This window comes from Enterococcus songbeiensis (assembly GCF_005405265.1).
GTDB classification, from domain to species: domain Bacteria; phylum Bacillota; class Bacilli; order Lactobacillales; family Enterococcaceae; genus Enterococcus_C; species Enterococcus_C songbeiensis.
Genome location: NZ_BJDS01000004.1, coordinates 1 through 56782, shown reverse-complemented (window position 1 = coordinate 56782; position 56782 = coordinate 1). Strand labels below are relative to the sequence as shown.

Sequence of the window (56782 nt, the reverse complement as noted above, 5' to 3'; positions counted from 1 at the left end):
GTTGTTGATGAATCCAAACACGGTCAGTAAAGCCTACAAAGTCTTGGAAACGGAACAAGTATTGGTAACCGTCAAAGGCAAAGGTACCTTTGTCAAAACGATGACAGATTCCCCAAGAGATGAGGTTCGGATTTTGCAATTGAAAGAACAGCTCAAAGAATTAGTGATCGAAGCACTGCATTTGCAAATCTCGCAAGCTGAGTTGATTACTTGGGTCAAAGAGGCCGAAGAAAAGTTAGGAGGACAGTAGCATGAAAATTACGAATCTCTCAAAAAAAATCGGACAAAAACAAATTTTGGAAAAAATTGATTTTGTCCTTTATCCAAATGAAATTGTGGGACTAGTCGGTCGAAACGGTTCGGGGAAAACAACTTTATTTCGGACAATTGCCGATCATTACTTACCGGAGAGTGGAACGATCACCATCAATGACCGCAATTTACAACAAGATCCAGCATTAAAGGCACAGATTTTTTATATCGATGAAGTCGATAATTTTCTAAAAGCCTATTCGCTGAAAAAAATCGGTGAGTTTTACCGGGCAGCTTATCCTTTCTTTGATCAAGACCAGTTTCTAGCATTAACAAAAGAACATCAGCTACCGTTGCATCTTTCCTACCGCCGCATGTCAAAAGGAATGCAAGGCCTGTTCCAAATGATTCTGGCAATTAGCTCGAATGCCACGTATTTATTGTTGGACGAACCTTTTGACGGTTTAGACGTCATTATTCGCAAAAAAGTAATTGGGTTATTGTTAGGTCATATCGCGGATGGAAAACGCACGGCAGTCATCGCTTCCCACAATTTGCAGGAATTAGAAGGAATTATTGATCGTGCATTGCTCATCAAAGGACAGACGATCGTCAAAGATTACCGTTTGGAAACGATGCGGGAAACGGCAAAAAAATTCCAAATGGTCTTTAAAACTAAAAAAGTACCGCAAATCGTTAAAGACAATTCAAAACTGATTGCTTTCCAAGGACGGGTGGTCGTTGCTGTGTTTGAAAATTATGATACCCAATTAGCGGCCAAAATCTTGGCAGAACAGCCGTTGGTTTTTGAGGAACTACCGTTATCCTTGGAAGATTTATTTGAAGCAAATCTAAATAAAGAAGAACTTTACAGATAGGAGGAGTTATCGATGCTTAAAACGATTTATCAAAAACGCTACGGCAAGATTTTGATTGGCCTTATGTTGCTGATTATTGGCAGCTATGCACTAGATGGGTACAATACTGTAACCTCATGGCACCGAACCAATGACCATTATCAAGCAGAAAAAACAAAGAAAGAATATATCGAGCATCCAGAATATTATACGTATTGGGATGAGAATGCGCAAAAAGATGTCTCCTACCCTTCTTATGAAGAATATGTTGATCAAGCGTTATATGTTTTTCAATCGATGGAGGATGCTGCCGGAGCTCCTTCCGATCAAGAAAAACGCAAGGAATATGATGAAAACGAAACCTATTATCATGTTTCAGGTAGTCTCTTTTCCCGTTTAGTGATTTTACTTGTGGCACTTGCCGGATTTTTGCTCTTCTTTGTGGATGAGAAAACCGCCTTTAATCGTTTCTTATTCTCATTGCCCGTTAGTCGCAAAGAACTATTTCGTAAAAAAATCACCCATATTGCCTTCCCTCTTTTGGGTTCGGTAATTTGCGGGCAACTGCTTTACACCTTCATTTTCTATTTTGGGATTCCACAACCCTATATGAATGTGGAATTGACTCGGTTACTTTTTTCTGTCGCAAATAATTTCTGTTTGATTGTCTTAGCCTTGTCGTTGAGTATCTTTATTGGCTCAATGGTCGGAAATCTGATTTTCGGTCCTCTGACATGGCTCATCTTTATCGGCTATGTCAGCCTTGTTCCACAAGCCGTCAATTATTATATCAATTTAGGAGAATTGGCACAGGGCAACGATTCTCATGTCATGTCTAATTTAGGTAACCTGCTCTTTATTCTTGAAATTGGTAAAACCAGTGGACGTTGGTATATGGGACTGCTGGCACTCATTCTTAGCGGACTATTTTTATTATGGGCGTATCGAAATTTCCAAAAATTATCATTGGAACACGATGGGGATTACTTGCTGCATTCACATTCCCGCTTCCCAATCTTTTTACTCATGACCTTGTTTGTTTTCTCCATTCAAAATACATTTTTCAGCGGTTGGGACGATTACTTTTTTAGAATTTTAGAAAAGAAAGAAGCATCGATTTTTCCGCCGATTTTCCAAAGTTTGTTTGTTTTATTGGTTGTTGCAGGAATCTGCTTTACCCTCGTTTACTTCTCCAGTATCAAGACCTGGCTTCGCTTGCGAAAAGAACGCAAACTGGCATTACGTTAAATTTAATTCATCCTTTTTAAACCGGAAGAAAAGTTTCTTCCGGTTTTTTGTGATATCTTTTCATTATCACCGTACCTATTTTTGTATCGCACATAAGTTAGATTTATACTGATAGCAAAACCGGCTTATGATACACTCAGTCATGTATTAAAATTTGTTTTCATTAAAAATGATTAACCTATAGGAGGAAAAACATGGAATTATTTCTTACACTTTTGATTATCACGTTTTTTGTTGGACTAGTTTACGTTTTATACCAACTCAGCAAACGCCACGTTAAATTCTCAACACGGGTTTTCGCCGGATTGGGCATTGGGGTCGTTTTTGGCGGCATCGTCCAATTACTATTAGGAAACGGAAATGAAAGCATCACTTCGGCAATGTCTTGGATCAGTATCGTCGGTAGTGGGTATATCTCTTTCTTACAAATGTTGGTTATGCCTTTGGTTTTCATCTCAATCGTTGGCGCTTTTGTTAAAATGAAAGCTTCCGAAAAAATTGGAAAAATCAGTACAACGATTCTGATTTCACTTTTGGGAACTACCGCTATTTCAGCACTTATTGGTTATGGTTCGACGATTTTATTTGGCTTACAAGGCGCAAAATTTTCCGAAGGTGCTGCCGAAACAGCTCGGATTGCTGAACTTGCGACTCGTCAAGAAGCGGTTGCTGATTTGTCGATTCCTGAACAAATCGTCTCATTTATTCCAAAAAATGTTTTTGCAGATTTCGCTGGTACTCGTGCAACCAGCACAATTGGTGTCGTGATTTTCTCCGCATTCGTAGGAATCGCTTATCTGGGAATCAAACGCAAAGCACCAAAAGAAGCAGAATTTTTTGCGAATCTGATTGATAGCTTGTATAAACTGATTATGCGTATCGTAACTTTGGTCCTGCGCTTAACACCTTATGGTATTTTAGCTCTGATGACCAACGTCATGGCAACCAGCAACTTTACTGCTATCGTCAATCTTGGGAAATTTGTTCTTTCTTCCTACGTTGCTATTCTCGTTATGTTCCTTGTTCATTTGTTGATTTTGGCAACAGTCAAAGTAAGTCCTGTGACTTATTTGAAGAAAACCTTCCCTGTATTGAGTTTCGCTTTTTCTTCCCGTTCAAGTGCGGGTGCTTTGCCATTAAACATTGAAACGCAGCATAAAGCCTTAGGTGTTGACGAAGCAACAGCCAATTTTGCTGGAAGCTTTGGTTTATCCATTGGTCAAAACGGCTGTGCCGGTATCTACCCAGCGATGCTGGCAACGATTGCGGCGCCAACAGTTGGAATCAATGTGTTCAGTCTTGAATTTATTTTGATGTTAATTGCTGTCGTAACAATCAGTTCCTTCGGTGTTGCCGGTGTTGGCGGCGGTGCAACCTTCGCCTCATTGATTGTTTTAGGTTCAATGAATTTACCGGTTGCAATCGTTGGTTTAGTTATTTCTGTTGAACCACTGATTGACATGGCACGGACAGCATTGAACGTCAGCGACAGCATGGTTGCTGGTTTGGTGACCAGTGCCCGTATCAAAGAATTGGATCGGGATACTTTGAATGATGCGGATAAATTTGTCAGTGAAAATGCTTAACCATTTCAAAAAGGGTGTTTCTCAAATCGAGAAACACCCTTTTTCTATCGATTACTTATGTTACCTGCTAGTTTGGCAAATCGCTAAATCGTTCAACCTTCATTTTAAGTTTGTACTTTGTTCTAAGATCAGCAATTTGTTTCATCATGGGCGATTTGTGGTGAATAGCAATTGCTTCTTCATCTACCCAGCGATCAATCAATAGCACGGACTCCGAATCTTCTAATGGAAAGTAATAGTCATATTTTTCATTTCCTGCCTGCTTGCGAATTGCTTCCACGATTTTTTGGGAAATCATTTCCTCTGCAAACTTCCTTGCATTTCCATTCTTACCGGTATACAAAATATTCACTGTGATGCTCATCTTTTTCTCCTTTTGAAAAAGCTGCCGAAAATCACTCATGATTACGACAGCTTGTTTCTTATTTCCGTTTTTTCTTTTTCTTCTTATTTTTCTTTATCATGCGGTTCATGGCCATTTTACCCAGTTTGCCTTTTACTCCGGTACCAAACATTTGATCCATACCGGGAACGTTCATATCCCCTTTGGACATTTTTTGCATCATGGTCCGAGCTTCTTTGAACTGCTTGATCATTCGATTGACTTCAACAACGTTATTTCCTGATCCAGCAGCAATCCGGCGGCGACGGCTAGGATTCAGCAGGTCAGGATTTTCCCGTTCTGCCGGTGTCATAGAAAAGACCATCGCTTTTTTCCGAGCTACGTCTTTTGGATCAACTTTGACATTTTCGATACCAGGAACTTGGTTCATTCCAGGAATCATTTTCAAAAGATCCTCCAACGGACCCATACCCATCACTTGATCTAATTGCTCGATAAAATCGTTGAAATCAAAGGAATTTTCCTTCATTTTCCGCGCAAGTTCTTCAGATTTCTTTTCATCAAAATCTTGTTGCGCCTTTTCGATCAATGTCATCATATCCCCCATACCAAGGATACGACTTGCCATTCGATCCGGATGGAAGACTTCAAGGTCCGTCAGTTTTTCACCGGTACCAGTAAATTTGATTGGTGCACCAGTGACTTGGCGAATCGACAATGCTGCCCCGCCTCGAGTATCACCATCTAATTTGGTGATGATTACCCCGGTAATACCCAGCTGTTGATTGAAACTTTCTGCTACATTGACTGCATCTTGCCCAGTCATCGCATCTACGACCAACAGGATTTCATTTGGCTGTGCCACTTCTTTGATTTGTTGCAGCTCTTCCATCAACGCTTCATCGATATGCAACCGTCCGGCGGTATCGATCAAAACATAATCATTTTTCTTTTCCCGCGCGACTGCCATCCCTTGGCGAACGATTTCGACAGGACTGACATCTGTTCCCATATCAAATACTGGTACATCTAATTGCTGTCCCAACACTTTCAACTGGTCAATCGCCGCTGGACGATAAACATCGCCTGCAATCATTAATGGACGTGCTTTTTCCGTTTTAATCAAATGATTGGCTAATTTTCCGGCAAAGGTGGTTTTCCCTGCCCCCTGCAGACCTGCCATCATGATGACCGTCGGAATCTTTGGTGATTTTTCCAAACCAACCGTTTCAGAGCCCAATGTCTTAGTTAATTCTTCATCAACGATTTTAACGATTTGTTGTGCTGGAGATAAGCTTTCCAGTACTTCTGCACCGATTGCCCGCTCCCGTACATTTTTCGTAAATTCTTTGACTACCTGTAAATTAACGTCGGCTTCTAAGAGAGCCAAGCGGATTTCCCGCATCATTTCTTTTACATCTGCTTCAGAAATTTTTCCTTTTCTCCGCAGTTTGCTCATTGCCTGCTGGAGGCGTTCTGTTAAATTTTCAAATGCCATCTCTATTCATTCCTTTATTCATCAATTTCTTGGATCTGTTTTACTAAATCAGCTAAGATTTCATCTTTTGGATAATGTGTCACAGCATACTCTGTCAATTGATCTAACACTTCACCCCGCACGATATAATCAGAAAACAAATGAAGTTTCTTTTCGTAATCCTCCAAAATTTTCTCCGTACGTTTGATGTTGTCATAGACTGCCTGACGACTAACGCCGTATTCTTCGGCGATTTCTCCTAATGAAAAATCATCGGCATAATAAAGTTCCATATAATTCATTTGTTTTTCCGTCAATAATGTAGAATAAAACTCAAAGAGGGCGTTCATGCGGTTCGTTTTTTCGATTTCCATCAACTTCCTCCATCATTTCCTGCCAATTTTCTTCTGAATAGACCTTGATTCCTTGCATAAGAAAGTAGGCCGTTGCTACGCCGACACCCGTTTTTTTCGTTCCCGAAAAGGTCCCGTCATAAATCATCTGACTGCCGCAAGAGGGGCTGCGTTCTTTTAGAATGAGCTGAGTGACTGCGGCTTCTTGTAATTTTTGATAGGCTGTACGGGCACCTTGCTTAAACATTTCCGTCACATTGGCACCTTCTTTTGTCAAAACCTTCGCTTTGTCCTGCCAGACATCAAAGCCGTCACCGCCAACGATTTCTGCGGCCTCTCGTGGGATTGGTAGCCCTCCCAGTACTTCTGGACAAATTCTAATTGCCTGTCCTTCATCTACTAACCGGACCAAAGAAGGAATTTTTTGCGTTCCACCATCATAACGACAGAAGACACCGCCTAAGCAGGCACTGATTCCAATCATGAAAAACGCCTCCTTCTCTTGATGTTAGACCGATGTTTATTATAGCATTTATTTTGCATCGGCAATAGTACCAAAACCTAATAGTATGCTAAAATGAAAGTACAAATTTAAGGATTTTTAAGGAGCAGCAAATGAAAAACGTATTAATTGTTGACGATGAACCCTCAATCATTCGGCTTTTGACCTTCAATCTCGAAAAAGAGGGCTATCAAGTGACCGCTGTGTTGGACGGTCAAGAAGGATTGGACCAAGCTTTGACGGGTGCTTTTGATTTTATTATTTTAGATGTCATGCTGCCCTCCATTGACGGCATGGAAATCACAAAAAAATTACGTCAGGAAAAAATTGAGACACCAATTCTGCTGCTGACGGCAAAAGATGACACCATCGATCGAATTCTCGGATTAGAGATCGGTGCTGATGATTATTTAACCAAACCTTTCAGTCCTAGAGAAGTCACTGCGCGAATGAAAGCGATCAACCGCCGATTAAAACCACGGGAAACAAAAGAAACCCTTCCCGAAGAAAATCAACTTTTGCAAATTGGTGAGATTCAAGCCGACTTGACCAACTATCAAGTGTTTCTCCGAGGAGAGGCGATTTTTCTTACACCAAAAGAATTTGAACTGCTGGTCTATTTTATGAAGCGTAAGGATCGAGTCATTGATCGAGACACCTTGCTGGATCGTATTTGGAAATTTGATTTTACCGGTCAAAGCCGCATCGTCGATGTTCATGTTAGTCATCTGCGGGAAAAAATCGAAAAAGATCCAAAAAATCCTGATTATCTCTTAACGATCCGCGGCTTCGGATATAAATTTCAGGAGCCGAAAGAATGAGAAAAAAAATCGATCTGCTCCTCTGGTTTGGGTTGTTACTGCTGATTTTTTTTGGTGCATGGCGGTTAATCAGTAATTTTTATCAGCAGCAAGTGTTAAATCAGCAGGAACAATACCTTGAAAAAAAAGGAAATCTGTTGATTCGTCTTTCAGATGGCGGCAGCAACCAACAGGAGCTGGAGGTTTTAGCAGAAAACTACATTGAAAACTCCGATGAGCGGGTCACTTTATTGGATAAAGACGGAACTATTATTTTTGACACCTTTGACTCCTCCTTGTCCGGTACCCGCTCGGATCGTCCAGAAATCAAGGCCTTGCTGTCGGGAGGAAAACTGGGGATTTCCCTTCGTCACAGTCGAACGTTAGATCAGGAGTTGCTGTATGTTGCCTTGCCTTTGACACAACAAAATCAGTCAATCGGTATGCTGCGCATTGCCGAAACCACCGCCGGCTTTTTGGCAGAGGCTGAAACGGTCAAACGCTCTATTTTAATCGTCTATTCGATTCTGTGTTTTTTGATTAGTCTATTGCTTTTTTATTTTTTGCGGCAACGAAATCGACCAATCGAAACCGTTTTACCGGTATTAAAAAAAATGATTGCACAGCCGAATCAAACGGAAATGATTTTGCAACCTTCACCAGAATGGGAAGAATTGTATCAGACAGTCAATCAGTTGAGCGAACAAATGAGTCAGACCTATCAGGCCTATACCGCAACGGAAAACCAACTGTACACATTGTTAAATGAACTAATGATCGGTGTTTTTATAATTGATGAACAGCATCAGTTGGTCATGATGAATCCTACAATGAAGGAACAGTTGGGAATTTTTCAAGAAATTGATCCGGCTACGAATTTTGCGGAACAAATCAAAGACACGCAATTGATCCAATTGATTTATCGGGTAAACGAAGAAACACCGATTCATGAAGAAGTCACCATCCATGAACCTAACGAACGAGTGCTGGATGTCAATTTGCGCATCTTCAATGAACAACGACAGCTTTTAGGAATCTCCTATGACCTTACCCGTGTCCGTCAACTGGAAAAAGTGCAACAAGATTTCGTCAGTAATGTTTCCCACGAATTGAAAACACCCGTGACCTCTCTGATCGGTTTCACTGAAACGTTATTGGATGGCGCCAAAGAAGACCCAGAAACACTAACAGAATTCTTGACGATTATGCAAAATGAAGCTCGTCGACTGGAACGTTTGATTCAAGAAATCATTCAGCTTTCTAAAGGACAACAGAAATTGCCTTATCCCACCGAAACGCTCCAATTAATGCCTTTGCTGCAACAATTGATTGGCAGCTATCAAAGCCTACTAAAGAAAAAAAAGGTAACGATCAGGATTGATGGCGATAGCCAAGCCCTTTGGCAAACGAAGCGAGAATTATTTTATCCTATCGTTAAAAACCTTGTGGAAAATGCAATCCATTATTCACCAAATGAGAGTCAAATCACTATTAGCTTTCGATTGAAGGATGGACTGACCCTCAACGTGCAGGACCAAGGAATTGGCATCGACAGCGACGATCAGGAACGAATCTTTGAACGCTTCTACCGCGTGGACAAAGCCCGTAGTCGGCACTCTGGGGGCACTGGGCTGGGGTTAGCTATCGTGAAAGAATACACGCAACGCTTGGGCGGAGATATTACGGTTGATAGCCATTTAGGTGTCGGTTCAACGTTTGTAGTTCATCTACCACCTTTAACAGAATAAAGAAAAACCCACAAAAGCCGAAAATTTGCTTTTGTGGGTTTTTCTTTGGGCCCATTTTTATTTGAAAGCGCTCAATTATTTTTCTGAAAGTGGTTGATTGTTCCCGTAGCTGTGCTATGATAAATGCAGAAAGAACGGAGGAACATTTTTTATGAAAGATGCAGTAATCACGACAAAACATTCTCTACTGGACGGCGGCTGCAATGCCTGCGGCTTCGTTGAATGTACCACACATACGTTACAATACAACGGGCAAGAACTGCCTGTTTCTGATTTAGATGTCGAAAATCTGGTTGCCACAATCGTTCGTGCCAACCAATGGAAAGAATCCTACGAACCAGTTGGAATCGGTGACGATGCCGTTGTTTTCAAAAAAGAAATGCAAAAAGTAGCTGTGACCGAAAACGGCAAATTTTTGACCTATAAAAATACAACAGCAAACAAAAGTACTCTTGCTGAAAACAAACTTTGTGACGATTGTCTTTTTGACAAAGTCAATGAAGTGCTTGCCCTTTTCACTTTGCCACCTGTACAATTTTCATTTGCTGAATAATTATGCGCTAGTCCAATTTAAAAACAGCCGGCAATGCTGTCTTCTTGTTTTTCTACAAACAAGAAAACAGGTCGCTGGCTGTTTTTTTATTTACTTAAAGGAATGCGCAATTCAACTTCTGCATCCATCGCATTGCCGTTTAATAATGCTTCAACCACAAAAGTATCGCCTTTGTACAGTTCAGGATGTTCTGGTAAGATTTCTCCAAAAAACTCACTGATAAGTTGATCGAATAGTTTCCGACTAGGACCACCTTTTCCCTTTAGTACAATATATTCTCCTGCAGGGATGATACGTTCTTGCGCTTCAGGATCATTTGTTGTCGTGTTTGCTCCAGCAAAGTATTCCAAGACATCGCCTTTTGCTTCACTCAAGGCATAGCCGATTTTATCTGTGCTTTCTGCCATCAAAGCAGGAAATTTTCCACTTTTAGCAAGAGAAAAGAAGTGTTGGCTTTTCTTTTCGGAAACTTCTTTTACATTTTCCAATGTAGGTAATGGTAATGCTGCTGGATATCCTTTAATTGCGGTTTCTTTAAATACTTGAATTTCATATTGAGTCATTTGTTTTGCCTTCTTTCATTTGGTATGGGTATACTATACCTGATTAAATACGACAACTAGCTGTCATATATTTCAGAAAAGGAAAAAAATTATGCGTATCGAACGATTGATCAGCATGATCATGATTTTACTAAGAAAAGAACTTGTCTCCGCACAAGAATTTTCGGAGCTATTTGGTGTCTCCAAACGAACGATCATGCGGGATGTAGAAGCACTTAGTCTGGCCAATATTCCAATTTACTCCCAACGGGGCAGAAACGGCGGCATCGGTCTGCTGCCAAATTACAAGGTCGATAAAAAATTATTAACGGCGCAGGATATTCAACATTTGCTGATTGCCTTAGGAAGTGTCCAGCAACTGATTGAAAGTCCAGAAATCAAAGCGACCATCACCAAAATCCAAGCAATGCAAGAGGAACAGACCGCAACGGATGCTTTATCGATTCAATATACCAGCTGGCTGGGAACAACCGAATTAAAGCTCCTTGCAGAAAAATTAAATCACGCCATCACGGCTCATGTTTTAGTAACTTTTGATTACTTCGACCGAGAAGGGCAGCTCAGTCAGCGAACCATCGAACCTTATCATCTTACATATAAAGGGGAACGCTGGTATTTGCAAGCATATAGTCTTGAACGAGATGCTTTTCGAATCTTTCGCCTTTCTCGCATGACCAATGTTCAAATTAGTCAAAAAACGTTTGCTCCTCGCTTTTTTCAGGCTCGACTCCTTGATTTGCCCAATGAAGGAATCTATCCGGGATTTACGATTCTCACACTGCAAGCCCACCATCTACTGCGGGATGTTTTAGTCGAACGTTTCGGTGAAGCAACGCTGAAACCAATCAATGAAGAAGAATTTCTGATTACCCTGCGTCTACCAAAAAACGAGGCCTCTTTTCGATTTTTGCTTTCTCTGGGTAGCCGTGCCAAAATCATTACCAGCGAAGAACTTTTTTTGACGGAATTTAAAAGCTATCTTCAAAACGTGGTCGCAAACTATATGTAAAACAGAGGCAGCTGACGCTGCCTCTGTTTCTCTTTAATTTAATTCTGTGACTTCTCCATCAACGGAGCGCTCCACCTTCATCTCAGTAATCGGCAGATACCCTAATTCTTTGACCGGTCCTTGTTGGATTTCTTCTTCCAGCATATAGTCTAAAAATTTCTTGACGGCTTCTTCTGGCTCTCCTTTTGTATACATGTGCTCGTAAGACCAGATTTTCCACTCATTGGTTTGGATTGTTTCCGGGGTTGGCTCTACTCCGTCAACAGAAAGCGTCTGTAGAGAATCATCTAAATAGGACAATGCAAGATAGCTGATTGCTCCCGGTGTCTCAGCGACGATTTTACGAACAGTTCCTGAAGAATCCTGTTCCTGTGATTGAATTGTTTGCGCACCATCCAAGCCCCATTTCTCAAAGGTTGCCCGTGTGCCACTACCGGATGCCCGATTAATTACGGCAATCTCTTGATTTTTCCCACCGATTTCTTGCCAATTCGTGATTTTTCCGGTGAAAATATCAACCAGTTGCTGTTTTGTTATATTTTCTACGCCATTTTCTTTGTTGGCGACTGGTGCCATACCCACTACTGCTACTCGGTGGTCGACTAATTTATCCGCATCAATTCCGTCCCGTTCTTCTGCGAAAACATCAGAATTACCGATGGTTACAGCACCTTCTGCTACCTGACTTAATCCTGTTCCGCTACCGCCACCTTGTACAGAGATCGAATAATTGGGATTTTCTGCGGTAAAACTGGTTTGAGCAGCTTCCACTAAGGGTTGTAATGCCGTGGAACCTACTGCAACGATTTTTGTTGTTTCCTCACTGCCATTTGAACCCGAACTGCCGCAACCTGCTAAAATTATTCCTGTTAACGCTAAAAAGAAGCCGATTTTTTTCACTTTGTTTCTCTCCCCTCTTGATTACATTCTTAGTGTACCAAGGGGATGTAAACCTCCGATTGACTTGTTGTAAAGGTTTGGTGAAGGGATGTAAAGTTTGTGTAAATCCTTCGAGTGTTTAAATAACTTATTTTTATAAAAAAGTGCTACACTTAATAAAAAAATGAGGTGATATTTTATGTTAGAAATCCATTATATCGTCAGTGATCATGCGGAATCTATCAAAACCTACCCAAAGGCCAGTGATTTTGTTGCCGCGCAATATAAGGAAGTGCCTGATTTACAGGACAATTATCCTGTAACCAAGGTTCTTATCGATGGCAAGGAAGTCCTGTTAGAAAATAAAACCATCGGCGGACTTTTTGACTATTTAAATCGCTAAAAAAAGCAGAAATCTCCTATTTTTTTCGGAGATTTTTGCTTTTTTTATTTTTGATTTTCAGGAGTTTGTAAATATTTCGCCAAGCGTTCCATCGCTTCTGTCAGATTTTCCATACTGGCAGCATAACTCAGACGAACATAGCCTTCTGCCTCTGGACCAAAAGCGATTCCCGGAATAAGCGCCAGCTGATTTTTTTCCGCTAAGTCGACGCAAAATGCCATTGAATCTTGAGTAAAGGACGCTGGAATTTTCGCAAAAATATAAAAAGCCCCGGATGGTTTGGCAACCTCAAAACCGAAGCCGGACATTTTTTCAAAAAGAAAATCCCGTCGCTCCCGATATTCCTCTCGCATCACTGCTGCATCGTTGATTCCTTGAATCAAAGCCTGAACCGCAGCTTTTTGTGAAATCGTCGAAGCCGCGGTCACCAAATATTGATGAACCTTGATGATTTCAGCAGTCAATTCTTTTGGTGCAAAAATGAAGCCAATCCGCCATCCAGTCATCGCATGAGATTTTGACAGGCCATTGATTAAAATCGTTTGCTCCGGTAAAAATTCGGCGATGGATACATGGGTTTGATCGTAGCTCAATTCACTATAAACTTCATCGCTCACAACAAAAACAGAATACTTTTTCAGTACTTCTGCTAAAGCTTGAACTTCTTCTCGGGAATAAGTTACCCCCGTTGGATTGCTTGGATAGTTTAAAATTACTGCTTTGACCTCATCCCCATGTTCCTGCAACGCTGCTTCCAAAACTTCTGGAGATAAAACAAAACCATTCTTACTGGTATCCATATAAACTGGCTGTGCATCAGCCAAAGTGATCACAGGTTCATAGCCAGGATAAATAGGTGCCGGCAGCAAAACCTTATCTCCTGGATTTAAAATTGCCAATAGCGAAGCAGAAATTGCTTCTGTAGCACCGATCGTCACTAAAACTTCAGATAACGGATCATAGCTTAAGCCGTATTTTTCCTTCAAAAAATGTGCTGCTGCCTGCCGAACATCAACTAGCCCCGACATACCCGTATAATGACTGAAGTTTTTTTCAATCGCATCAACCCCAGCTGCTTTAACATGCTCAGGTGTATTAAAATCTGGTTCCCCTAATGTCAGTTTAAGAATATCAGGAATACCAGAAACTTTTTCATCAAACTGACGGATCAAGGAAATATGGATGTTGTATACTTGTTTATTAAAACGTTGACTTAATTTATTCATAGTAATCAGCTCCTAGCTCTTATCCTACCATAAATTATCAGAAAAATTAATCATTTTTTAATCTAAAAAACAATCAAGGCGATTGTCGTCTGTATTGCAAACGAATTTAATTTATGTTAGCATTTATGTAAACAAGAATTAATCTCGTTTGGAGGAAAGCAAATGAAAACAGAAAAAGTGTATCAATCAACAGATTATTTGCAGGGATTTTTTACTGCCGATGATCGTTATGCCTGTTTGTACTGTGACCAAGTTTATGAGGAAGGGTTGATTTACACAGTAGAAGAACAGCCGATGACGGCAAAAAAAGCCATGGAATGCCATCTTGCTATGGCTCATAATGGCCCCTTAGCGGCACTTTTGGCACAGCCTCGGGAAATCAGCGGCTTAACAGAGAGCCAACAGGAAATAATCGCTCTTTTTTCGCAACAATTATCCGATGCGGTCATTGCTCAACGGCTGGGTATCTCCACCTCGACTGTGCGCAACCATCGCTTCAAGCTAAAAGAAAAAGAACGGCAGGCGCAAGTATTTTTAAGCATGATGCAACTGTTGCAGACAGATCATTACCTGCTTCCTCATATCGGTGCAAAAATGGTGGATGATCGCTATCAAATCACTGAAGCCGAAAAACAAAAAGTCCTAGCCAACTATCTGGATGAAAAGGGACGAATTTCACAATTTCCAAGTAAGGAAAAACGAAAAATCATCCTATTGACAGTGATTGCCCAACGGTTTGACCCTCAGAAAAATTATTCTGAGCCGGCTGTCAACGAAATTATCAAACAATTTATGGATGATTTCGCCACGATTCGTCGCTATCTGATTGAGTACGGTTTTTTAAAGCGAACAAAAGATGGCAAAACCTATTGGGTAGCAACCGAATAATTTTTAGCGGTCGCTTCAAAAGTGAATCGCTAAAAACGACAGCTTTCCATTATGAAGGCTGTCGTTATTTTATCAATAATTAATAACAAAACTTGAGTTGTCTTTCATTCCAGCAATAGTTTCCTTAAATTTTTATCATCTGCCAAAAGATTCCTTCAATAAGGTTGCTACTTTTATTTTTTATCCCTAGAATAAGGGAAAGCAAGTACTTTGCAAAGTAGTCAGGAGGTGTAATGTGTCCAAAAAAATTATACGATTACCTATCGTACTTTTTTGTTTGCCGGTTGTATACTTCTCACTTGTCTTGGATAATCATTACCACTCAAGCATTGGATTTTTCATTTCGTTATTTTTTGCATTAGCGATCGGGTTTTATTCAAAAGCTGCCCACCAAATGAAATGGTGGCTGGCGGGAAACTTATTGAGTACCCTTTTATCTTTGTTATTGCAAGCCAATCATCCAGAATGGCATTTCTTTTATCAACCGTTTCATCCCACGATCCTAGTTTTTGGCTTGTCACTTTTATATTTGATTCCCCAAATCGTTGGTATCGTCTGGGCATCTTTTCTACGAATTTCTTTGCCTCAGTAATCTTCATACATAGAAAAAAAGGCGATCTGCCCAACGGATCGCCTTTTGCTTATTTATAAGCTAGATTTCTTTGAGAAAAATTTTTTTGATAATCAATTTATCAAACATGCTGGAAGTGCTGTCTTGTTCTCCAATCACTTCTGCAATCACCGTTTTGCCATTGTGTTTTTTTCGCAATTGATAGGCGATTTTTCCACTTTCTTTTAATTCAGTAACCATATCTACCACCCCGCCGAAACCGGTTTTGCGGGTAATAAAACCTAATGCTACCATTCGTTCATCTAAGTTTTTTGCAGAAATCGTAGCTCCTGTAACCAATGTATGGTGCATAACGGATAAAAATTCATCCAACCCATCGACTGTGGTCAACTCGTCTTCTACTTCCGGCCGATTATTTAATTCCTGTAATAATGTCTCGTATTGTTCTTGGGTCAGCATCACACCCGCTACTTTTTCACGATTAAACACATATACCGCAGTCCCAGCTTCCCGTGCTTGATTGAACACGTCCATTGGTGATTTTTTGACCTCAGTGATGGAAGTAGTGGGAACCTCTAACTTCTTCAGTTCCATTTGTCTTGCTCCTTTTGATGTCGTCATTTTTTCTAACGTATATTGTTCCACGAAATTTCTCCACGCAGAACACAGATTCTTGCTTCAACGTTCATATTATAGCATATCTGCCCCCGGGAACTATAGGCGAACAGGGAAATTTTCCCCGATTCTATTCGTAAACAGCAACTTTTTCGCAAAAAAAAGAGAAGATTTTCTCTCATCTTCTCTCTAAAAAATAATTATTCACTTTTTATTTTTAATGTCATGGCATTGATCGCAACAATCACCGTGCTTAAGGACATTAAAATTGCTCCTACTGCCGGGTTCAAGATAATACCGATAGGTGCGAGAACACCGGCTGCCAGAGGAATCGCCAATATATTGTAGCCGGCACCCCACCAAAGATTTTGCACCATTTTTTTCCGGGTTTGTTTTGCTAAATCAAGAAAGTGAAGAATATCTTCGGGATTGCTGTTGGTCAAAACCACATCCGCAGAATCGATTGCCACGTCTGTTCCGGCACCAATTGCAATACCGACAGTAGCACGGGCTAAACTTGGGGCATCATTGATTCCGTCTCCCACCATTGCGACCCGTTTTCCTTTAGCCGTCAGTTGACGAACGATTTCTTCCTTACCATCTGGAAGCAATTCTGCATGAAAATTTTCTAACCCAATATAGTTTGCAACCGCAGCGGCAGCTTTTTGGTTGTCTCCTGTCAACATAACTGGTTCAATGTTTCGTTCCTTCAAGGCTTGAATAAAGGCTTTTGCTTCCGGTTTGATTTGATCTCCTAAAGCAATTAACCCAATCAATTGTTGATCAATCAGCAAATAGCTGATGGTGTTGCCTTGTTCTTGATATTTTTTCGTCTTCTCCCCGTCAAGGGACAAGTTTTCTTCCTTCAAAGCTTTTTCATTGATGATTTTTACTTGGTGGCCTTCAACGGTTCCTTCCAATCCAACACCGGAAATATTTTTAATATTTTCCCCAGAGTAAATCGCAACTTCTTTTTCTTTGATATATTTCATAATCCCGGTTGCGATTGGGTGATTGGCGGAAGCTTCCATTGCTCCGATATATTTTAACACTTCTTCTTGACTGTACTCTTTCGCCAAGACATCAACACCTGTGACAGAAAAGGTTCCTTGAGTCAAGGTTCCTGTTTTATCCAGCAAAATCATATCTAACTCATGAGCATACTCTAAAGCATTACGATTTTTCAACAACAAGCCATTTTTTGCCGCAATCGACGTAGATCTTGCTACAACGAGCGGAATTGCTAATCCCAGTGCATGGGGACAGGCAATAACAAAAACCGTTACCATGCGATCCAATGCCGTAGCCAAATCAGCCACGATCAGCCAAATAACAAATGCCAGAATACCGGCAATCAGTGCGACATAAAAGAGCCACTTGGCTACTTTATCAGCCAGTCCTTCTAATTTGGATTTTTCTGATTGCGCTTTGCGGACCATCTCCATCACTTTGGCGAGGTAGCCGCTTTCCCCTGTTCCAGTAACTTTGATTTGAATCGTACCATTGCCATTGACAGATCCACCAATGACCTTGGCACCTTCTGCTTTTACCACGCCCCGTGATTCACCAGTCACCGCTGATTCATCTACAGTCGTTGATCCTTTTTCAATAACTCCGTCCGTTGGCATCTTATCACCGGCACGAACGATCAATTGTTCCCCTACTTTAATTTCTTGCAGGGAAACTTTCTCTTCTCCGTCTTTTGTTAGACGTGTGACAGTATCCGGTAGTAATTCTGCTAATTTTTTCAACGCATCACTGGCATTCGACACGGCATTCATTTCGATCCAATGCCCCAGCAGCATGATAACGATCAACGTTGCCAGTTCCCAGAAAAAGTCCATGACGTGTTCTCCATGAAGAAAATGATTGGCAACAAATGCGTAAAGACTGTAAATATATGCCACCGAAATTCCCATTGCAATCAGCGTCATCATTGCTGGATTTTTTTGTTTCAGTTCCATTTTGGCGCCGCTCAGAAATGGTTGTCCGCCATAGATAAACAAAACCGTTGCCAAAATCAATACTACCCAATCAGAACCGGGAAAGGTAAATTGAAAAGGTAACTCAATGCCCATCATCGGCGATAAAATGACAATAGGAATTGCCAACACCAGAGAAAGCCAAAACTTTTGTTTAAAATTCCCCATGTGCATCGAGTGATCCATCCCACCCATGTCATGATCCATATGAGACATATGGTCCATGTGGGACATGTCGTGGTGCTTATGATCCATCTGATGCATCTCATGGTCACTCATCTCATGGTTCCCCTTCTCGTGACTGCTGTGATGTTTCCTATTTTCTAGCTTATGCTCCTCATGATTATGCTCATGATGAGGCATTTCATGATTGTGGGGCATCTTCTTTTCTTCTTTCACCATCAACCCTTCTTTCTTTAAATTTTGGTACGATTTAAACTCAATGAATTTAATAAAACACTGACCGAACTAAAGGCCATGGCACCACCGGCAACGATTGGATTCAAAAAACCCAATGCTGCAAAAGGAATACCAATCGTATTGTAAATAAATGCCCAGAAAAGATTTTGCTTGATTTTGCGAATCGTTGCTTTTGACAGTTTAATCATTTGGCTAAGGTAGGTCAAATCACTGTGAATCAATGTAACATCCGCCGTTTCCATCGCAATATCCGTTCCGCTGCCCATTGCAATCCCCACATCTGCTAAAGCCAAAGCAGGCGCATCATTGATACCATCTCCTACCATGCCGACGACTTCTCCAGCTTCTTGTAATAATGCAACTTTCGCCGATTTTTCTTCCGGCAAGACTTCTGCAAAAATATTTTCCGATGAAATTCCTACTTGCTGCCCAATGTATTGGGCGGCCTTTTGGTTGTCACCGGTCAGCATGTATACCTTGATACCAGCTGCATGTAATTGCTTGATTGCGGCTTGAGAGGTTTCTTTAATCTCATCTGCCACTGCTACTGCGGCAAGAATCACACTTTCATCCGCTAAAAACATGATTGTCTTTCCTTGTGCCGTCCATTGTTCTGCTGCTTGTTGTAAAGAATCAGAAATTTTTTGTGTCAAAAATCGACGGGTACCGATTTGATAAGTTCTTCCTTGAATCATTCCTTGGATTCCTTTACCGGGAATTGCTTGAAATTGTTCTACTTCCAACCTGTCAATAGCTACTGTGTAATCAAGAATCGCTTTTGCTAAAGGATGTTCCGATCCAGCTTCTAAACTAGCAAAAATTGCTGCCGCTTGGTCATTTTCTGTAAGAAAATCCGTTACCACTGGTTGTCCTACTGTTATCGTACCAGTTTTATCCAAGATGACGCTAGTAATATGCGAGGCGGTTTCCAACGCTTCACCACCCTTAATCAAAATCCCATTCTTCGCACCTAAACCTGTACCTACCATAATTGCAGTGGGAGTTGCTAAACCTAGGGCACAAGGACACGCAATGACCAATACAGCAACACTATGGATAACCGCCGTTTGCCAATCTCCACTCAAGAAACCTGTCAAAAGCAATGTTATCGCTGCAACAATCAATACAACCGGCACAAAAATACCTGAGATACGATCGGCAATTTGTTGAATTGGCGCTTTTGATCCTTGTGCATCTTCCACCATACGAATAATTCGTGCCAATACGGTTTCATTGCCGACTTTTAGTGCTCGAATTTTTAAATTTCCTGTCGTATTGACAGTCCCGCCAAACACAGTAGAATCTTCCTTTTTTTCCACTGGCAGACTTTCTCCTGTCAGCATGCTTTCATCTACTGCAGTACTTCCTTCTAATACTTTACCATCGACGGGAATTTGTTCACCGGGACGGACGATAATTTCCATACCGGTTTCAATTAATTCAACCGGCAATTCTACTTCTTCTCCATTTTGAAACACCCGTGCCGTTTTTGCCTGTAGTTTCATCAACTGTTGGATTGCTTTGCTGGTTCTTGTTTTGGCAAGAATTTCTAAATATTTTCCTAATAAAATTAGAGCAATAATCATGCCGCTGCTTTCAAAATACAGTTCATGAACACGATCGGCAAAAAAGCCGTTATACACACTTAATGCAAAAGCCGCCGTTGTCCCCATCGCTACCAATACATCCATGTTCGGGGCATTGGTTTTGATTGCGTGATACGCCCCCTTATAAAAACGAGCCCCAATCAAAAATTGGATAGGTGTAACCAAAACCAATTGGACCAATGGCTGATGGAAAAACATCACCCATTCTTGATGATTGCCCAACAGCATCGCCACCATTGAAACCATTAGAGGTGCTACTAAAATTAGGCTGACAATTACATCTCGTTTCATTTTAAAAAGATAGTTAGCTTTTTCTGCCGCTACTTGCTGCCGATGAGCTTCATCATCCAAGATCGCCCCATAACCAATACTTTCCACACTGGCAATTAAATTCTCTGCCGTGGTCTCCGCAAATTGAACTGTCGCTTTTTCAGTGGCAAGATTCACTGTCGCCGCTTTTACTCCCGGCTGTGCGTTAAGCTCTTTTTCTACTCGTGCGGAACAGTTAGCACAGGTCATGCCGGTGATTACAAAGTTTTGAACTTTTGTTTCACTCATTTATAGCACCTCTGTTGGGTATCCGACTTCAGTGATCTTGTCTGCAATTTGTTGTCCCGAGATTTGCGCTTCATCAAATTTCACAGTTCCGGCATTTTTCTTCAGCTGGATCTTCACCTTTTGAATTCCGGGTAATTCCTTGATACCATTTTCTACCTTTGCGACACAATGTTCACAGTTCATTCCTTTAATTGCAAATGTTTGTTTCATAAAAAATCTCTCCCTTTGAATTAATTTTTTTAATGATGGGCTTTGCAGTTGCACTGCCCGGGAATACAGTTACAGATGATTTCAGGAACGGCTTCTTTTTTCGCTAGAACTTCTTGAATTTTATCAATATCTTCTTGCGTTAACGCTGCTTCTGAAATCAAATCAGCGATCGTTCCTCCCACTCGTTTTGCGCAGATATGGGAAAATAATGTTTCCGTGGCACTTCGCACAGTTTCTGCTTCACCGACTGTTGGATGATAAATAAATTTTTTCCCTTCCGTTTCTGTCCAAACGGCTTCTTTTTTTACCAGACGTCCCAGCAATGTTTTAACCGTCGCCAGTTTCCAATCCATCGTCTCTGAAAGCAGATGATCGATTTCTTGGGCCGAAGCTGCACCCAATGTCCACAATACCCGCATGATCTCCCATTCGGAATCGCTAATTTTGATTGGTTCACTACTTGTGATCATAGAATCCTTCCTTTCTTCCGATGAATGGAACAAACTTTCCCTTCAATTTATTAAAGGTAAAATCATTTTTGTTTACAAACGTAATCGATCTAACAAAATGAAGTTTACACTTGTAATCGAAAACTGTCAACCCAAAAGACAAAAAAAGACTCCTGATTTCTCAGGAGCCGAATTTCTTACTTGTTAAAATACCACATGATACGTGGTTTTTGAATAAAATGGTTGCTCAGGGCGCAACACGATGTTTCCAAATTGCGGGTATTTTTCCGTACCAGGAACTTCTTGCGGTTCGATGGCAATTCCTCCATGATCCACCATTTCCCCATGCTTCATCGATGTGCCGGCTTCAGAGGACCCCGTCGTATAGATGACCACTGCCGATGCGGTCGTTTGAATTTCCAGTCGAACTTTTTCGTCGGGACTCGTCAAAACTAAATCATTAGCAGCTTCATGATCTAAAAGAAACGGGTCATCTAAATAGGTATTCCCAATTTTACGGCCAGCAACAAAATCAAATTTGGTTCCAGCCACATCAACTTTTTTCCCTGTCGTTGTCACATCCGGATTGGTTTCAGCAACCTGTTTGGCACCTACTTGCAAGGTATGCTCATTGATTGAATTGGCAGGTGAACCAGTTAAATTGTAATAGCCATGATTGGTAGGATTATATATTGTTGGTTTATCCGTTGTCGCAACATATTCAATTTGGTAGTTATTGTCATTATCCAAGCGATACGTGATTTTAGACGTAACATTTCCAGGAAATCCATCTTTTCCATCTGGATAGGTCAAGCTAAAAACCACCCCCGCATTGTCTGCTTCTTCAAAAGGTTCTGCAGACCACATTTGTGTATCATAGCCTTCAAAACCGCCATGAAGCGTATTTCCGCCATCGTTATCCGGAGTCTGATAGGTTTTTCCATCAATCGTATATGCCGCACCTGCGATTCTGCCGGCTACTGGACCGATAGTTGCTGCATAATAGCGAGCCTTTTTATGTTCCTCGATAGTTTTGAAACCTACCAATAAGTCTCGTTCCTGTCCTTCAACTGGGACGATCCATTCTAACGCCCGTGCCCCTTGCGGACTGACCGCTAGTTTCACCCCATGAGTATTTTCAATCAAAAAATAGGTTCCATAGGTTTCATTTGTTTGCTTTTTTACACGTACCATTTTTACACCTTCCTCATAAAAAATAAAGCCTTTTCATTACTAGTATAGACGTACCGGAAAGTCTCGTCAATTGTATAGTAAAATTTAGTAAATATTTTCCCAACAAAAAAACGAAACCCATGAAGAGCTTCGTTTCTAAATGACTGGGGTAGCTGGATTCGAACCAACGCATGAGGGAGTCAAAGTCCCTTGCCTTACCGCTTGGCTATACCCCAATGGTGGAGGAGAGTGGATTCGAACCACTGAACCCGAAGGAACGGATTTACAGTCCGTCGCGTTTAGCCACTTCGCTACTCCTCCAAAAAGGTTTCTTAAAAAACCTGACTACGTTATGATACAAAAAAACCTATGAGTTTGCAAGTGATAATTTCAATTTTTTTTACAATTTTTTTAATCGTGCAAATTGTGTTGCAAAATAATTGCTTCGACTGCTGCATCAAAGTTTTTATAGGAACCTAAGTCTTCTTCCCCTAGAAAACTTTCAAATTCTTTTGCACTAACTGTCAATACTTCACCAATCATTTTTTTACCAATAATCAATTGTGTGACTTCATATTCTTTGCCTTTGATCGTTTTTTTTGTTTCTTCCAAACGAACTTCAATATCTTTGTTTTTCTTTGACATGTCCTCACCTCGTCTTCATCTTTTTTCTGTCAGGATGACCCTTGCTTATTTTATCATATTTCACAGAAATTAACAGGTTTTCCGTTAGTAAACCAAACAAGGCCAGCTGACGACTAGCACTGCCTCTAGTGTCAACTGGTCTTTTTTATTTATGACCGCTCGTCAATACTGCATCTACTACAAGATAACCGGCGTTTGTCAAAATTTCTCGTACCCGGTCAACTTCACGGCTTTCCACTTGGATTTCCACGATCGTTGATAGCGCCATGCGATTGACGACAATCGTCAAAATACTTAAATCATGATCTGTTAGAACTTTTGCCAGCTCCGCCAACACACCTTTGTGATCTTCGGTGATTTGAAGGGTCACACGAGTTCCTCCGTCATTATAACCGGTGATTTTCAAAAAGGCATCAAAAATATCATTGTTGGTAATCATTCCAACGACCCGATCTTCATCAACTACCGGTAATACACCAATGTTGTTTTCCCGCATCTCAAAAATAGCATCTTCCAGTAACGCATTCGGCGGAATCGTCTGAACATTTTTTTCCATTACATCGCCGACGGTGGTTTTGTTTAACAGGTAATTTACTTCATACACACTTAGGCTCGTCGCTTTTGAAGGCATCGCTGCAGAAATAATTCCTTCGGTGATTAATCCCACCAACCGCTCGTCCTTCAAGACTGGTAATCGGTGGATATCATGCTGCTTCATTAAATCGACCGCATCAAAAATCGGTGTTTCTGGATGAACAACAACCAAGTCTTTCGACATAAAATCACTTACACTCATCTTTTACCCTCCCAAATAAGCTTTCTTCACTGCTTCACTAGCTAAAAGTTCTTGCCCCGTTCCTTCTAAAACAACTTTCCCTGTTTCCAAAACGTAGCCGCGATCCGCAATGGACAGTGCCATTTTTGCATTTTGTTCAATCAGTAAAATCGTTGTACCTTGCTGCTGAATTTCTTGAACGATGGAAAAGATTTCTTTGATAAAAATTGGTGCCAACCCCATAGATGGTTCATCCAGTAAAAGAAGTCGGGGTTTTGACATCAATGCCCGGCCCATTGCCAACATTTGTTGTTCCCCACCGGATAAAGTAGAAGCGTCTTGGGTTCTTCTTTCCTTCAAGACGGGAAATTTTTCAAATACCTGTTCATAATCCTGCTTAACTTCTTTATCTTTCCGTAAAAAAGCACCCATCTCTAAATTTTCTTGAACGGTCAGTCCGGAAAATACGTGGCGACCTTCTGGTACCTGAGATAAGCCTTCCGCAACAATCTTTTGCGGAGCTTCTTTGACAATGTTTTTTTCTTCAAATAAAATCGTTCCATTGGAAGGACGAATCAAACCGGAAATCGTTCGTAAAATCGTTGTCTTGCCGGCACCATTTGCACCGATTAGCGAAACGATTTCGCCTTTTTTTACTTCAAAGGAAACGTCATGCACCGCCTGGATCATCCCATAATGAACCGATAAATTTTCAACCTTTAGCATTACATTTCGCCTCCCAGATACGCTTCGATTACTCGCGGATTTGATTTGATGGCCTCTGGATCACCTTCTGCAATCACTTGTCCATATTCCAGTACATAGATTCGCTCACAGACTTCCATAACCAGACTCATGTCATGTTCAATCAATAAAATCGTCAATTGAAAATCTTGTTGAATCTTACGGATCAATTCGGTTAATTCTGCGGTTTCTTGTGGATTCATGCCGGCTGCCGGTTCGTCAAGAAACAATACTTTAGGTTCCGTTGCCAATGCCCGCACGATTTCTAAGCGACGCTGTTCCCCATAAGGCATATTTTTTGCCAATGTATCGGCTTTTTTTTCCAATCCAAAAATTGCCAACAGCTCCAATGCCTTTTGATGCAATTTTTCTTCATTTTTATAAAATTTTGGCAAACGAAAAATACTTGTGAAAAAGTTGACCTGATGTTTGCCGTTCATGGCGATCAACACATTTTCCATCACAGTCAATTCTTTGAACAAACGAATATTTTGAAACGTACGGCTCATACCTTTTTCAGCTACACGATACGGCTTGATCCCATTCAATCGTTCCATTGTTCCTTGATGATCCAGCAACACATCACCTTCACTGGGTTCATAAACACCCGTCAAAAGATTGAAAAGAGTGGTTTTCCCCGCACCATTTGGACCGATCAAGCCCACAAGTTCATTGGTTTCTAAATACATGCTGACATGGGAGACAGCTGCAAGTCCACCAAAGTTTTTTGTCAAATTTTTAACGTCCAACAGAGGCATCTGAATCATCTCCTCTCTTAAATTTATTCATTATCCGTCTCACAGAGAATTCCCAAGTGCCTAATAGCCCACCTGGTTTAAAAATCATAATGATGACTAACGCTAAGGCATAAATAATCATTCGTAAAACACCGAAGTCTTGCAGGAACATGTTCAAAATTCCCAACACGACAGCCGAAACAACAGCTCCCGTAGTACTGCCCATTCCGCCGAAGACGACGATAATCAAAATATCGATTGATTTCATAAAACCATAATCTTTTGGAAAAACTGATTGTTGAAATCCGGCAAACAAGGTACCGGCAATACTAGCAGTGACAGCGCCGACGACAAACGCTACTACTTTGTATTTCGTCGTGTTGATACCCATTGATTCCGCAGCAATTTCATCTTCACGAACCGCTAATGTCGCCCGACCCGGCCCACTATGAACAAAGTTAGCTACCACGATAATCGTTAGGACGGTAAAGAGATACACCATTTCCCAACTTGTAAAAGGCAAAATCCCAAAAATTCCAGCGGCACCTTTTGTGAGATCCGACATGTTGACAATCAAGATTCGGATAATTTCCGCAATTCCCAATGTCGCTATCGCAAGATAATCACCTTTTAAGCGCAGGGTGGGAATCCCGACCACTACCGCAACGATACCAGAAATCACCATCCCCACCAGCATTCCTGAGAAAAAGCCAAGATAGGTTGGATTATTGATTGCCATAATCGCCCCGGAATAGGCACCGATCGCCATAAATCCCGCATGACCTAAAGAAAACTGCCCAGAAAATCCGATAATCAAGTTCAATCCAACAGCTAAAATGATATTAATTCCGATATTCACGATGATTCGATTCGTAAACAGCGTGATAATTCCACCATTATAAAGAGCCAATAAAACGCCATAGATCAGCAGCGCAACCGCCAACCAACCTAAATTATATTTCAGATTTTTTTTCATGGTTGACACCTACACTTTCTCTTTGATATTTTTCCCTAAAATACCGGCCGGACGAATCAGCAGAATCAAAATCAAAACGATATAAACAATAGCATCTTTAAAGTCGGAAAAGCCAAGAGCCGTCGCAATCGTTTCAATCAGTCCAATGACAAAGCCCCCAAGCGCAGCACCAGGAATAATTCCAATTCCTCCCAGAACCGCCGCTACGAAGGATTTCAGCCCGGGAACAACTCCCATCAATGGATCAATTGAATTGTAGTAAAGTCCAATCAGCATACCGCCAGCCGCCGCCAGCGCTGAACCTAGTGCAAAGGTAAAGGAAATCGTTCGATTCACATTGATGCCCATCAATTGCGCTGCATCCGGATCAACACTCACTGCCCGCATCGCTTTTCCCATCCGAGTTTTTTTGACGATAACTTGTAGTAAAATCATTAAAAACAACGAGATAAATAAAATCAATAATTGAATATTGCTCACTTCGATAAAGCCTAATTGATAGGTCTTTCGTTCAATCACTTGCGGAAAAGAGCGTGTGTTAGCGGAAAAAAAGTACGTCATGACATTTTGCAACAAAAAGGAAACACCGATTGCTGTGATCAATGCCGAGATCCGCGTCGATTTTCGCAAGGGACGATAGGCCAAAAATTCAATGGTCACACCTAAAATTCCGCAGACAATCATAGAAAGAATCAAGGCTGGAAAAAAGCCCAACTTTAATTGATTGATCAAAAAGTAGCCAATAAAACTCCCAATCATATACACTTCGCCATGCGCAAAGTTGATTAATTTGATAATCCCGTAAACCATTGTATAGCCTAGTGCCAACAAAGCATAAATACTTCCCAAAAACAATCCATTGATTAATTGTTGGATCATTGTTTCCATTTCATCACATCCACCCTATCTGTTTTTGTAAAAAAGGTGGAGCTACCTCCACCTTTTCTCAGTTCATTTGTTTTGTTCATTACTAATCCAAAGTTACTGCTTCAGCAGAAGTTTCTTTTCCTTCCGTCATACCCAAAACGACCGCTGCTTTTTCTGGATTGTGGTTTTCGTCCATTGAGATATTCCCGGTAACACCAACAAAGTCTTTCAATTCAGTAAGTCCAGTCGTAATTTTGTCTGAATCAGCAGAATCTTGATCTTCCATTGCTTGTTTCAGCATATAAACCGCGTCATAGGCCAAGGCAGAAAATTGTGAAGGTTCTTCATTGTATTTTCCTTTGAAGGCTTTGATAAAAGGTTCCACTTTGTCTGTTGCTGGGGCTTTGGTTGAGAAGTGGGCGGTATAATAAACATCCGTCACATTTTCAGCACCGGCAATTTCAACAAGTTTCGCATCACCAAAACCATCGGCTCCGATGATTGGCTGGGTGATACCCATTTCCCGAGCTTGTTTGATGATCAGACCATCTTCTGCATAATAACCAGGAACAAACAAAACATTAAAGTCTTCTTTTTTAATTTTTGTCAGAACTGCTTGGAAATCTTTGTCGCCAGCGGTAAAGTTTTCTTCCATTACAATGTCGCCGGTATATTCTTCTTTAAATGCTTTTGACAACCCAGTTGCATAATCGCTGGAATTATCTCCTAAAATAACTGCTTTATCAGCTTTCATAGTATCGTTAGCATATTTTGCCAAGATTTTTCCTTGGAAGCTATCTTGGAAACAAGAACGGAAGCCATATTTTTGTACCTCATCACCAGAAAGTGTGATGGAATCATCCGTTCCAGATGGTGTAATTAACGGCACCTGTGCATCTGTAGCACTTGGCAGCGCCGATTTTGTGGCACCGGAAGTCGCAGGTCCAATCATTGCGACAACTTTACTATTCGTTGTAAGATTTGCCGCAACGGTTCCGGCTTCGTTATTATCTGATTTGTTGTCTTTTTCAACAATTTCTAATTTCTTTCCTAATACCCCGCCATCCGCATTGATGGTCTCAACGGCAAGATCGATTCCTTGTTTTTCAGCACTGCCATACGCAGCAACCGAACCTGACAATTCCAAGTTCACGCCGATTTTAATCGTGTCACCTTCTTGTTTGTTTCCGCCGCCTGATCCGCCAGCGCTATTATCTGCTTTTGGTGCAGCGCTACAAGCACTTAATAAAAAAGCCGCCGCCAAAAATACCAATTTCTTTTTCATAAAAATCAACCTCCCATTTCTCCCTTGAATATGTTAACCAATATACTGAAAATTTTCGGAAAAGTCAATGAATTTTCAGAATATTTATTTTTTTCTGAATAGCACAAAAGATTAGGTTACACTAATGATATTATCATCAACAGCACATTTATACAAACAAAAAACAGTTGTCGCAGATTTCTCTGAAACAACTGTTCCTTTGTTACGCTTCTCCTTGTTGACGGGCATAGAAGTTGGCCGCCGCTCCTACAAGATTGGCATCATTGCGGTATTCGCAAAGAAGAATTTCCGGTACAAAATCTTTCAAGCCCTGTTCCTCTAATTTTTTTAACATCCGTTGATTGATTTCATCTACGAGGCCTTCCTTGGCGCTGACACCTCCGCCTAAAATAATTACTTCCGGATCAAAAGCAAACTGGATACTGAACAAGCCCTGAGTCAAATAATCATAAAATCGATTGACCTCTTCTTGAGCAACCAGATCTCCCTGCTCAGCTAAATCAAAAACATCCTTACCACTCTTAGCTGTTCGTTCAAGTCCCATGCGATCACAATAGCGCCAAGCCATTTGAACTGCAGTTCCTAATTTTGAAAAAGTTTTGCCGTTATCAAGATACATCAGCCCAAATTCTCCACCATATAAATGGGCACCTTTAGTAATTTGTCCTTTAGTAAACAAAGCCCCCCCTACTCCAGTTCCAATTACGACAAAGGCGACATTTTGATAATCTTTGCCCGCTCCGTTATAAAATTCCGCCATTCCGGCACAGTTGGCATCATTTTCAATCGTCACTGGTAAACGGAACAAACCAGCCAACTCATCAAAAATATTGAACCCATGAATATAAGGAATCGCACTGATGCCATCAATTCGTTGCAAATCAACGTTCACCACACCTGGTGCAGAGATACCGACACCTGTAATTTTTTCCGTGGCTTGTTCCTGCACTTCCTTTAATTTTTCTTTCATTTCATCCCATGTGGCAGGAGTTGGAAATTGGTCGACACGACTCAATTTCTCCCCAGTCCAATAACCATATTTTACTGCTGATCCTCCAAAATCAAATACCAAAATTCCCATAATAAAAAAACCCTCTCTTTTTTAGTAAGCGGTTACGCTTGATTATCAAAAAAATTTCAAAGTTTCCGTGATAAAATCACTTGATTTCGCAATCGTTCCCCATTTTCGTAAATCGGTTCAGAATAATGGGTGACAAAATAATCTTGAATAATTGCTTTTTGCTGAAACTTTTTCTTCCTATAAAGATGCAGTGCTGGTGACGACAAGTCACCTGTTTTGATAAGAACCTCTTTTAATGGTGCTTGCTTGCGCATCTGTTGAAAGCTTGCCTCCAACAATTTGCCACCGATCCCTTTTCCCTCGTGGTCTGAAGCTACTGACAGATTTAAAATCTCCCATTCCGACCTTTCTTGAAAAACAATGATCCCAATAATCTTCGTTTCTGCATAAACCAAGATCTGGCTGTCAGAAAGATAGCCTTCGACCATTTCCCGATCAGGATCGGCCTCCAGCAGCAACGCCCAAGGAAGTTCCTCAGAATCCTTCAATCTTCGAATCATTTTTTCTCCCTTTAAATCATTTCTTTCTTTTATAAGTATAAACCGGTTGAATTTTATCACTGGTATTACGCTTTAGTGTAAATTTTGTGGGTACATAATCGATTCCACCTTTGACAAATGGATGGCAACGAAGGATTCGTGCTATCCCCATCAAACTGCCCTTTAGCCCACCATGAACCCTGAGCGCCTGAAGTGTATAACCGGAACAGGTGGGATAGTAACGGCATCTAGGAGGAAACAGCGGCGAAATAAAGCGCTGATAGCCTCGTACCAATAAAATCAAAAAGCCTGTCATTTCTTCCCTTCTTTCAAAAAAACTATACCTTGTTTTCTAAAGAGAAACAAGTCCTAAACACGTTCCTTCTGAAATTTTAAACAAAAAAAGCCTCAGCTTTTAACTGAGACTTTCATCCTTTTGATTGTTAGCTCAAAATGGTTACTGTCACTTGGCGACGACCCCAAGAGTTACACTCTGCGGCTGTTGGAAAGTGGACATCAATAATATTTCCTTGAATCGCTGAACCTGTATCTACCGCATAAGCTTCCCCATAGCCTTCCACATAAAGGCGAGTCCCTAAAGGAATTACGCTGGGATCTACTGCAACCGCCATTGGATTTTCTAGTAGATTTTGTCCCGTTGCTGTTACGGTTCCTCCGCCTAAAGCATCCGCCGGGTCAGAACTGTACGCAGTTGATTCCATAACCATTGTTTGACCACTTGGTTGGCTTTCTTCTGCCACTGCTTCCTCGGCAACCTTCGCTTCTTCCGCGGCCTGTTCTTTTGCGGCCTGTTCTGCTTTTTCCTTCGCAGCTTTTTCGGCTGCGGCTTTTTCTTTCGCTGCCTTTTCCTTTGCAGCTTTTTCTTTTGCCGCTTTTTCAGCTGCGGCTTTTTCTTTTGCTGCAATATCAGCTTTCACTGCAGCTACGGCTTCGCCATTTGCAGTCAACGCCAGTAAAGAGCTGGATAATTCTTTTGCAGAATCATTTGATACAATCTCTGTATCAATGGTTGTTTTTTCATCTTGGGTTTCAGCAGCGTATACCGGTAAAATATTTCCGATTGCTAATACGGCTGCAGTCATCATAACAGGAATTAAACGTGTCTTCATAGTTAATATTTTCCTCCTAATTTCGTACGAGATGTATCTTAGCATGGAAGAAACAGTCGTAGGTTACGAGGATATTAAGGCTCATTAACACAAATGATGAAACCCTTTTCTAAAATGTCATAAAAGAAATATTCTCAGTGCTCTTTCATGAAAATGAGAATCGTACCATAAACAAAAAGCATTATAACAGGAAAAAAACAAAAAAAATTAAAAATAAAGAAGATTATTATTCAACGACGAAACAATTCAAAAAAGGAAAATTTAGACCAATATTGACCTTCATTTTCTAAAAAATCACTTTAAAAACGCCAATATTACATATTTTTTACAAATAAGTCAGAAGAATAAAACGATTTCTTCACAAAAAGAGCCAGACAGTAAAACTGTCTAGCCCTTTCAAAGGATAAAATTATTTCATAAAGTCAAGAATGTGCGTCCATAATTGCGGATTGAAGACCTTCAGGGGCATTCCATCACCGATGACGCCATAGCCAATCATCGTACCGACAATAAAAAGAATAAATGCCAGCAAAATGACAAGAAATATCTTGATCAACGTTGTTAAGACATACCGATTCGTCCTCATTCATGCACTTCCCTTATGCGTTTGTAACTGGAGCTTTGGCAGATGTTCCTTCCACAGCGACCCGTTCCACATTTGCACCTAATTTTTCTAATTTTTCATGGAATTTGTAGTAACCACGATCAAGGTATTTCAAATTACGAACTCGAGTTATTCCTGTTGAACGTAGCCCTAATAAAATCAACGCTGCTGCTGCGCGTAAATCTGTTGCATACACCAATGCGCCTTGCAACGCATGTCCGCCTTCGATTACTGCAATATTTCCATCGATTTTCACATGGGCATTCATTCTACGCATTTCTTCCAGATGTTGGAAACGATTTTCGAAGACTGTTTCTGTCACGATGCTCGTTCCTTCAGCCAACATTTGGATTGCAGTCATTTGTGCCTGCATGTCTGTTGGAAAACCTGGATGCGGCATCGTCTTCACATCAGTAGGTTTGATATGCTTCGGACCGATTACCCGCAAACCTTCTTCTTCCTCAATGATTTGCGCACCCATTTCAGATAATTTCGAAATCAATGGACGGTTGTGTTCAGAGATACCATCTTGAATCAAGATATTTCCTTCCGTCATCGCCGCTGCAACCATGAAGGTCCCTGCTTCAATTCGATCTTGAACGATAGAGTGGGTTACTGAATGAAGATGATCGACACCTTCGATTCGCATTTTTTCTGTCCCTGCACCATATACTCGTGCACCCATTTTATTTAAGATATTAGCCAAGTCAACGATTTCTGGTTCGCGAGCCACGTTTTCAATGACTGTCGTTCCTTTTGCTTTGACAGCTGCCATCATAATATTTTGCGTTGCACCAACACTTGGAAAATCCAAATAAATCATATTTCCAACTAATTCATCAGCAATTGCTTCGATATAACCATCTTTTTGGATAATCTTTGCACCCAACGCCTGGAATCCTTTTAAATGCAAGTCAATCGGACGTTTACCAATGGCACATCCTCCTGGCATTGCAACCTTCGCATGACCATTACGAGCCAACAATGGCCCCATAACTACGATAGAGGCCCGCATTTGACTAACCAGTTCATAAGGAGCTTCTACACTTAATGACCGTGAAGCATCAACAGTCACTCGATTTTTTTCTTCATCAAAAAAAACATCCGCATTTAGGTGATGAATAACTTCATTCATCGTTAAAACATCGGATAAAATAGGGACATTATCTAAAGTTGTAACGCCTTCTTCAGCCAGCAACGTTGCAGCCAAAATCGGCAAAACGGCATTTTTCGCACCTTCGATTTTTACTGTTCCTCGTAGTTGATTCCCGCCTTGAACAATAATTTCTTCCATTAAAATTCCCTCCAGAATATGCTCTGAGCGAATTATTTCACTCAAAATCTTTTTTATTATACCACAATTACCAACGAAAAGGACCCTTTTTAATCGATTACTGAATCATCAAAAAGAGATTTCTGACTAACGCCATCAGCTCCAAAAAAAAGGAACTTGCGCCATACCCAAGTGCAATAGCGATAAACACAAGGACCATCCGAATTTGTGTGGTATACAGCGGTTTAAAAAATGTCTCGATCCGCAATGAACGTAAAGACCAAAAAGCGAGATAAATAAATGCGAGATGACTAACGATTCGAACGATTGCATCGATTCCATAAACTTGCATTTTCTGTCTCCTTTTTCAAAAAATTTACGATAGATAAATAATAACATAAAATACGAATTAAAAAAAATACTTTTCACTTTTTCAGTCTTTAAACGGTTTTTTAAAAGTCTTTTTTGAAGAAAAACCCGAGATTCCGCGTTTTATTCAAAAAAAAAGCTTTCTAATTATTGGAATCTATCATTTTTTTATAATCTTTTCCCTCCTAGAGTAAAAATTGTTATAATAAAAAGGCACCTAAAGTGAAAGGAACTGAGTTTATGGAATTGACAAATCAAGATTTTCAGTTATTTGATCGTGAAACTTTTGCTTTCAAACAATTGAAACTTACCTATACAGAAGCTGAGATTGAACAGCTGAAAAATGAGTATAAAACAGTCTGGGATAAATGGAAGGCGGTTAACTTGGCCAGTAAGGAATTACTGACTGTCGAATTGGGAAAACCAAAAATCGAAAGTTGGACGAATGGTTGGAATTTGCGGAATCATTTCTGGTGTGCATTACGTGGCGCCGATCGACTCAAACAAGCCCCTTGTCTTGCTGTTCTTTTGAATAAAAAGAACCTGCAAATCTATTTAATGTATCAGCATTATAAGAGTGATGAAAAGCAACTCTCAAAAAAACGCTACAATCAGCTTTTAGAGGAATTAACTGATTGGAGTAAAACGATTGATGAAACAACTTATTTTATTTGGTCCAATGAAGAGTCTGAATTAAACGATCATCTTCCCTTAGCCGATTACCTTGCTTCGACACAGCGGCAACAAGAATTTACCCAAGGATTGGAAGTATCTACTTTCCAACTAGGTGTGCAACTTCCCGCTGGTGAAATCAAAAACGTCGAACAGAAAATTGCAACCTATTTAACAGAGTTGTACCCTCTTTACCAAAAATTAGTCGATTAGAATCGCAAAAAGCCTACTCACGAAAGGAAATCCCTTAGTGAGTAGGCTTTTTTAGAAATCAGCCGTGTTTTGAAACATTGATCCGATTGATTGCGCGGTGCAATGCGACTGTCGCCCGTCGTAATTGGTCGACATCTTCAACTTGCTTGGCTTCTTCAATCAGTTTTTCTGCACGTTGTTTTGCTCGTTCAGCACGAGGTACATCAATGTCCCGTTCTCGTTCGGCACTATCAGCAATAATGGAAACGATATTGTCTCGAACTTCCATAATGCCGCCATTCACTGCAATCCAGTCCACGTGCGTATCAGAATCTGTTCGCTTGACACGAACTTCATCGATTTTCAAAGGCACGATGATTGGTGCGTGTTTTGCCATGATCCCAATCTCACCGTTAGAGGTATTCGCCACAACGATTTTTGCATGGTGATCATAAACGAGTCCAGCCGGAGTTACCACATTAACTGTCAAATAGTTATCCATGGGGCACCCCTTTCTAGTAACCTAATTTCTTAGCTTTTTCAGCCGCTTCTTCGATTCGTCCTACATTTCGGAAGGCTTCTTCTGGAAGATCATCATATTTACCATCTAAAATAGCTTTAAATCCTTTGATTGTATCGGCAACCGGAACATAAGAGCCCGGTAATCCGGTAAATTCTTCAGCCACATGGAAGTTTTGTGAAAGGAAGAATTGAATTCTCCGCGCACGAGCAACCAATGTTTTTTCTTCATCGGATAATTCGTCCATCCCTAAAATAGCGATGATGTCTTGTAATTCACGATAGCGTTGCAGTACGTGCTGTACTTCTGTCGCTACTTGATAGTGCAATTCCCCAACAATTTCCGGAGCCAAAGCACCTGAAGAAGATGCCAATGGATCAACCGCAGGATAAATCCCGATTTCAGTTAATTTACGTTCCAAGTTGGTTGTTGCATCCAAATGGGCAAAAGCCGTTGCCGGTGCAGGGTCCGTATAGTCATCGGCAGGAACATAAATTGCTTGAATGGATGTAATGGAACCTTTTTTCGTTGAAGTAATCCGTTCTTGCAGTTGCCCCATTTCAGTTGCTAGCGTTGGTTGATACCCAACGGCAGATGGCATCCGACCTAGCAATGCAGAAACTTCTGAACCAGCTTGAGTAAAACGGAAAATATTATCAATAAAGAGCAGCACATCTTGGCCTTCTACATCACGGAAATATTCCGCAATCGTCAAGCCGGTCAACGCAACCCGCATCCGGGCACCAGGTGGCTCATTCATTTGTCCGAACACCATGGCGGTTTTTTCGATAACGCCGGATTCTTTCATTTCAAAGTAAAGGTCATTTCCTTCACGAGTTCGTTCCCCAACACCGGTAAACACGGAGATACCACCATGTTCTTGTGCGATATTGTGGATTAATTCTTGGATCAAAACGGTTTTACCAACACCAGCACCACCGAACAAACCAACTTTCCCACCTTTTAGATAAGGAGCAAGTAAATCAATGACCTTGATTCCTGTTTCTAAAATTTCGGTACTTGTGCTTAATTCGTCAAAATCTGGCGCTTTTTTGTGGATTCCGCTGCGTTTTGCATCTTCAGGAAACGGTTCTTCCAAATCGATCGTATTTCCTAAAACATTGAATACACGACCTAGAGTTTCTTTCCCAACTGGTACAGAAATCGAACTACCTGTGTCGATGACTTCCGTTCCCCGTTGCAAGCCGTCTGTCGATTCCATAGCGATAGTTCGGATGACACCATCGCCAAGTTCCAAGGCAGCTTCTAAAACGACTTTTGTTTTTTTTTCGTCATTCTTGTAAACAACTAATGCGTTGTTAATATCTGGTAAGGATTGATCTAACGAGAATTCCACGTCAACAACGGGACCGATTACTTGAACAATCTTGCCTGAACTCATTTGTTTTCCTCCATTCATTCTCGAAATTATTCTAGTGCGGAGGCACCGCCGACAATTTCGGTAATTTCTTGGGTAATTGCCCCTTGACGTGCGCGATTATAAGAAATCGTCAAATCATCAATAATATTTTTTGCATTATCTGTTGCTGTTTTCATTGCGGTCATTCCAGCAGCATGTTCTGCAGTTTTTGCATCAACGATCGCCCCATAGATCAAACTTTCCGCATATTGTGGAAGTAACTGGTCTAAGATGTCCTCTTTCGAAGGTTCAAACATATATTCTTGCTCATAGGTTTGTGCTTCTTCTGGATCTAAATCAGTGATGGGCAGCATTTTTTCTACCCGAAACTGACTGGTCAATGAGTTGATGTGGTGATTGTAACAAACATACAATTCATCAAAAACTTCATTTTGATACATTGTTGTTGCCATTGTCACGATTTTACGTACTTCTTCAAAGCTAGGCTGATCCGAAAGATTCCGCAATTCATAAGCAAGATTGACGCCTCGCGTTTTGAAAAAATCTGCACCTGTTCCGCCAATTGCAATCATGACATACTCATCTGGAGATTTATGGTCATCTGCCAGCATCGTCATCATTTGTTTCAAGATCGAGCTGTTATAACCGCCTACTAATCCTCCATCGGATGTAATCACGATATAACCAGTCTTTTGAACCGGACGACTGATCAGCATGCTGTTGAAATCAAGACCTTCTTTATTCGTTTCCTTATTGATGTCAGTGATTTGACTGGCAGTTAAATGGGTTACGACTTCCCGGACTTTTGAAGCATACACCTGAAATTGCTTCGAGTGAGCTTCTGATTTCGTCAATTTTGCAGCAGAGACCATTTGCATGGCGTTGGTGATTTGACTGGTCTTCTTAGTAGAAGCAATGCGTTGCTTGATTTCATTTAGAGAAGCACCCATGTTTATTCACCTCTTTACGAATGTTCGATTGTTGACATTTTTTCCTGTGCAGAAGAGGTATTCGCATTTGATGCCATAAAGATTTCTTTTGCTTCTTTGATGGCTGCATCGATGGTTTCTTCTGCTGGTAAATCTTTGGTTTCACGAATCGTTTCGAAAATATTTGGATGGTTGGCATCTAAATATTCAAAAAGTGATTCTTCAAAATCCAAAATACTTCCCACTGGAATACTGTCAATAAATCCATGTGTCAGTGCATACAAAATGATGACTTGTTTTTCAACAGCAAGTGGTGCATGCAATTTTTGTTTTAAAATTTCTACTGTTCGACGTCCACGATTTAATTTGGCTTGCGTTGCAGCATCCAAATCAGAACCAAACTGTGTGAAGGCTTCTAGTTCACGATAGCTGGCTAAGTCCAAACGCAATGTACCGGCAACTTTTTTCATTGCTTTGATTTGCGCGGAACCTCCTACACGTGAAACGGACAATCCAGCATCTACGGCAGGTCGAACACCTGAATAGAACAAATCACTTTCTAAGAAAATTTGTCCATCTGTAATAGAAATTACGTTGGTTGGAATATAGGCAGAAATGTCTCCTGCTTGTGTTTCAACAAATGGCAAGGCAGTCATTGAACCACCGCCTAATTCATCACTCAATTTTGCAGCACGTTCCAATAGACGAGAATGCAGATAGAAAACATCCCCTGGATATGCTTCACGACCTGGTGGCCGACGTAACAGCAACGAAAGTTCACGATAAGCGACCGCTTGTTTTGACAAGTCATCAAAGACAATTAAGACATGCTTGCCGTTATACATAAATTCTTCACCCATTGCAGTACCTGCATATGGAGCGATATAAAGTAATGGTGCTGGTTGAGATGCCCCGGCAGCGACCACGATCGTATAATCCATTGCACCAAATTTGCGCAAGGTTTCAACTTGTGCCCGAACCGTTGAATCCTTTTGACCGATTGCAACATAAATACAAATCATATTTTGACCTTTTTGGTTGATGATTGTATCTACAGCAATCGACGTTTTCCCGGTTTTCCGGTCACCAATGACTAACTCCCGTTGTCCACGACCGATTGGTACAAGGGCATCAATGGCTTTCAGCCCAGTTTGCATTGGTTCAGAAACGGATTTCCGTTGCATAACGCCTGGTGCTGAAGCTTCCACTGGACGTGATTTGTCCGTATTGATTGCTCCTAATCCATCAATAGGTTGTCCTAATGGATTAACGACTCGTCCAATCATCGCTTCCCCAACAGGAACTTCCATGATTTTTCCAGTTCGTTTTACTTTATCACCTTCACGAATGGTTTCAAAATCTCCAAGGATAATGATCCCGACATCGTTTGTTTCTAAGTTTTGTGCCATACCGTAAGAACCGTTTGAGAATTCAAGCAGTTCTCCACTCATGGCATTTTCAAGACCGTGAGCCCGAGCAATACCGTCTCCGACATAGGTCACGGTACCGATTTCTTCAACTGTTAATTCGCTTTGAAAATTTTTGATTTGTTCTTTGATCAAGGCACTGATTTCTTCAGCTTTGATGGCCATTCGATTCACCTCTTTACATATCTATTGTTTGCGTAATTGGGTGCGCAAACCTTCCAAACGGTTTCTGATGCTGCCATCAATGACTTGATGGTTTGCCTCAACGATCACACCGCCGATTATTTCTGGATCAACACGCTCCGTCAACTCCGCTTTTTCATAACCAAGACGCTGAGCGATTTTCACCGCTACTTGCGCTTTTTGCTTCTCAGTTAATTTTACGGCAGTCGTGATGGTTCCTGAGATCACATTTTTTGCTTCGTTATACCGACGCTCATATTCATCGATAATCAAGATAAGATCATCCATGCGATTGTAGCGGTAAACGACTTCGAGAAAATTCTTAACGATCCCATTGTATTCTTGAAGGATTTGCTCCATGATCGTACGTTTACTAGTTAAATCCAAACGGACATCACTCAGAATATTACCCAGATCCGGAATTTCTTGAAAAACATTGCGTAACGATACAAGTTCTTGATAAACAGTTTCTGACTGCTGTTCTTCGACCGCCAGTTCAAACAGCGCTCTGCCATAACGTTTACCAACTGTGAATTTATCTAGTTTCATTAGATGATCCTAGACTTTCAATGTATTGATTGATTAAAGATTCATGCATTTCAGGAGAAAGCTCTTTGTTTAATATTTTTTCAGCTATTTGCAAAGAAAGCGTCGTAACGTCGTCTTTCACCGCATTTAAAGCTGTTTCTTTTTCCAAAGAGATATCGGATTTTGCCTTTTCTTTTAGGCGGATCACTTCGTCTTTGGTTTCATTTAAAATATTTTGACGGCTCAATTCTCCACTATCTTTCGCGTTTTTGATGATTTCAGCGGCTTCTGAACGAGAACTCATCAATTGTGTCTGACGCTTCTCTTCAAGTTTAGCAGCATTAATCCGCGATTCTTCTGCTGAATCTAAATCATTGGCGATCTTATCTTCTCTTTTTTTCATTAAATCGGCTATTGCACTCCAAGCGAAGTGTTTCAACAGCGCGAGTAAAATAACGAAAGCTCCACTTACAGTGATTATATTACCAAGCATTGTATTTTGGACTTCCGCAAGTACCAGCTGATTTAGCATAAGCGTATCTCCTTGTTCATATTCAGGTAGGAAATTTTTTCAAAATCCCTTCCACATTCCAGACGCCCTATCTCATTCCATTAAACATCATGGAAAAAGGGGAACTGACATCCTGTTCATACTTTCAGTGAAAATTGTTTTTCTTCAAAATTGTCTGTCTCAAGAATCATGCAAAAAAGCAGAACACGGATATCAAACAGTTCTGCCTCTCTTCTTAATTAACGGAAGACTAGAAGTAAAGCAACAACCACACCTAGAATAGGAACAGCTTCGACTAGCGCTACACCGATAAACATAGTTGAACGTAATTGTGTTGCCATTTCTGGTTGGCGTGCCATAGATTCAATCGTTTTAGAAATAACTTTTCCGTTACCATAACCTGCCCCGATTGCTGCTCCGACGATTGCGATACTTGCTGCGATAAAATTCATAATTTTTTTCCTCCTAATTGTAAGTCCTAGTTTATTCTTCTGCCTCAATCTTATGGCTCATAAATACCATAGATAAAGTGACGAACACGTATGCCTGAATGGCACCAATAAATAATGAGAAACCGATCCAAATCATTTCAAGAGGGATAACGAAAGGTAAAGAAATCCATCCGACTTGGTTCATCATACTTGCGATCAGGCCTAATAAAACCTCACCCGCAAAAATATTACCATAGAGACGCAATCCTAATGTGATTACGTTTGTGAATTCTTCGATAATTTTGATAGGCAGTAAAAAACTGACCGGCTTAAAATAAGAATTCGTAATATACCCTTTTAATCCAAATTTCTTTACCCCAAAGTAATGCGTTAAAGAGATCATTATCAATGCAAGAGTAAGTGTTACAAATGGATCAGCAGTTGGGCTTTTCCAAAAAGTGATCTCATCACGAGTCACGATTTTTGTCACAAGTCCAATTTCATTGGCAACAAAAACAAACAGGAACATAGTCAATGAAAGCAAGTGAAAGTTGTTGACTTCATTTCCGGGTAAGTTATCAGAAAGAATCCCGCGGACAAAGTCGATCACCCATTCAATAAAATTCTGTTTGCCTTTTGGTTTGAGCTGCAGATTTCTCGTACAGGCAAAAACTAAGACGAATACGATAATACACGTGATTGCTACCATCAAGGTCACCGTACCGTCAAACCAAATTGGACCAATATGAAACATTAGTGATTTGTCTTCCAATATTTCTCACCTCTTTTCCCACAAGTTCCAGAGACTTCTGGTTAATAATTGCTGTAATGCCAGTAGGTTGATAACCAATCGGTATCATACCACCACCACTGAAAAATTTCAAAACATTTTCAGCAAAAATTAGACAAATTTGCTCATTTGAATAATAGCATTTTCAAATAGGTATAATAAGAAAAGATAATGTATCCTCTTTCCTGAAATTGGAAGTTGATATACAAGTATCTTCTGAGTAAATGCTATCAAAAATCATCAACTTTAGAAAGCAATAACCATCAGATTTGAAAAAAAACATTATAAGAATTCTATGAGAAATTTTTGAGGGCACGTTTGATCTGTCTTTCTTGATCTTTTCGTTTCAGCGTTTCCCGCTTGTCATATTGTTTCTTCCCTTTTGCTAACCCAATCAAAACTTTGGCATACCCGTCTTTGATATACACCTTCAAGGGAACGATCGTCATACCGTTGCTTTGTGTTTCTCCCACTAGCCGGGCAATCTGCTTTTTGTGAAGCAATAATTTCCGTGTGCGTAGTGGATCATGATTAAAAATATTCCCCTGTTCATAAGGGCTGATATGCACATTTGATAAAAAAGCTTCTCCATTACGGATCCGAACGAAACCGTCTTTTAAATTGATTCGGCTATTACGAATCGATTTGATTTCCGTTCCCTGCAAAACGATTCCGGCTTCCATCGTATCAACGATGGTATAGTCATGGCGTGCTTTTTTATTTTGCGCAATCAATTTTCCTTCACCTTTTGGCATAGGTCCACCTCCAGTTATTTACCTTTTTTCTTGATGCCTTTATAAAATGGCTTCTTCTTTTTCTTTCCTTTGATACTTCCTTTTGCGCCGCCACGGTTCTTATTATAAGAGCGTTCTTTTTTCTCATCACTGCCTACTTTACGCCGTTTTGGTTTTTTACGGGCTTGCTGAATTGGTTCGACTTCTTCAGCGGACAACAACTCAAAATCGATTTCCCGTGTTTCCGGATCAGCTTTCACGACTTTGACTCGTACTTTTTGACCAATTTTAAAGGTCAATCCCGTTCGTTCTCCTACCAAGGCCAAATGATTTTCAATAAAGTGGAAGTAATCCTGCTTCAGTGCATTGATATGAATCATACCCTCAATAGTATTTGGCAGCTCGATAAAAATACCAAATTTCACGACGGAACTAATGATTCCATCGTACTCTTCATCAATATGATCCGCCATGAATTCGGCTTTTTTCATACTGTCAACTTCACGTTCCGCCTCAACTGCCCGACGCTCCATTTGAGAACTATGCACAGCAATATCCGGCAATTTTTCTGCCCATTGTTGCTGATTTTCTTCTGAGGAATCCTCTGTATAGGAACGAATCAAGCGATGAACAATCAAATCTGGGTATCGGCGAATTGGGGAAGTAAAATGCGTATAATATTCCGCCGCCAATCCGTAGTGCCCGTAATTTTCTTCGGAGTATTTGGCTTGTTGCATGCTCCGCAATAGCATGGTATTGATCACCGGTGATTCCGGCTTATCTGCGACATCTTCCACTACCTTTTGCAGATCCTTAGGTGTGATTGACCCTTTGGACTGTTTGACGACTAAACCGACTGCAGCGGCAAAATCGAAAAAGCGACGCAATTTGTCTTCTTTTGGTTCTTCGTGAATACGATAAATAAAGGGAAATTTTTGTTTGGAAAAATGTTGCGCCACTGTTTCGTTGGCTGCCAGCATAAAGGATTCAATCATCCGCTCTCCAATACCTCGTTCACGAAGAAGGATATCTAAAGGATGCCCTTTCTCATCAACCAAAACTTTTGCTTCACGATCTTCAAATGAGACAGCTCCGCGATTGGTCCGCATTGTCTCTAAAATCTGATGCAATTCTGCCATTGTTTCAAACATTGTTGTTAATTTTGCGTAGCGGGTTCGAGTTTCTTCTTTTCCTGCAAGAATCTCATTAACTGCCGTATAGGTCATCCGTTCTGCTGTTTGAATGATACTTTGGAAAATATCATAGGAAACGATTTTTCCGGCAGCATCAATCTCCATCTCACAGCTCATTGTCAGCCGAGGAACATGAGGATTCAACGAACAGATGCCATTAGAAAGCCGTTGCGGCAACATAGGGATTACACGGTCCGTCAGATAGACACTGGTTCCCCGTTCGAATGCTTCGCCATCCAACTTGCTGTCAGGAGTCACATAATAAGAAACATCCGCAATATGGACGCCTAGAAAATAATTGCCGTTTTCTAATTTGCGCACCGTAACCGCATCATCCAGATCCTTTGCATCTTCACCATCAATGGTAACGATTTGTTGATTCCGCAAATCTCGACGTTCTGGAAAATCAGCTGGATCAATTTGATCGGCGACTTGATCAGCTTCTGTCAAAACTTCTTCCGGAAATTGAGTAGGGATTCCATTGGCTACAACGATAGACAAGATATCCATTCCAGGATCATTTTTGTGTCCGATTACTCGTTTGACGATACCTTCTAAACTAGTAGCATACCCTTTTTCCGGATAATGAGAAATCTCCACAATCACAATGTTGCCGTCTACAGGGCGGACGCCTTCTGCTGCAACGTACACACTTAAGTGACTGATTTTTTTATCCTTGGGAACTACTACCCCATACAAATCGGTTTCCTTGATTTCATCTTCTGGAAACAGGGTAAATTCACCAACGACTTGTGTCATACTCCGTCGTCGAATCTCCACGACTTTTCCTTCCGCTCCCCGATCTCCAAAAGGATCTGATGGCTTCATGATATCAATTGCGACAGTATCCCCATCCATTGCGTAACCCGTTGCTTCTTTAGGAATATAAATATCCTCTTCCTCTGGATCGACCGTTACAAAGCCAAAGCCTCGTTCATTTCCTCGGAAAATCCCTTCGACTAAAATTTGTTTCTGCGGTAATTTGATTTTTCCCTTTTTAGTAAATACGAGAGTTTTTTCTCTTTCCATTTGGGCAATTGTCTGCACTAAGGCTTTAAAATCTTCCCCTTTTTGTAACTGCAGTCCTTCAGCGATTTCTTCAGCTGAAAAACTTTTTTTACTGTTTTCTTCAATAAACAGCAAAATTTTTTCTTTAATATTCTTCACTAATTTCCCTCATTCCAAGCGAGTGCTTCGATAAAGTCCAGTACATCTCGCTCAAAGTTTTTATGTACGGGATCGACAGTGATTACATGTCCACTGTTAGGGTACCATTTCAAGGTCAATTTGGTTTGCAGGAGTTGCTGAGCGGTTTGAAAGACCGTTTTCGGATCAATCATCTCGTCTTTCCCCCCCTGTGCCAAGAAAACCGGGCTATTCGTATTGACCAACTGACTTCCTGTTTGCTCACCAAATGCTTCGATGGTAGTTAATTGCTGTGCTACACCAGATTTTATTGTTGCCAGTTTGTCTGCCAATTGCGCTTCTGTAAGCTGACTATACTTGTACACTTGCTGTGCATAAGTCACAAAACTTTCCGGTACCGTATTGTTTGTTTTTAAGACTGGCGAACAAAACGCCCCACCACCAATAATTGCACGATCTTTTGTCGTCAATGCCTGCATCGCAAAAATTCCGCCCATAGATAAACCGAACACAGCAATTTGCTGATGCCCTTTCTCCTTTAAAAACGCAAGAGCTTCTAGTACATTTTCCCACCAGATCTCCGGTGATTCTTGTAAAATATCTAGCGGTTCCAGCGTACCATGTCCTTTAAACATCGGTGAATAGACCGTATACTCGTGTTTTTCTAAGAAGCGATGCAGCATCCGCACATCATTTGGGCTGCCTGAATACGCATGCAGCAGTAAAACTGCTCGTGGCCCTTTTTCACTAAAAAGTGTTTTTGGTAAATTTTGTTTTACTCCCATTTGTTCCACCTCGCAACCCCAATTTTACCATACTTTTGCTAAAGCACTCAGCTTCTCGCATTTAAGGATTTTTTTGCATAAAAAAAGTGAAGCACAAGTCAATCGTTCTGTTGATTTGTGCTTCACCTATTGGTTTTATTCTCAGAAATGAACCTCTTGCTCATCCTGACTTCTTCTCTGATTAATGAGAAGATAGATACACTAATACAAAAAGTAAAATCAACCATACAGCACCCATGATTGCTGTTGAGCGTTGCATCACGGCTTCAAATCCCCGTGCTTTTTGCTTGCCAAACAACTGATCTGCACCGCCGGTAAAAGCACTTGCTGCGCTATTTTGTTTGCTTGGTTGCATCATGATCGCAATGACCATTAGAATAGATAAAACAATTACTACTCCGACAATTAAATTATACACAAAACTGTCCTCCTCAATTTTAGAAGTCATCCTTTATAAGATAGCATACTCTTGCTTTTTTTTCCATAGAAAGATGTCTTTCAAAAAAGCCTGTTGACAAGGATCAACAGACTCACTACATGTTTTTATCGTTTATTTTCGCAAAACATCCTGATACTCGCTTTTTTCGGAGAATTCTTTTTTGGCAAACGGACACAGCGGTATGATTTTCAGACCATCGCGACGTGCTTTATCGACACCACTGCGAACTAATTTTTCCGCCAGTTTTTGCCCGCGATAGGTTGGATCAACAAAGGTGTGATCGATGATCATGATTTCTTCTCCTGCATCTGCCCAGGTCATTTCACCGATTTCTTCCCCTTCGTCATTGTACAAAGCAAACCGATTTTTTTCTTCTTTGATTTCCATTACTTTTCGTCCCTTCGAATATATTTGAGCGCTCCTGTTGGACAGGTATTAATAACCTGAACCGCATGATCTGCAATCCCATTATCCGGAATGATCCACGGACGGCGGCCTACTTCAAATATTTCTGGATTTCCACGAACACAATTTCCTACGTGGGCACAAATCTCTTTATTGTAATAGATATCTACGGTTTCGCCAGAGTATTTGCGATACCCTTCTGCTAATAACGTCTCTTCTGTTACTTCAACCGAGCCGATTTTATTTCCCTCCATCACCCAGCGCCTCCTCACTTTTGCCTACATTTTAACAGTAACTTTCAAAAGTGACAACTAATTGTTCCAAGGACAGTTGCTAGAACAATTAAATCGATGGATAGCGATTATTTCGCTGTCTTATCAAGAGATTTCTAAATAATCAGCGATAAAATCTTCGATGGTTTGCCAGTATTCTTCCGGATACAATTCTTTTGCTTGTAAATGACCTGCGTTATCAAAAATCTTCAAGATTTTTTCTCCCGCGGTGGCCTCCATCAAGGTTGCGGTTTCTTTTACCGGTACAAACTGATCTGTTGCCCCTTGTAAAAATAAAACCGGCAAATGATTGCTACCCAATTGTCGCGTTACAGATGCTTGTCGCAAGGAATAACCGGCTATTTTTTTGGCATAGCTGTTGGCAAGAACCATGAAACGCTTCACGGGATATTTGGTCAAGCGTTGCAGCATCCAATAAAATTCGCTGTAAACAGAAGTATAACTGCTGTCGGCAATCAACCCTTTCACATTTCCCGGCAGCTTTTCTCCGCTAGCCATCAAAACCGCTGCAGCTCCCATAGAACCGCCATGCAGTAAAATGTCCGCCTCCGGTTCTTTGGTCAAAACTTGCTGAATCCATTCAATCAAATCCAAACGATCCAGCCAACCTAACCCAATGATTTCTCCTTGACTTTGACCGTGAGCACGCAAATCCGGTACTAACACGCTATACCCTTTCTGATAATAATAAGCGGCAACATCCGACATATCTTGAAAGCCATTGCTGCGATACCCATGAACACAGATTACCCAAGTTTTCGACGGTTGTACAAAAGCCTTGGCTTTCAATTCCAGATCATCAGCTGTTGTGCAACGCCATGTTTTTCCCAAGAGCCAAAACGCCTCCTCTTGCGGAGTAAACTCTCCAGCTTGCCAGTCTGGATTCAATAAGTGATGCCCTTCTTCTAAATACCACTGATTTTGCCGTTGAAGAACAGCATCTGTAAAAAAACGTGCCCAATGACGCAAATAAAATCTTGCCGCCACAAACAGCACGAGAATTAGTCCAACAATAATAAGTACTATCATCCACATGATCCTTCATCCCTTCGCCTTTCTATTTCAGTTTAGCATTTTCTTTCAAGTTCCGGCAATTAATCCTGTGAATGTTTGAAATAAGTTAATTTTTTTGAAATACGATATACTTGTAATAAGAACGTTTCCAAAAAGTCTACTTACTTTGAGTAAGAATGTTTGAACAAACGATTTTTTAGGATTACAATGGCACCATAAAAATCATGAAAGAAGTGATCATTTATGTCAAAAATCAATGCAAGTGTCGCAATGGTCAAAGTTATGGCAGATTGGGGAATCGATCATATTTATGGTATTCCTGGAGGCTCCTTTAACTCAACGATGGACGCACTTTATGAAGAACGCCAAGCAGTGAAATATATCCAAGTTCGCCATGAAGAAGCCGGCGCTCTCGCTGCTGCGGCAGATGCAAAATTAACCGGCAAAATCGGGGCAGTATTTGGTTCAGCTGGTCCCGGTGCAACGCATTTGATCAACGGTCTGTATGACGCTCAAATGGACAGCGTTCCTGTTTTAGCATTATTAGGACAAGTTCCTTCGACTTCAATGAACTACAATGCGTTTCAAGAACTAAATGAAAATCCAATGTTTGCAGATGTCAGCATTTATAACCGAACCGTGATGACACCGGAAAGTCTGCCTCATGTTATTGACGAAGCCATCAAAGCTGCCTATGAACAAAAAGGTGTCGCTGTCGTAACTATTCCTGTGGATTATGGTTTTGCAGCCATCGAGGATACCTTTGTTTCTACTGCCCATACGCATCAAACAGGTCTGCCAATGCCAACAGAAGAACAACTAGCAAAAGTTCTGCCTTTGATCAAGGAAGCGAAACAACCCGTGCTTTATATTGGACAAGGCTTACGGGGACATTTCGAAACCGTCAAAAATTTCTCTGAACACTTTAGTATGCCGGTAGCCTCCGCAGTTTTAGGAAAAGGAATCGTACCAGAATCCTATGAAAACTTTTTAGGTTTTGCGGCTCGGGTAGCGACAAAACCCGCTAATGAAGCGTTGGCAGTCGCGGACTTGATTTTATTCGTCGGTAGTAATTTTCCCTTCGGTACTTATTTCTTTAATCCTGAAGCAAAATTCGTACAAATTGATATCGACGGATCAAAATTTGGTCGCCGTCATCCAGTAGATGTTGCAGTTTTAGGTGATGCCGCTACGGCACTTGAGCACTTGATTGCAAACGGTGACCCGCGTCCGGCGGATCATTGGCTGCACGCCAATCAGGAAAATATTAAAAACTGGCATCAATGGCGTCATAGTTTTTACGACGACGATCGTGCTCCTTTACGTCCAGAACCAGTTTTCAAAGAAATCAATCGAATCGCTGAAGAAGATGCAGTTTTCGTTGTCGATGTCGGCAATGTTACCTTAAGTTCTGTGCGTCATTTGGAAATGAATGGCAAACAAGCCTTTACGACTTCTGGCTGGTTCGCTACGATGGGTTATGGTGTTCCTGGCGGAATCGCAGCCCAATTAAGCTATCCTGATCGCCAAGTCTTTACAATCTCCGGTGATGGCGGATTTGCAATGAACATGCAAGACATAATCACTCAAGTAAAATACAATTTGCCTATCATCAACATCGTTTTGACGAACGATTCATTAGGTTTCATTGAAGCCGAACAAGAGGACACAAATAAAGCCTATTTTGGCGTACTTTTACAAGATGCTGACTTTGGTAAAGTCGGTGAAGCATTAGGTGCAAAAGGCTTTACAATTACTTCTTACGATCAACTAGCACCTGCTTTTGAAGCAGCGAAAAATTCTGATCGTCCTGTCGTTATCGACGTGAAAATCGCCGATGATCGTCCATTGCCTGTTGAAGCACTGGAATTAGATCCCGAAAAATTCAGTTCCGAAGAAATCAAAAAATTCCAAGAACGCTATGAAGTGACCGACATGCCAAGTTTGACAGAGTTGCTTCACTAAAAGAGAAAAAAAGTCTATGCGATTCAAGCTCGCATAGACTTTTTGTTTACTCAAAAACTTGATTGACATCCTCCAACATAATTTCAAGAGACTCTAACCCGCTGCCTGACAGATACCAAACTTGGGGATCAAGATTGATCACCTTTCCATTTTTACCGGTATTCGTTTGTTGCACCAGTTGGTTTTCAACAAGCTGACTTTCACTCGTATCTCCACCGATTGCTTTGGTGCGGTCGATCACAAAAAGAATATCAGGATTTTTTTCCAACAGGTATTCATAGGAAACACTTTGTCCATGGGTAGAGGCTTCGATGTTATCATCTGCTGTTGGAAACCCGAATGTATCGTGAATAATACCAAATCGTGAACCCATTCCATAAGCAGATAAACTGCCTTCATTTACTAAAACAATTAAGGCTTTCTCCTCAGTTGCTTCTGCCTGTTCTTTTGTTTTTGTAATTTTTTGTGAAAGTTCAGTGATTTTTTCTTCTACCAGTTCTTTTTTATCAAAAATTTCTCCGATTATTAAAATATTATTCTGGATTGACTGCCAAGTATCCGTTGCATCTACACTTAAAAATAGCGTAGGGGCGATGGCGGACAATTCCTTTTCAAAATCCTTCTGGCGACCGGAAATGATGATTAGATCCGGTTGCATCTGATTGATTTTTTCCAAGTCTGGTTCTTTGATTCCACCAGCAGAATCCACTGTTTGATAGGCTTCTAAATAATCCGGCATGTTCGTTGTCGCCGCACCGATGATTCGATCTCCTACACCCAAAGCATCCATCGTATCAATAGCACTATTGTCAAAAACAACTACTTTTTTTGGGTTCAGGGGAATAGTGGTCTCTCCTTCGGCAGCCGTCACTGTTATTTCTGCTGGTTTGGCGGCGACACTTTCTTTTGCTCCCTGACTCCCGCAAGCAGTCAAAGCAAAGGCGGCTGCGATTAAACTTCCTACTATCATTTTTTTCATTTTTTTCCTCCTATTGAAAGTACATGCAAAAGCGTTTCCCTTCGATTTCATAAATTTTTATTTTCATTCCGTAAAGCCGATTAATGATTTCCGGCTGAATGATTTCCGTGGTTGGCCCTGAGGCAAAAAGTTTTCCTTCCTTCAATGCCACAATATGATCGGCAAATCCGGCAGCAAAATTGATGTCATGTAAAACGATTACTACGGTTTTCTTTTCCTTTTGAACCAAATCTTTCAGTAAATGCATCATTTGGTTGGCGTGATTCAGATCCAAATTATTCAGCGGTTCATCCAATAAAATATACTCAGTATCCTGAGCCAAAATCATCGCAATGTACACCCGTTGAAGTTGTCCGCCAGATAGCGTATGGATTGATTGTTCTGCCATTTCCTGCAAAGACATTTGCTGGATGGCCTGTTGAATAATCTGCTGATCATTTTTGGTCAGTTTTCCTCGACTATAAGGATATCGTCCAAATGCCACCAGTTCTCGAACCGTGATATTCAGCTGAATGCCATTGCTCTGCTTTAGAATTGCCAACTTTTTTGCCAACTCTTTTGATCGCCAAGTTCGCAATTCTCCATGATCCAAATAAATTTCTCCACTTGATTGTGGTTGGATACGACTGACAAGGGAAAGAAAGGTACTTTTTCCAGCACCATTTGGACCGATGAATGCCACCAGTTGCTCTTGAGGAATTTCTAAATCAATCTCCTGCAAGACCATTTTTCCCTGATATTTTTTTGAAAGTCCTTCTGTTGAAATCATCCACGTTTCCTCTCTGACAAAATTTTTCCGATAAAGAAAATTCCACCGATAAATTGAATGATGGTACTAATAGTCGTTGTCCATTGAAATACTTGCTCCACCAAAAATTGTCCGCCAATCAAGAGAATGCTGCCAATCAGAAAACCTCCAATAAAAAGCTGGCGATGATGAAACGTTTGAAAAACTTGATAGCTGAGGGTAGCAACAATAAAACCAAGAAAAATGGTGGGGCCAACTAATGCAGTGGCCGTTCCGGTCATTACAGCGACCCCCAACAAGCACCACTTTTGAAAGGCCGCCAAAGAAATTCCCAGATTCACGGCATGATCTCTTCCCAAGTGCAGAACATCTAGTTCAGGCGAGACCAGCCAAAAAAACAGACTACAGCCAAAAATCAAAACTGCTGCCATGAGCAAATGTTGACTAGGAACATTGCTGAAGCTGGCAAAAAGGCGTCCCTGCAGCAAATCGTATTCATTCGGGTCCATAATCACTTGTAAAAAGCTGCTGATACTGGAAAAAAAAGTTCCCGCAATCATTCCCACCATTAATAATAAAAACAATTCCCCTGAATGCTTGTCCATAAAAAAACCAATAAATAAAACACTGAGCACTGCCATAATTCCGATGTTCACTAAAAACAAGCTCGTCGTTTCCTGACTTAACATTGTGACACCGCCTACAAAAAAGAACAACAACGTTTGAATCATGACATAAAGGTTGTCCAGTCCCAAAATCCCTGGGGTCAAAAATTGATTTCTCGTTAGTGTCTGAAAAACAATGGTACTAATCGAAGAAACCACAGCCACTAATAAAAAAGCGGTAATCTTTTTTCCCCGTAAACGCAGGGCAAACGCCCAATTTCCATAAGTCTGGTAGGTCAGATAAAATAAAATCAACACTAACAGAATCAGAAACAACCACACCATTTTATTTTTCAACCAGCGGTTCATTTACGTTTCCTCCAAAGCAATAAGAATATGAATAATCCACCACCTAGAACTCCCACCACGACACTTACTGGAACTTCATAAGGCGGGATAATGATTCGCGCTAAAATATCACAGAATACAAGAAAAATACTACCCGTGATGGCTGTCATACCTAACGTGCTTTTTAAATGATCTCCATAGAATAGGGAAACCAGATTCGGAACCACCACACCAAGAAATGGAATATTTCCCACCATGATTAAAACAGCGCTGCTCCCTAAAGCAACCAAAGCAAAAATTCCCCATTGCAACACTTGGTAATTCATTCCTAAATTTTTTGCCGTTGTTTCTCCCAAACCTGCAATCGTTATCTGGTATCCAAAATAATAAAGAAGAAGGAAAACCGGAATCGTCACATACAACAACTCATAACTCCCCTGCATGACAGTGGAAAAATTTCCCTGCATCCAGGAAGAAACGTTTTGCACCAATTGAAATTGATAGGCAAAAAAAGTAGCAATCGAACCAATGATATTGCCAAACATTACTCCTGTCAGAGGGAGAATCATTTGATCGCCTTTCGGCAGCCAACGCCGCAATCCCAGAAATAATAAAACGCCGGCGTAAGCAAAAAGAAAAGCCACCGAAGAACGAAGCAAAATAGAATGATTGGGTAAAAAGAGCATCACCAATAGAATTCCCAAACGGGCGCTATCCATCATACCAATCGTATTTGCTGATACAAAACGATTTTGCATCATATGTTGCATGATCATTCCACATACCCCTAATGTTCCTCCCGCTAACACCAAACTAATGGTACGAGGTATGCGTGTTTGCATAAGCAAAAACCATTCTATTTCATTTCCTGCAAGAATATCTGCGAACGTCACTTCATGGACACCGATAAACAGTGAAACGAAAAACAATACCACCAAAACGAGAAAACTGATTTTTTTCATAGTCACTGCCTTTTCTTTTTTAATTGAGAATGATTATCACTCTCGTCACCTTAGTTTATGTTAAAAAAACAAATAATTCAACAGGATTTTGAATTAAAATTGATAAATTTGCTAATAATAGCCATTAACAGTTTCTCTTTCATAAGATGCGCCCAATTATAATAACTAGCCATCATCTTTTTGACACAAAAAAAGCTTCTCTTTTTTCTGATAACAGTAAAAGGAGAAGCTTTTAGATTCATTCACTCAAAAATAATTATTTGTTTTTCAAGTTGTAGAAAGATTTCAAACCTTTGTATTCTGCAACGTCACCCAATTGGCCTTCGATACGTAATAATTGATTGTATTTTGCAATACGGTCAGTACTACCTGTGATTTTTTTCTTCTATATACTCTCTTATACTCCCTTCTGATTCGGCAGTTGCATCATTGACAATCGTAAAATCAGCGGCATTTTTTGAAGCCAGACCACTAAAAACACGTTGCAGTTCTTCAGAGACTGCACCATTGATCAATAATTTCCCATCAGGATGTTGCTTGATCTCTTCGACCAAATTCTGTTGATCTTGTTTATTACGCATCTCTCCTACGGTCATACTCACACAGCAACGCTCCCGAAATGTTCCCAAGTATTTTCTCTGCTCCTCTGGATTGATTCGTGGCGAGAACCATAACGTCCTTTATCTAAGTACTGCTGCACTTCATCTTTTGCCAATCTATTCACTTCCTTATAAATAAGTTTTTTCTTTAAAATCAGTATGTCAAAAAGGAAAAAAACTTACTGACACTTTGCCAAGCTAACAAGAAATCCCTTTCACAGAAAAACTATCCAAAAACCATTGTACTTTTATTTGGATTATCTTATAGTTGAAGATGGTTTAAAAAAAATTTTTATCAAAAGCCCGTCAATAAACGGGCTTTTGTCGTATTTTCAAAAAGGAGTGTTTTACAATCAAGCGTTATAAAAATTTGTTACAACAAGAGTTTCACCATTATTCAAAGGACAAACTGCAAAAAGATCTATTGGCTGGATTGACGGTCGCTGCTGTCGCATTGCCGTTAGCGTTAGCCTTTGGTGTTTCCAGCGGCGCAGATGCTGCAGCTGGAATGATCACAGCTATCATTGCTGGTGTTGTGATTGGCAGTTTGTCTGGAGGATTTTATCAAATCTCTGGTCCGACTGGTGCCATGGCCGCCATTTTGATGGGGATCATCGCCGCACAAGGGCTCGCAGGCGTATTAGTCGCCACCTTCATTGCTGGAATCCTGTTATTGCTTGCAGGCTTATTCAAACTAGGTACACTTACTTCCTTTATTCCTTCGCCGGTTATCACAGGCTTTACTTCAGGAATCGCCATTATTATCGCACTAGGACAAATCGATAACTTTTTAGGTACGACCTCTGTCGGCGAGACAGCTATCGCAAAATTGCTGAGTTATAAAACAGATTTTACACCGCATTTACCTACTTTATTATTAGGACTGATCATCTTATTCATATTGATCTTTTATCCCAAAAAATGGAACCAAGTTTTACCAGCTTCCCTTGCAGCAATTATTCTAGCGACTATCGCTGCCTTCATTTTTAAATTACCCGTAGCAAAAGTGGGCAAGATCCCCACCTCATTGCTGACAAATGAACGACTGAATCTTGCTGCAATCGATCTTCCCTTAATCAAGCAATTATTTTTTCCCGCAGTCAGTATCGCGATGTTAGGAATGATTGAAAGTCTGCTCTGCGGTGCTTCAGCCGGACGAATGACCGGAAAAGATCTTGACAGCAACCAAGAATTAATTGCTCAAGGAATCGGCAATATTATTTTGCCTTTTTTTGGCGGGATTCCCGCAACGGCAGCAATTGCACGAACTAGCGTAGCTATCAAATCAGGTGCCCAAACACGATTGGCTGGAATTTTTCACGCACTCTTCTTATTTCTATCCATGATTATTTTTGCTCCAGTTATGTCACAGATTCCGATGGCCGCACTTGCCAGCGTCTTGCTTATCACAAGCTGGCGGATGCATGAATGGTCCACGATCAAAACGATGATTCTCCAAAAAAATCGAACCGCGCTGTTGCTGTTTTCTGTTACGATGTTGAGTACGATCATTTTTGATTTAAGTATCGCGATTGTTATCGGCATTATTTTCAGCTGCATTTTCTTTATCGCTAAAAGTGCAAAAATCTCGATCATCACAGAAGAGATCGATTGGCAAAGAATTAATTTGCCACCTTCTACTGTCGGTTCTGATTGGGCGGTTATCTATATTACTGGACCATTATTCTTCATGTCTACCAATCAATTAAAACAAGAACTCGATCAAGTCGTAGATAAAGAAGGCCTCATCTTTTCACTTCGCGGTGTACCTAGTATCGACTTGACCGCGTTAGATACTTTTGCTGATTACTTTTCAATCGCCGCGTTGCACGATCAAAAATTAGTCTTTACTTCGATGCAGCCAGAAGTAGAAAAACAATTCCAACAACTTTGGCAAAAAAATACGGATCGTCCTATCCAACATCCAACCGTTGCTCATGCACTTCATGCATTGCATCAAGAATATTAGATCCTAAGAGCTTGGGACATAAGTCCCAAGCTCTTTTTTGATATATTCTCTTACGTTATCAGCTGCGGTCAAATCGAATTACTCATCCTCAGTAAAGAAATCCGAATCAATTGCATGTGCTTCAATAATTTGCTTAACGTCTACCCCGACTTTATGGCGAATCATTTCTTTGGCTAATTTCTCCCCATCAATTAGTATAATCTTCGCTAATTTTAAATGATTACCGTATTCTCTTGCTTCAGAAGAGAATTTAGCGGTTATAATAAATACGCCTTGGTTCAGACCTTCGTAACGATCATCCATTGCACCTTTAACCTTTTGGATTTCAGGACGTCCAACTGTCCTTGTAGGATTCCAACGTTTTGCTTGAACATAAATATTATGAAAGCCTAATGGATCTTCATTGATGATCCCATCAATACCGCCATCACCACTTTTGACTGTCAATAAACTACCGTCTCCATATCCCTTTGCATTGAGCAGCTTCAGCACAATTTTTTCGAAATAAAAGGGAGAGTTTTCAAGAATTTTCGCAAGAATATCTTCTCTGAGTTCTGCATCAATTAACGCTACTTTGCTGATAATTGCTTCTTCAGGAGTTTCCTCATCGTTGCTTGGATCTTCTGTATCAGCATTTCCACGCGACTTATTCTTAAATTTTCTAAAGGATTCAAACTGCATTAACTTCTTATTATCAACAAAATCCTCTTTCAGCAAATTATAACCCACATCAGTAATGCGATAAATTCCACGACTAGGGATTACAACAGCTCCCGCCTGTTTTAAATAAGATAACGACCAGCCTAATCAATTATTGAACTGAATGATTCCCGATTCAAGTCGAAAATTTATTTGTTCTTGAGTTAAGTTCAATACATTTGCAACTTCTATTCTAATTTCTTTGACAACTTTTGGTGATCCATCAGCTAATACTTGTAAAGTATATGGATACAATTCTTCGTATGTCGGTAAATTCACTACTATCTACTCCTCCAAAACGATAACAAACCATAACTTCTGCTTTCTTACAAAACAATATAAGTAAATCACGGTTCAAAAACATCGATGTTTTGACGTTTTTGAATCCTGGTGGCTATAACTATCTTTACTGGGAAGCCTATATTTACCACATTGAACAGATCAATTTATGAAATTCTATTCAACATATGTCCTTCAAATAATATTATTTTTTCTATTTTTTTTGCCTTAAATGTTTCAAATTCGTAATAGATTGTAAAATAATTTTCTTTATTTTTATTGGTTAATAACGCTAAGAAGAAGGCTTGCTTTCCATGCGAAACAGATGCAATAGAAGTTACAGTCTCTGCTTCCATGCTCCATTGTTCTAGATCTGCTAAATTTTTGATTTCCTTTCCATCGGGCAGGACTATGGACAGGTGACTTGTTGAGTCTAATTGTAATTCCGTTAGATTCTTTGTTAACAGATTAATTGAATACGTTTCAATAAATTTATTCTTTGGCGAATTATTACAATTACTATTAGTAATAATTTTCAAATTTTTTCCTCCATTCTGCTTTTGTTACCTACATAGTATCATATTTCAATTTTATGGCTACCTACCGACCTTTTATACTTATCAATACTCAATAGCCCCCCCTCATTTTGACACAAAAAAACCTGCGAGAATTTCTTCTCACAGGCTTTTGGCTCTTTGTCAAATAGTGTTGTTTTGAATTAAATCTGGAAAAGAGAGCATTCCGGTGTTCTCTTTTTTTGTTATTTAAATGATTATACAGAGATTCTGCTGAATAAGAATTCTCTTGCGCAGGTGGCGG

64 protein-coding genes, 2 tRNA genes and 2 pseudogenes (1 of these 68 cut by a window edge) are annotated in these 56782 nt (G+C 40.5%); 14 read left to right on the top strand and 54 right to left on the bottom strand.

Going from position 1 to position 56782, the window contains the following annotated elements:
* From FFM66_RS03450 to FFM66_RS03435, 4 genes are all read left to right on the top strand, one after another.
* Positions 1-250, top strand: the 3' portion of a protein-coding gene (locus FFM66_RS03450) for a GntR family transcriptional regulator (RefSeq protein WP_137605001.1). 131 nt of this gene lie to the left of the window's left edge; the window shows 250 of its 381 coding nt (coding positions 132-381); the start codon falls outside the window, past its left edge; it ends in the stop codon at positions 248-250.
* 1 nt (position 251) lies between these two features.
* On the top strand, positions 252-1130 hold the full coding sequence (locus tag FFM66_RS03445) for an ATP-binding cassette domain-containing protein (RefSeq protein WP_048604812.1): 879 nt from the start codon (positions 252-254) through the stop codon (positions 1128-1130).
* Positions 1131-1142: 12 nt separating this feature from the next.
* Entirely contained in the window at positions 1143-2357 is a 1215-nt protein-coding gene (locus FFM66_RS03440) for an ABC-2 transporter permease (protein WP_137605000.1), read from the top strand.
* Between the two features lie 194 nt (positions 2358-2551).
* The gene (locus tag FFM66_RS03435; protein WP_137604999.1) at positions 2552-3943 is read left to right on the top strand and encodes an L-cystine transporter; all 1392 of its coding nucleotides are present in this window, start codon (positions 2552-2554) and stop codon (positions 3941-3943) included.
* 67 nt (positions 3944-4010) lie between these two features.
* On the opposite strand, the gene FFM66_RS03430 is transcribed toward FFM66_RS03435, so the two are convergent.
* Genes FFM66_RS03430 through FFM66_RS03415 form a run of 4 tightly spaced genes read right to left on the bottom strand, consistent with a single transcriptional unit; the run spans position 4011 to position 6600 of the window.
* Entirely contained in the window at positions 4011-4307 is a 297-nt protein-coding gene (locus tag FFM66_RS03430; protein WP_137604998.1) for an antibiotic biosynthesis monooxygenase family protein, read from the bottom strand.
* 58 nt (positions 4308-4365) lie between these two features.
* Positions 4366-5784 carry a signal recognition particle protein gene (gene ffh, locus FFM66_RS03425; RefSeq protein WP_048604808.1) on the bottom strand — a complete coding sequence of 473 codons (1419 nt, stop codon included), beginning with the start codon at positions 5782-5784 and terminating at the stop codon, positions 4366-4368.
* 14 nt (positions 5785-5798) lie between these two features.
* The gene (locus FFM66_RS03420; protein ID WP_048604807.1) at positions 5799-6137 is read right to left on the bottom strand and encodes a putative DNA-binding protein; all 339 of its coding nucleotides are present in this window, start codon (positions 6135-6137) and stop codon (positions 5799-5801) included.
* Positions 6097-6600, bottom strand: coding sequence for a 2-thiouracil desulfurase family protein (locus FFM66_RS03415; protein WP_137604997.1), 504 nt, complete (start codon positions 6598-6600; stop codon positions 6097-6099). Before FFM66_RS03415 ends, FFM66_RS03420 begins: the two co-directional genes overlap by 41 nt.
* Positions 6601-6731: 131 nt before the next feature.
* Here FFM66_RS03415 and FFM66_RS03410 point away from each other — a divergent pair, with 131 nt between their 5' ends.
* The 3 genes from FFM66_RS03410 (at position 6732) to FFM66_RS03400 (ending at position 9719) form a co-directional block, all read left to right on the top strand.
* Positions 6732-7439 carry a response regulator transcription factor gene (locus FFM66_RS03410; RefSeq protein WP_048604805.1) on the top strand — a complete coding sequence of 236 codons (708 nt, stop codon included), beginning with the start codon at positions 6732-6734 and terminating at the stop codon, positions 7437-7439.
* Complete coding sequence (locus FFM66_RS03405; protein WP_137604996.1) at positions 7436-9166, top strand: sensor histidine kinase; 1731 nt, start codon at positions 7436-7438, stop codon at positions 9164-9166. Before FFM66_RS03410 ends, FFM66_RS03405 begins: the two co-directional genes overlap by 4 nt.
* Before the next feature lie 151 nt (positions 9167-9317).
* Entirely contained in the window at positions 9318-9719 is a 402-nt protein-coding gene (locus tag FFM66_RS03400) for a DUF4809 family protein (protein ID WP_137604995.1), read from the top strand.
* An 86-nt stretch (positions 9720-9805) separates the two neighbouring features.
* Here the strand turns inward: FFM66_RS03400 and FFM66_RS03395 are convergent, their stop codons facing one another.
* Positions 9806-10282, bottom strand: a complete 477-nt coding sequence (locus FFM66_RS03395; protein WP_048604802.1) for a GyrI-like domain-containing protein — start codon at positions 10280-10282, stop codon at positions 9806-9808.
* Positions 10283-10373: 91 nt separating this feature from the next.
* Here FFM66_RS03395 and FFM66_RS03390 point away from each other — a divergent pair, with 91 nt between their 5' ends.
* The gene (locus FFM66_RS03390; RefSeq protein WP_137604994.1) at positions 10374-11291 is read left to right on the top strand and encodes a helix-turn-helix transcriptional regulator; all 918 of its coding nucleotides are present in this window, start codon (positions 10374-10376) and stop codon (positions 11289-11291) included.
* A 33-nt stretch (positions 11292-11324) separates the two neighbouring features.
* Here FFM66_RS03390 and FFM66_RS03385 read toward each other — a convergent pair whose 3' ends face one another.
* Positions 11325-12191 carry a phosphate ABC transporter substrate-binding protein PstS family protein gene (locus tag FFM66_RS03385; RefSeq protein WP_137604993.1) on the bottom strand — a complete coding sequence of 289 codons (867 nt, stop codon included), beginning with the start codon at positions 12189-12191 and terminating at the stop codon, positions 11325-11327.
* Between the two features lie 178 nt (positions 12192-12369).
* Between FFM66_RS03385 and FFM66_RS03380 the strand changes: the two genes are divergently transcribed.
* Positions 12370-12573 (top strand): DUF4649 family protein, encoded by a 204-nt coding sequence (locus FFM66_RS03380; protein ID WP_048604800.1) that lies wholly within the window; start codon positions 12370-12372, stop codon positions 12571-12573.
* 44 nt (positions 12574-12617) lie between these two features.
* On the opposite strand, the gene FFM66_RS03375 is transcribed toward FFM66_RS03380, so the two are convergent.
* On the bottom strand, positions 12618-13799 hold the full coding sequence (locus tag FFM66_RS03375) for a pyridoxal phosphate-dependent aminotransferase (protein WP_137604992.1): 1182 nt from the start codon (positions 13797-13799) through the stop codon (positions 12618-12620).
* Positions 13800-13961: 162 nt separating this feature from the next.
* Between FFM66_RS03375 and FFM66_RS03370 the strand changes: the two genes are divergently transcribed.
* Both FFM66_RS03370 and FFM66_RS03365 read left to right on the top strand, forming a co-directional pair.
* Positions 13962-14687 (top strand): DUF2087 domain-containing protein, encoded by a 726-nt coding sequence (locus FFM66_RS03370; protein ID WP_048604798.1) that lies wholly within the window; start codon positions 13962-13964, stop codon positions 14685-14687.
* A gap of 235 nt (positions 14688-14922) precedes the next feature.
* Positions 14923-15279, top strand: a complete 357-nt coding sequence (locus FFM66_RS03365) for a hypothetical protein (RefSeq protein ID WP_048604797.1) — start codon at positions 14923-14925, stop codon at positions 15277-15279.
* A gap of 60 nt (positions 15280-15339) precedes the next feature.
* Here the strand turns inward: FFM66_RS03365 and FFM66_RS03360 are convergent, their stop codons facing one another.
* From FFM66_RS03360 to FFM66_RS03255, 22 genes are all read right to left on the bottom strand, one after another.
* Entirely contained in the window at positions 15340-15852 is a 513-nt protein-coding gene (locus tag FFM66_RS03360; protein WP_048605330.1) for a prevent-host-death protein, read from the bottom strand.
* Positions 15853-16073: 221 nt separating this feature from the next.
* Positions 16074-18257, bottom strand: a complete 2184-nt coding sequence (locus FFM66_RS03355) for a heavy metal translocating P-type ATPase (RefSeq protein ID WP_371851509.1) — start codon at positions 18255-18257, stop codon at positions 16074-16076.
* A 14-nt stretch (positions 18258-18271) separates the two neighbouring features.
* Positions 18272-20440: a heavy metal translocating P-type ATPase gene (locus FFM66_RS03350; protein WP_137604991.1), complete on the bottom strand. Its 2169-nt coding sequence runs from the start codon at positions 20438-20440 to the stop codon at positions 18272-18274.
* Positions 20441-20650: a copper chaperone CopZ gene (copZ, locus tag FFM66_RS03345; RefSeq protein ID WP_048604795.1), complete on the bottom strand. Its 210-nt coding sequence runs from the start codon at positions 20648-20650 to the stop codon at positions 20441-20443.
* Between the two features lie 29 nt (positions 20651-20679).
* Positions 20680-21120 carry a CopY/TcrY family copper transport repressor gene (locus FFM66_RS03340; protein ID WP_137604990.1) on the bottom strand — a complete coding sequence of 147 codons (441 nt, stop codon included), beginning with the start codon at positions 21118-21120 and terminating at the stop codon, positions 20680-20682.
* Between the two features lie 183 nt (positions 21121-21303).
* Positions 21304-22293 (bottom strand): aldose epimerase family protein, encoded by a 990-nt coding sequence (locus FFM66_RS03335; protein ID WP_137604989.1) that lies wholly within the window; start codon positions 22291-22293, stop codon positions 21304-21306.
* Positions 22294-22436: 143 nt separating this feature from the next.
* Positions 22437-22508: transfer RNA gene (locus FFM66_RS03330), tRNA-Gln, on the bottom strand.
* Between the two features lies 1 nt (position 22509).
* Positions 22510-22593 (bottom strand) — tRNA-Tyr (locus FFM66_RS03325).
* Positions 22594-22683: 90 nt separating this feature from the next.
* Positions 22684-22917 (bottom strand): DUF2969 domain-containing protein, encoded by a 234-nt coding sequence (locus FFM66_RS03320; RefSeq protein WP_048604792.1) that lies wholly within the window; start codon positions 22915-22917, stop codon positions 22684-22686.
* 145 nt (positions 22918-23062) lie between these two features.
* Positions 23063-23713 carry a CBS domain-containing protein gene (locus tag FFM66_RS03315; protein ID WP_048604791.1) on the bottom strand — a complete coding sequence of 217 codons (651 nt, stop codon included), beginning with the start codon at positions 23711-23713 and terminating at the stop codon, positions 23063-23065.
* Positions 23714-23716: 3 nt separating this feature from the next.
* Entirely contained in the window at positions 23717-24418 is a 702-nt protein-coding gene (locus FFM66_RS03310; protein ID WP_048604790.1) for an ABC transporter ATP-binding protein, read from the bottom strand.
* Complete coding sequence (locus FFM66_RS03305) at positions 24418-25194, bottom strand: ABC transporter ATP-binding protein (protein ID WP_048604789.1); 777 nt, start codon at positions 25192-25194, stop codon at positions 24418-24420. Before FFM66_RS03305 ends, FFM66_RS03310 begins: the two co-directional genes overlap by 1 nt.
* The gene (locus tag FFM66_RS03300) at positions 25175-26149 is read right to left on the bottom strand and encodes a branched-chain amino acid ABC transporter permease (RefSeq protein ID WP_137604988.1); all 975 of its coding nucleotides are present in this window, start codon (positions 26147-26149) and stop codon (positions 25175-25177) included. Before FFM66_RS03300 ends, FFM66_RS03305 begins: the two co-directional genes overlap by 20 nt.
* A 9-nt stretch (positions 26150-26158) precedes the next feature.
* Positions 26159-27037: a branched-chain amino acid ABC transporter permease gene (locus tag FFM66_RS03295; protein WP_048604788.1), complete on the bottom strand. Its 879-nt coding sequence runs from the start codon at positions 27035-27037 to the stop codon at positions 26159-26161.
* Positions 27038-27119: 82 nt separating this feature from the next.
* Positions 27120-28301, bottom strand: a complete 1182-nt coding sequence (locus FFM66_RS03290) for an ABC transporter substrate-binding protein (protein ID WP_137604987.1) — start codon at positions 28299-28301, stop codon at positions 27120-27122.
* Positions 28302-28503: 202 nt separating this feature from the next.
* Positions 28504-29382: an ROK family protein gene (locus FFM66_RS03285; RefSeq protein WP_048604786.1), complete on the bottom strand. Its 879-nt coding sequence runs from the start codon at positions 29380-29382 to the stop codon at positions 28504-28506.
* 56 nt (positions 29383-29438) lie between these two features.
* Positions 29439-29882 carry a GNAT family N-acetyltransferase gene (locus FFM66_RS03280; RefSeq protein WP_137604986.1) on the bottom strand — a complete coding sequence of 148 codons (444 nt, stop codon included), beginning with the start codon at positions 29880-29882 and terminating at the stop codon, positions 29439-29441.
* Between the two features lie 16 nt (positions 29883-29898).
* Positions 29899-30177: a membrane protein insertion efficiency factor YidD gene (gene yidD / locus FFM66_RS03275; RefSeq protein WP_082147279.1), complete on the bottom strand. Its 279-nt coding sequence runs from the start codon at positions 30175-30177 to the stop codon at positions 29899-29901.
* A gap of 127 nt (positions 30178-30304) precedes the next feature.
* Entirely contained in the window at positions 30305-30991 is a 687-nt protein-coding gene (locus FFM66_RS03270) for a 3D domain-containing protein (protein WP_137604985.1), read from the bottom strand.
* A 409-nt stretch (positions 30992-31400) separates the two neighbouring features.
* Positions 31401-31577 carry a DNA-directed RNA polymerase subunit beta gene (locus tag FFM66_RS03265; RefSeq protein ID WP_069959643.1) on the bottom strand — a complete coding sequence of 59 codons (177 nt, stop codon included), beginning with the start codon at positions 31575-31577 and terminating at the stop codon, positions 31401-31403.
* Positions 31578-31590: 13 nt separating this feature from the next.
* Entirely contained in the window at positions 31591-32889 is a 1299-nt protein-coding gene (murA, locus tag FFM66_RS03260; protein WP_048604783.1) for a UDP-N-acetylglucosamine 1-carboxyvinyltransferase, read from the bottom strand.
* Positions 32890-32986: 97 nt separating this feature from the next.
* Positions 32987-33220, bottom strand: coding sequence for a DUF1146 family protein (locus tag FFM66_RS03255; protein ID WP_048604782.1), 234 nt, complete (start codon positions 33218-33220; stop codon positions 32987-32989).
* A 257-nt stretch (positions 33221-33477) separates the two neighbouring features.
* Between FFM66_RS03255 and FFM66_RS03250 the strand changes: the two genes are divergently transcribed.
* Positions 33478-34122, top strand: coding sequence for an HI_0552 family protein (locus tag FFM66_RS03250; RefSeq protein ID WP_137604984.1), 645 nt, complete (start codon positions 33478-33480; stop codon positions 34120-34122).
* Positions 34123-34180: 58 nt separating this feature from the next.
* Here the strand turns inward: FFM66_RS03250 and FFM66_RS03245 are convergent, their stop codons facing one another.
* The 15 genes from FFM66_RS03245 to FFM66_RS03175 all read right to left on the bottom strand — a co-directional run bounded on the left by FFM66_RS03245 (position 34181) and on the right by FFM66_RS03175 (position 46825).
* Positions 34181-34603, bottom strand: a complete 423-nt coding sequence (locus FFM66_RS03245; RefSeq protein WP_048604780.1) for a F0F1 ATP synthase subunit epsilon — start codon at positions 34601-34603, stop codon at positions 34181-34183.
* A 13-nt stretch (positions 34604-34616) separates the two neighbouring features.
* A complete protein-coding gene (gene atpD, locus FFM66_RS03240; protein ID WP_137604983.1) occupies positions 34617-36023 on the bottom strand; it encodes a F0F1 ATP synthase subunit beta in 1407 nt (468 codons plus the stop codon).
* Between the two features lie 26 nt (positions 36024-36049).
* The gene (locus FFM66_RS03235; RefSeq protein WP_048604778.1) at positions 36050-36952 is read right to left on the bottom strand and encodes a F0F1 ATP synthase subunit gamma; all 903 of its coding nucleotides are present in this window, start codon (positions 36950-36952) and stop codon (positions 36050-36052) included.
* Between the two features lie 14 nt (positions 36953-36966).
* Positions 36967-38523: a F0F1 ATP synthase subunit alpha gene (atpA, locus tag FFM66_RS03230; RefSeq protein ID WP_048604777.1), complete on the bottom strand. Its 1557-nt coding sequence runs from the start codon at positions 38521-38523 to the stop codon at positions 36967-36969.
* Between the two features lie 21 nt (positions 38524-38544).
* A complete protein-coding gene (locus tag FFM66_RS03225; RefSeq protein WP_048604776.1) occupies positions 38545-39090 on the bottom strand; it encodes a F0F1 ATP synthase subunit delta in 546 nt (181 codons plus the stop codon).
* On the bottom strand, positions 39077-39601 hold the full coding sequence (gene atpF / locus FFM66_RS03220) for a F0F1 ATP synthase subunit B (RefSeq protein WP_048604775.1): 525 nt from the start codon (positions 39599-39601) through the stop codon (positions 39077-39079). Before atpF ends, FFM66_RS03225 begins: the two co-directional genes overlap by 14 nt.
* Positions 39602-39819: 218 nt before the next feature.
* The gene (gene atpE / locus FFM66_RS03215; protein ID WP_048604774.1) at positions 39820-40032 is read right to left on the bottom strand and encodes an ATP synthase F0 subunit C; all 213 of its coding nucleotides are present in this window, start codon (positions 40030-40032) and stop codon (positions 39820-39822) included.
* A gap of 31 nt (positions 40033-40063) precedes the next feature.
* Positions 40064-40783 (bottom strand): F0F1 ATP synthase subunit A, encoded by a 720-nt coding sequence (gene atpB / locus FFM66_RS03210; protein WP_048604773.1) that lies wholly within the window; start codon positions 40781-40783, stop codon positions 40064-40066.
* Positions 40784-41094: 311 nt separating this feature from the next.
* A complete protein-coding gene (gene smpB, locus FFM66_RS03205) occupies positions 41095-41556 on the bottom strand; it encodes an SsrA-binding protein SmpB (protein ID WP_048604772.1) in 462 nt (153 codons plus the stop codon).
* Positions 41557-41570: 14 nt separating this feature from the next.
* On the bottom strand, positions 41571-43895 hold the full coding sequence (gene rnr / locus FFM66_RS03200; protein ID WP_137604982.1) for a ribonuclease R: 2325 nt from the start codon (positions 43893-43895) through the stop codon (positions 41571-41573).
* Positions 43895-44659: an alpha/beta hydrolase gene (locus FFM66_RS03195; RefSeq protein WP_048604770.1), complete on the bottom strand. Its 765-nt coding sequence runs from the start codon at positions 44657-44659 to the stop codon at positions 43895-43897. The genes rnr and FFM66_RS03195 overlap by 1 nt, the downstream gene beginning before the upstream one ends.
* Positions 44660-44840: 181 nt before the next feature.
* A complete protein-coding gene (gene secG, locus FFM66_RS03190; RefSeq protein WP_048604769.1) occupies positions 44841-45077 on the bottom strand; it encodes a preprotein translocase subunit SecG in 237 nt (78 codons plus the stop codon).
* Positions 45078-45209: 132 nt separating this feature from the next.
* Positions 45210-45485, bottom strand: a complete 276-nt coding sequence (locus FFM66_RS03185; protein WP_048604768.1) for a GNAT family N-acetyltransferase — start codon at positions 45483-45485, stop codon at positions 45210-45212.
* Entirely contained in the window at positions 45485-45757 is a 273-nt protein-coding gene (locus FFM66_RS03180) for a (4Fe-4S)-binding protein (protein WP_048604767.1), read from the bottom strand. The genes FFM66_RS03185 and FFM66_RS03180 overlap by 1 nt, the downstream gene beginning before the upstream one ends.
* A gap of 123 nt (positions 45758-45880) precedes the next feature.
* Positions 45881-46825, bottom strand: a complete 945-nt coding sequence (locus FFM66_RS03175) for an alpha/beta hydrolase (RefSeq protein ID WP_137604981.1) — start codon at positions 46823-46825, stop codon at positions 45881-45883.
* A 228-nt stretch (positions 46826-47053) separates the two neighbouring features.
* Here FFM66_RS03175 and spxB point away from each other — a divergent pair, with 228 nt between their 5' ends.
* On the top strand, positions 47054-48775 hold the full coding sequence (spxB, locus tag FFM66_RS03170) for a pyruvate oxidase (RefSeq protein ID WP_137604980.1): 1722 nt from the start codon (positions 47054-47056) through the stop codon (positions 48773-48775).
* A 46-nt stretch (positions 48776-48821) separates the two neighbouring features.
* Here the strand turns inward: spxB and FFM66_RS03165 are convergent, their stop codons facing one another.
* The 6 genes and pseudogenes from FFM66_RS03165 to FFM66_RS11540 all read right to left on the bottom strand — a co-directional run bounded on the left by FFM66_RS03165 (position 48822) and on the right by FFM66_RS11540 (position 53019).
* Positions 48822-49754: a siderophore ABC transporter substrate-binding protein gene (locus FFM66_RS03165; protein ID WP_137604979.1), complete on the bottom strand. Its 933-nt coding sequence runs from the start codon at positions 49752-49754 to the stop codon at positions 48822-48824.
* A 10-nt stretch (positions 49755-49764) separates the two neighbouring features.
* Complete coding sequence (locus FFM66_RS03160) at positions 49765-50523, bottom strand: iron ABC transporter ATP-binding protein (RefSeq protein WP_137604978.1); 759 nt, start codon at positions 50521-50523, stop codon at positions 49765-49767.
* Complete coding sequence (locus FFM66_RS03155; RefSeq protein ID WP_048604763.1) at positions 50520-51476, bottom strand: iron chelate uptake ABC transporter family permease subunit; 957 nt, start codon at positions 51474-51476, stop codon at positions 50520-50522. Before FFM66_RS03155 ends, FFM66_RS03160 begins: the two co-directional genes overlap by 4 nt.
* A complete protein-coding gene (locus FFM66_RS03150) occupies positions 51473-52417 on the bottom strand; it encodes an ABC transporter permease (RefSeq protein ID WP_137604977.1) in 945 nt (314 codons plus the stop codon). Before FFM66_RS03150 ends, FFM66_RS03155 begins: the two co-directional genes overlap by 4 nt.
* A gap of 256 nt (positions 52418-52673) precedes the next feature.
* Positions 52674-52790: pseudogene (locus FFM66_RS11545) on the bottom strand (hypothetical protein); the annotation flags it as partial.
* On the bottom strand, positions 52783-53019 hold the full coding sequence (locus tag FFM66_RS11540) for a DUF1694 domain-containing protein (RefSeq protein ID WP_371851508.1): 237 nt from the start codon (positions 53017-53019) through the stop codon (positions 52783-52785). The gene FFM66_RS11540 and the pseudogene FFM66_RS11545, both read right to left, overlap by 8 nt.
* Before the next feature lie 349 nt (positions 53020-53368).
* On the opposite strand from FFM66_RS11540, the gene FFM66_RS03135 reads away from it, so the two are divergent.
* Positions 53369-54985 carry a SulP family inorganic anion transporter gene (locus tag FFM66_RS03135; protein ID WP_171000786.1) on the top strand — a complete coding sequence of 539 codons (1617 nt, stop codon included), beginning with the start codon at positions 53369-53371 and terminating at the stop codon, positions 54983-54985.
* A gap of 78 nt (positions 54986-55063) precedes the next feature.
* Here the strand turns inward: FFM66_RS03135 and FFM66_RS03130 are convergent, their stop codons facing one another.
* The 4 genes and pseudogenes from FFM66_RS03130 to FFM66_RS03125 form a co-directional block, all read right to left on the bottom strand.
* Positions 55064-55702, bottom strand: coding sequence for a restriction endonuclease (locus FFM66_RS03130; RefSeq protein WP_161527005.1), 639 nt, complete (start codon positions 55700-55702; stop codon positions 55064-55066).
* Positions 55703-55705: 3 nt separating this feature from the next.
* A pseudogene (locus FFM66_RS11535) lies at positions 55706-55780 on the bottom strand (hypothetical protein); the annotation flags it as partial.
* Between the two features lie 12 nt (positions 55781-55792).
* Positions 55793-55963 (bottom strand): hypothetical protein, encoded by a 171-nt coding sequence (locus FFM66_RS11315; RefSeq protein ID WP_161527004.1) that lies wholly within the window; start codon positions 55961-55963, stop codon positions 55793-55795.
* Positions 55964-56130: 167 nt separating this feature from the next.
* Complete coding sequence (locus tag FFM66_RS03125; protein ID WP_048604759.1) at positions 56131-56502, bottom strand: hypothetical protein; 372 nt, start codon at positions 56500-56502, stop codon at positions 56131-56133.
* Positions 56503-56782: the final 280 nt, after the last annotated feature.

Bases quoted from the DNA above. Each gene is read 5' to 3' on its own strand.
- atpD (WP_137604983.1), bottom strand. From the start codon at position 36,023: ATGAGTTCAGGCAAGATTGTTCAAGTAATCGGTCCCGTTGTTGACGTG.
- FFM66_RS03255 (WP_048604782.1), bottom strand. From the start codon at position 33,220: ATGCAAGTTTATGGAATCGATGCAATCGTTCGAATCGTTAGTCATCTC.
- FFM66_RS03150 (WP_137604977.1), bottom strand. From the start codon at position 52,417: ATGAAAAAAATCAGTTTTCTCGTTTTGGTGGTATTGTTTTTCGTTTCA.
- FFM66_RS03445 (WP_048604812.1), top strand. From the start codon at position 252: ATGAAAATTACGAATCTCTCAAAAAAAATCGGACAAAAACAAATTTTG.
- yidD (WP_082147279.1), bottom strand. From the start codon at position 30,177: ATGACAGGCTTTTTGATTTTATTGGTACGAGGCTATCAGCGCTTTATT.
- FFM66_RS03155 (WP_048604763.1), bottom strand. From the start codon at position 51,476: ATGAACCGCTGGTTGAAAAATAAAATGGTGTGGTTGTTTCTGATTCTG.
- atpA (WP_048604777.1), bottom strand. From the start codon at position 38,523: ATGGCCATCAAAGCTGAAGAAATCAGTGCCTTGATCAAAGAACAAATC.
- murA (WP_048604783.1), bottom strand. From the start codon at position 32,889: ATGGAAGAAATTATTGTTCAAGGCGGGAATCAACTACGAGGAACAGTA.
- FFM66_RS03265 (WP_069959643.1), bottom strand. From the start codon at position 31,577: ATGAGGACGAATCGGTATGTCTTAACAACGTTGATCAAGATATTTCTT.
- spxB (WP_137604980.1), top strand. From the start codon at position 47,054: ATGTCAAAAATCAATGCAAGTGTCGCAATGGTCAAAGTTATGGCAGAT.
- FFM66_RS03410 (WP_048604805.1), top strand. From the start codon at position 6,732: ATGAAAAACGTATTAATTGTTGACGATGAACCCTCAATCATTCGGCTT.
- FFM66_RS03305 (WP_048604789.1), bottom strand. From the start codon at position 25,194: ATGCCTCTGTTGGACGTTAAAAATTTGACAAAAAACTTTGGTGGACTT.
- FFM66_RS03270 (WP_137604985.1), bottom strand. From the start codon at position 30,991: ATGAAGACACGTTTAATTCCTGTTATGATGACTGCAGCCGTATTAGCA.
- atpE (WP_048604774.1), bottom strand. From the start codon at position 40,032: ATGAATTTTATCGCAGCAAGTATCGCAATCGTCGGAGCAGCAATCGGG.
- FFM66_RS03195 (WP_048604770.1), bottom strand. From the start codon at position 44,659: ATGGGAGTAAAACAAAATTTACCAAAAACACTTTTTAGTGAAAAAGGG.
- FFM66_RS03285 (WP_048604786.1), bottom strand. From the start codon at position 29,382: ATGGGAATTTTGGTATTTGATTTTGGAGGATCAGCAGTAAAATATGGT.
- FFM66_RS03180 (WP_048604767.1), bottom strand. From the start codon at position 45,757: ATGGAGGGAAATAAAATCGGCTCGGTTGAAGTAACAGAAGAGACGTTA.
- FFM66_RS03380 (WP_048604800.1), top strand. From the start codon at position 12,370: ATGTTAGAAATCCATTATATCGTCAGTGATCATGCGGAATCTATCAAA.
- FFM66_RS03420 (WP_048604807.1), bottom strand. From the start codon at position 6,137: ATGGAAATCGAAAAAACGAACCGCATGAACGCCCTCTTTGAGTTTTAT.
- FFM66_RS03160 (WP_137604978.1), bottom strand. From the start codon at position 50,523: ATGATTTCAACAGAAGGACTTTCAAAAAAATATCAGGGAAAAATGGTC.
- FFM66_RS03355 (WP_371851509.1), bottom strand. From the start codon at position 18,257: ATGGTGAAAGAAGAAAAGAAGATGCCCCACAATCATGAAATGCCTCAT.
- FFM66_RS03415 (WP_137604997.1), bottom strand. From the start codon at position 6,600: ATGATTGGAATCAGTGCCTGCTTAGGCGGTGTCTTCTGTCGTTATGAT.
- FFM66_RS03440 (WP_137605000.1), top strand. From the start codon at position 1,143: ATGCTTAAAACGATTTATCAAAAACGCTACGGCAAGATTTTGATTGGC.
- FFM66_RS03390 (WP_137604994.1), top strand. From the start codon at position 10,374: ATGCGTATCGAACGATTGATCAGCATGATCATGATTTTACTAAGAAAA.
- copZ (WP_048604795.1), bottom strand. From the start codon at position 20,650: ATGAAACAAACATTTGCAATTAAAGGAATGAACTGTGAACATTGTGTC.
- FFM66_RS03405 (WP_137604996.1), top strand. From the start codon at position 7,436: ATGAGAAAAAAAATCGATCTGCTCCTCTGGTTTGGGTTGTTACTGCTG.
- FFM66_RS03350 (WP_137604991.1), bottom strand. From the start codon at position 20,440: ATGAGTGAAACAAAAGTTCAAAACTTTGTAATCACCGGCATGACCTGT.
- smpB (WP_048604772.1), bottom strand. From the start codon at position 41,556: ATGCCAAAAGGTGAAGGAAAATTGATTGCGCAAAATAAAAAAGCACGC.
- FFM66_RS03320 (WP_048604792.1), bottom strand. From the start codon at position 22,917: ATGTCAAAGAAAAACAAAGATATTGAAGTTCGTTTGGAAGAAACAAAA.
- FFM66_RS03315 (WP_048604791.1), bottom strand. From the start codon at position 23,713: ATGAGTGTAAGTGATTTTATGTCGAAAGACTTGGTTGTTGTTCATCCA.
- FFM66_RS03185 (WP_048604768.1), bottom strand. From the start codon at position 45,485: ATGGAAATCAAAGAAGAAAAAAATCGGTTTGCTTTGTACAATGACGAA.
- FFM66_RS03295 (WP_048604788.1), bottom strand. From the start codon at position 27,037: ATGGAAACAATGATCCAACAATTAATCAATGGATTGTTTTTGGGAAGT.
- FFM66_RS03435 (WP_137604999.1), top strand. From the start codon at position 2,552: ATGGAATTATTTCTTACACTTTTGATTATCACGTTTTTTGTTGGACTA.
- FFM66_RS03310 (WP_048604790.1), bottom strand. From the start codon at position 24,418: ATGCTAAAGGTTGAAAATTTATCGGTTCATTATGGGATGATCCAGGCG.
- FFM66_RS03235 (WP_048604778.1), bottom strand. From the start codon at position 36,952: ATGGGTGCTTCTCTAAATGAAATCAAGCAACGCATTGCTTCTACTAAG.
- FFM66_RS03175 (WP_137604981.1), bottom strand. From the start codon at position 46,825: ATGATAGTACTTATTATTGTTGGACTAATTCTCGTGCTGTTTGTGGCG.
- FFM66_RS03360 (WP_048605330.1), bottom strand. From the start codon at position 15,852: ATGGAACTGAAGAAGTTAGAGGTTCCCACTACTTCCATCACTGAGGTC.
- FFM66_RS03165 (WP_137604979.1), bottom strand. From the start codon at position 49,754: ATGAAAAAAATGATAGTAGGAAGTTTAATCGCAGCCGCCTTTGCTTTG.
- atpF (WP_048604775.1), bottom strand. From the start codon at position 39,601: ATGCTAAATCAGCTGGTACTTGCGGAAGTCCAAAATACAATGCTTGGT.
- FFM66_RS03300 (WP_137604988.1), bottom strand. From the start codon at position 26,149: ATGAAAAAAAATCTGAAATATAATTTAGGTTGGTTGGCGGTTGCGCTG.
- FFM66_RS03225 (WP_048604776.1), bottom strand. From the start codon at position 39,090: ATGAAACTAGATAAATTCACAGTTGGTAAACGTTATGGCAGAGCGCTG.
- FFM66_RS03290 (WP_137604987.1), bottom strand. From the start codon at position 28,301: ATGAAAAAGAAATTGGTATTTTTGGCGGCGGCTTTTTTATTAAGTGCT.
- FFM66_RS03400 (WP_137604995.1), top strand. From the start codon at position 9,318: ATGAAAGATGCAGTAATCACGACAAAACATTCTCTACTGGACGGCGGC.
- FFM66_RS03430 (WP_137604998.1), bottom strand. From the start codon at position 4,307: ATGAGCATCACAGTGAATATTTTGTATACCGGTAAGAATGGAAATGCA.
- ffh (WP_048604808.1), bottom strand. From the start codon at position 5,784: ATGGCATTTGAAAATTTAACAGAACGCCTCCAGCAGGCAATGAGCAAA.
- FFM66_RS03335 (WP_137604989.1), bottom strand. From the start codon at position 22,293: ATGGTACGTGTAAAAAAGCAAACAAATGAAACCTATGGAACCTATTTT.
- FFM66_RS03375 (WP_137604992.1), bottom strand. From the start codon at position 13,799: ATGAATAAATTAAGTCAACGTTTTAATAAACAAGTATACAACATCCAT.
- FFM66_RS03250 (WP_137604984.1), top strand. From the start codon at position 33,478: ATGGAATTGACAAATCAAGATTTTCAGTTATTTGATCGTGAAACTTTT.
- FFM66_RS03245 (WP_048604780.1), bottom strand. From the start codon at position 34,603: ATGGATAACTATTTGACAGTTAATGTGGTAACTCCGGCTGGACTCGTT.
- FFM66_RS03340 (WP_137604990.1), bottom strand. From the start codon at position 21,120: ATGATCACAAGTAGTGAACCAATCAAAATTAGCGATTCCGAATGGGAG.
- FFM66_RS03395 (WP_048604802.1), bottom strand. From the start codon at position 10,282: ATGACTCAATATGAAATTCAAGTATTTAAAGAAACCGCAATTAAAGGA.
- FFM66_RS03280 (WP_137604986.1), bottom strand. From the start codon at position 29,882: ATGATTCGAAGATTGAAGGATTCTGAGGAACTTCCTTGGGCGTTGCTG.
- FFM66_RS03370 (WP_048604798.1), top strand. From the start codon at position 13,962: ATGAAAACAGAAAAAGTGTATCAATCAACAGATTATTTGCAGGGATTT.